The following is a 57671-nucleotide window of genomic DNA, read 5'->3' on the forward strand; positions in this document are numbered from 1 at the left end:
CTTTGCAGTTCTTTCAATCTTTGAAAGCAAGCTCTTAAAGTTCCAATGATGTAGTCTTTTCCTTAGGTTTGCTTTTCCGTTTCCTCTAAAGCCTTTATTGACTTTCTTTAAGTTTTCTATAGCTATAGCCTTTCCTTTCTCTTTTGCTATTTCTACTATTCTGTGTGCCAAAAGCCACTCTTCGTAGTCTTTTCTGTTTTTTGAATAGCTCATAAACTCATGCAGGCTAATACTTTGATAGCTCAAAAGATTTCCATCAGGGCTTACTTCTGATAAAGCTAAATGCAATGGGCTTGCGTTTGTGTCTATGGCTATCACTCCATACTCTTTAGTTAGCCATACCTCTGGAGTTGGTATCTCAAAACTTACATTCCCATAAATCTCTCCATCCCTTAGCTTTAGCTCTACTGTGTAAGGGAAGTATGCTTTACTTTTAGAGCTTTCCCAAAGCATAGCTAAAAAAGTATTCCACTTGTCTTTTTCATTGCTTGGTTCCCTTAACACCTTTGCGTAAATGAACTTTCTCTCACTTACCGTAATCCTTAAAAGAAGCTCTCCGTTTTCGTCCCTTTCAAACCTTAAAAGTCTGTTTCCTTTATCTGCTTTTGAGCCTATGCTTAATAAAGTCCCTTGTCTTTGTTCTCTCCACTTTCTTTTTAACTGTTGTCTTTCTTTACTTTCCTTGTCTCTGTTTTTACAGAGCTTTTCAAAAAGGGCTTTACCGCCAAACACCACTTTTTTGTCTGTTGGATATTGCTTTGCTTTGTAGATAGCAGAGCTTATGTATACGGTAGGCAGGTCAGGAAACAGTTGTCTTAGCTTTTGGTATATTTGATTATGGGAGTTTTTGTTTGTTAGCAGTTTATATGCAGACCTTATGGCGGATGATTGTTTACGCATTAATTCTAAGAGCTTTTTTCTGTCGGAACTGTTCAACTAAAGTTTAAACTGCAAGCTTACATACATCAGGTTCTTATTATAACTACTCAGCGCTGCCTGAAGGATTTTTTCGAACAGCTTCACTACCGCTTTACATTTGGGAGATTGAGGGTATAATTATTTTTGTAGGAGAGGTGGCCGAGAGGCCGAAGGCGGCTCCTTGCTAAGGAGTTGTAGGGTTAATAGCCCTACCGCGGGTTCGAATCCCGCCCTCTCCGTTTAATCAGTTTCCAATTCTATTTCGCAACCCTCCTTTTCTATGATCAACTGACAGGTTAGCCTTCTGTTTTCCTCGTATTCTCCAATACGCCAAAGGGTTTCCTCTTCTACCTCCGATGGCTCTGCCAAACATTCTAAACCTTTTTTGACTGTGCATACGCACACGCCACACTGACCGTCAGTGCATCCAAATTCCACACCAGCTTTTTCTATCTCGTGATGCAGTTCTCCAAACCTAACTCCGGCTGGAATGTCAAACACTTTTTTGTTAATCTTTACCTTAGCCATGCTATTTATTTTAAGGTCTTGTAAGAAAACCAAAATGAGTTTAATCACCGGTTGGTTATAATTGAAACTTGGAGGAGGTGCCATGAAGGATTGTTTGAAGTTAATAACAGAGCGACGCTCCATAACCTTCTTTGACCCTAACAGAGAAGTGCCTTTAGAACTAATAAAAGAGATTTTAGAAGTTTCCGCCACCGCACCCTCTGGATACAATCTTCAACCTTGGCAGGTAGTTGTGGTTATAGATAAAGAAAAAAAGAAAAAGCTTAAAGAGATATGCTACAACCAACAAAAGGTAGAAGACGCAAGTGCCAATGTGGTCATAATAGCCAACACAAGGGCGGGTTTTGATAACGTGGATAGGGTTTTGGACAGTTGGATAGAGCTTGGATACATTCAGTCCTCTGCAAAAGAACAGCTAAAAGAGACCATACAGATGGGTTGGAGCGATCCCCAAAAGGCTAAGAAAAAAGCGGTAAGGGATTCCGCTCTTTTTGCTATGAACCTTATGATAACTGCGAGAGCGTATGGGCTGGAAACCCATCCTATGGAAGGATACGACGAGGTTAAACTAAGAGAATTTTTGGAACTCAAAGAACACCAAGAACCCGTTATGATAATAGCTATTGGCTACAAGGATCCAAACAAGACACTGCTACCCCGTGCGTACAGGTTTAAGTTTGAAGAGTTTGGAAAAGTAATGTGAGTTCGGAAAATGCCATTTGAGAAGTCAGGATGTCAGCTTTTAGCAGTTATTAGCGAAGCGGTATTTCTCTACTTCAGGACTTTCCTTAAGAGCGATAAAGGAGCATTTGCTCAATTAGACTAATGAAATTTTACAAGTCATATATACCATCCTCAAGCTACACAATTACAAAAACTCTCTCCTATTCTTCCCACCCTCTTAACGCATTCTTTCCTTACCACCAAAAATACCACTTCACCAAATATAACGTCGTAATTAAACAACTCCATATGCTTTATAAGCCTACACTCAAAGCTTGCGGGAGATTCTTTAACTCTCGGTGGTTTTACCTTCTTTGAAGGTTCGGGAGTAAGCCCAGCCAGTTCAAGCTCGCTAACGGAAGGTGGAAAGTCCTCTCCTGTAAGTTTTACCTTTTCCAGAAGGCTCCACTCTACAAAATTCACCACAAACTCTCCTGTCTCCAAGATGTTCCTTGCAGTGTCCTTTTGTGTTCCATCTTCCCTTTTGCTAATGGAGAGCATAACCACCGGCGGTTCATCGCACACAAGGTTAAAAAAGCTGAAAGGGGCTAAGTTTATTATTCCCTCTTTGTTTGTTGTGGATACCCAAGCTATGGGCCTTGGTGCGACCCATTGAGTTATGAGTTTGTAAAGCTCATCAGAAGGTAGATTACTAACTTCAAGTTCCATCGGGTTTTATCACATCCGCCTTGACGTAATCCCTAAGCACCTCTGGTATTATCACCGAGCCGTCTTTCTGTTGGTAGTTCTCCAGTATGGCTGCAAGTGTTCTTCCTACCGCTAAACCCGAACCGTTTAGGGTATGAACAAACCTTTTCCTTCCGGAAGAGTCTTTGAACCGCGTGTTCATACGCCTTGCCTGAAAGTCGGTGCAGTTGGAACAGGAAGAAATCTCTCTGTATTTATTCTGAGAAGGAAACCACACTTCTATGTCATACGTCTTTGCAGAAGCAAAGCCTAAATCACCCGTGCATAGCATTACAACCCTGTAGGGAAGTCCAAGCAGTTTTAGAATTTCTTCTGCATCTGCAGTTAGCCTTTCCAGCTCTTCGTTGGACTTTTCAGGATGAACAATTTTTACAAGTTCCACCTTATCAAATTGGTGTTGTCTTATTATGCCCCTTATATCTTTTCCATAAGCTCCTGCTTCCCTTCTGTAGCAAGGAGTGTAAGCTGTTAGGTATATGGGCAGGTCTTTCTCTTCAAGGATTTGGTCCCTAAAGAGATTGGTAAGAGGAACCTCCGCCGTGGGTATTAAGTAAAGCCCATCCTTTTCACACTTATAAACATCGTCTTCAAACTTAGGCAGTTGGCCTGTGCCCTGAAGTATTTCTGGTCTTACAAGATGGGGAACCCAAACCTCTTTGTATCCCCTGCTTGTGTGAAAATCCAACATAAAGTTAATAAGAGCCCTTTCCAGTTTAGCCCCCCAGCCCCACATAACCGTAAACCTGCTACCAGACAAGCTGGCACCCCTTTCAAAATCCAATATGCCGAGAAGCTCTCCTATTTCGTAGTGAGCCCTTGGCTCAAAGTCAAACTCCCTTATAGTGCCCCATCTTCTGACTTCCACATTTTCCGACTCATCCTTTCCAAAAGGAACGCTTTCATCAGGTAAATTAGGCAAAAGTAACATAGTATGCATCAGCTCTCCTTCAACTCCCGAAAGCTCATCCTCCAGCTTTTCTATTCTTTCCCTAAGCTCCTTAACCTTTGCTTCAATGCTTTCTGTGTTTATACCCTGAGATTTCAACTTCCCTATCTCTTTACTCAGTCTATTCCTTTCAGCCCGAAGGGATTCAAGCTCTTTTAGAATATCTCTTCTTTTTCTATCAAGCTCAAGCACTTTGTCTATTAGCTTTACGTAATCTTCCTTTCTAAGGCGTAGCCTGTCCTTTACAAAATCTGGCTGTTTTCTTATGACTTCTATGTCAAGCATGGAAAATCTATTATAATAAGCACGCATGAGAAAATCCAAGATTTTGAGAGAAACTAAGGAAACTACAGTAGAGCTTGAGATAAATTTGGACGGTAGCGGAGTTTTCAAAGTGGATACACCAATAGGGTTTTTAACTCATATGGTAGAGTCCTTTGCAAAACACGGGAGGTTTGACTTAAACCTAAAAGCCAAAGGAGACATACATGTATCCTATCATCACACCGTGGAAGACGTGGGAATAACCTTGGGAATGGCGGTACTTGAAGCCTTGGGAGACAAAAAGGGTATTCAAAGATACGGATACAGCATAATTCCTATGGACGAAGCCTTGGTGTTGTGCAGTATAGATCTGTCTGGCAGACCGCTTTTTTTCTACGAAGATTTAGGTTTGCGAGGGAAGATTACAGACTTTGACTTTGAACTTATATGGGAATTCTTCAAAGGCTTTGCCTTAGAATCCAAAAGCACATTGCACATAAAGGTTTTATCCGGAAAAATACTCCATCATGTTGCAGAAGCATGCTTTAAAGCCTTTGCCCTTTCCTTAAAACAAGCAGTATCCTTAGTCGGAGGAGGAATACCTTCTACAAAGGAATACTTATAGTCAATCATCTTGAACTATAAAGCCGTATATGTTGTGGTTTCTTAATCTTTCAAGATAACTCTCTGCTTCCGTTCTGCTTTTAAAATCTCCATAAAGCACCTTGTATATTCCAAGCTGTTCTACAATCGTTAAGCCCTTGATGCCTATATTTTTTTCCAATTTTTCTTTCCATGCTTTAGCCCTATCCTCAGAGGAAAAAGCTCCCAATTGTATTCTTATAGCCTTTTCTTTTTGCTCTGGTGTTTGACTTTCCTTAGGCAAATCGTGCTTATTTAGTAGCCTTTCCTGCTCTTTTATTAAGATCTGACTAAGTAGGTCATAAGCTTGAGTTTTTAGATTTGCCTCCGCTTGTCTATCTTCCATTATTTTTCTTATGTAGAGCTTGGCATTTTTGTAATCTTCCAAGTAAAACATCAACCGAGCCATATTGAGTTGTATTTGCGGACTATTCACACCGTTGCTGACAAGGTTCCTATAAACATCCAAGGCAGATTTGTAATCTCCCACTTCTTCGTAAGCATTGGCAAGTTCAAACTGAGCGTCTAAAAACATTGGATTGTAAATGGTCGCCTTCTTTAAGTTCTCAAAGTAAAGGGATTGGTTGCCCATAACCTTGTATATCTTCGCTAAATAATAAAAAGCTACGTGTTTGTTAGGAAACGCCTCGTCGTTGAGCGCTTCCTTAATTTCATTTAAAGCCTTTTCGTAGTCCTTTTTCCTAAAGTAAAGTATTCCTAAGTTTAGTTTCGCTTCTGTAAATTTTTTATCTACCTCCAAAGCTTTTCTAAATGCGTTCTCCGCCTTATGGTATTCTAAAACCTCCATGTAAGCAATTCCTAAGGCATTCCATACCTTAGGCTCATTGGGTGCTATCTGAGAAGCCAAAAAGAAGTTGGTTATAGCCTCTGAGTAGTTTTTTACCAACAGAGAAGACATGCCCAGATCGTAGTAATATTGCCAATTTTTAGCATCCTTTTCTTGCCGAACGCTTGCACATGAAAAGATAAACAGCAATATGATTAATAAGAGCTTCATTTTTTAACTATTACATTTCCAAAAGCGGACCTTAGCTTGTTCATCTCTGCCCTAAGATTGTCTGTTCTTACCTTCACCCTCACCTTGTAAAACTTGTCTTCATTTATGATTTCACCTGAATAGCCCATCCTTTTAGCCTTTTCCAACACCTTCTCTGCGTTTTCTTTATGAATGAAGGCTCCTATCTGTATTACATACTCCCTTTTCTCTTTTTTTACCTGATCCTTTTGAACCGTTAAGTTATTCTTTGTCGCTTGCTCTGGTTTATTTTCAGCTTTCTTTTTCTCCTCTTTTATCTTTTCCGCTATTAAATCTTTCTCCTCTTTTTCTGGCTTTTGCTCTGCTGGTTGTTCTACCTTTTCAACTTTAGGCTGGCTTTCTTCCGGGGGTTTTGGTGTAGGCTTTACTACAATTGGTGGAGGTTCGGCGGGAGTTTTTTGTTTAAGCCACTGGTTCAAGCCTAAGTAAAAGAATATCAAAGCGATAAGTATTCCTACCAAAACTATTAATCTTTCTCTTCTATTCATTCTTCCCTCCTTTCACATGCGTTCCGGCGCACTTACTCCTATTAAATTTAAACCAACTTTTAAGGCAATCTCAACTCCTTTTAACAGCGCAAGCCTTCCCATCATAAGCGACCTGTCCTCCACAATTACCCTGTGATGGTTGTAGTAATTGTGGAAAAGTTTGGATATTTCCAGTAAGTTGTATACGACTATGTGTGGTGTTAGGCTGAGGACCGCATCTTTTAAGGTATCCTTGAAAAATAAAACTTTTTTCATGAGTTCTAAACCTTGAGAGTCCTTCAAAGGGTTTAGCCATTCTTCCAGCTTTTCACTATCTGGGTCTATTCCAAACCTACTTCTAACCTCCCTGAATACACCTCTTGTGCGGGCGTAAGCGTATTGAACATAAAAGACAGGGTTTTCTGTGGTATTGCTCTTTACCAAGTCAATGTTAAAATCAAGGGGCGTATCTGAACGTTTTGTCAGAAAGATAAACCTGACCGCATCCACACCCACTTCATCCAACAACTCCTTAAGGGTTACAAACTCTCCAGTCCTTTTGGACATACGAATTTCTTTGCCTTGTGAGAAAAGTCTAACCATTTGCACAAACTCTACTTTTAGCCAATCTTCTGGAATACCCAAAGCCTTAAGAGCTCCCTTTAACCTTGGAAGATAGCCCCAGTGATCTGCCCCCCAAAGGTTTATAACCTCTTCAAAGCCCCTTTTGTATTTGTAGTAGTGGTATGCTATATCTCCAGCAAAATAAGTGGGTGTGCGATCGGACCTTATAAGGACCCTGTCTTTGTCATCTCCAAAAAGGGAGCTTTTGAACCAAAGGGCTCCATCTTGCCAATAAATATAGCCCTTTTCCTCTAACTTCTGAATAATCTCTTCCAAAATACCGCTTTTGATAACTTCCCTTTCACTGATCCAAGAGTCAAAAGACACACCCATAAAATTCAGAGTTTCTCTTATATCTTCAAGCATGCGCCTTATTCCGTATTCACTAAGAAGGTTTATTGCTTCCTTCTTGTCTTTTTTTAGTATTTCTTCACCATAAAAAGCCTTGGCATCTTTGGCAAGCTCCTTTATGTAATACCCTTTGTATCCTTCTTCCTCAAACTTTTTCCTTAGTTCTTCGTCCTCTACGCCAAACAGCTCGTACAGTCTATAAAGGATAGAAAGACCAAAAAGGTATGCTTGATTGCCAGCGTCGTTTATGTAATACTCTCTTTGAACGTCAAAGCCAAAGGCTTTTAGTAGTCTATACAGCACATCCCCTACCACCGCACCCCTGCCGTGTCCAAGGTGTAGCGGTCCAGTGGGATTGGCACTGACAAACTCTAACTGTAATTTTTTCCCTTTTCCTAAATTTTCAAAAAAGTAGGACTGTCCAGTTTTTAAAAGCTCTTTAAAACTTTCCTTTATATAACCCTCTGAGAATCGGAAGTTTATAAAGCCTCTCAAAGGATAAGCTTCAAACTCATCACAGCGTAATTCCGGCGCAATTTCCTCTGCGATTAAATTGGGAGACTTTTTTAAATGTTTAGCTAAGAGAAAACACACGTTTGTAGCAAGGTCTCCCAACTCACTGTCCTTTGGAATATCTACGGTGTAGTTTAAATCCTGTATGTTGTATTTTTTCAAAACCAGCTCTCGCAATCTTTGACTTACTAAATCTTTCATGAGTTGAAAGGTCTTACCGCCCTGAAAGAGATTATAACACAAAGGTTTATAATAGTTATCTTCGAAATGAAGAGGACTAAATACTGTGGGCTTGTGTCGGAAGAGGACTTGGACAAAGAAGTAGTGCTTTGCGGTTGGGTTCATAGGGTTAGAAACCATGGAGGAGTGGTATTTTTGGACCTTAGGGACAGAGAGGGAATCGTGCAGGTGGTGGTGGAAGAGCTTCACTCTCCAGAAGCTTACGAGACTGCGGACAAGCTAAGCGCAGAAGACGTTATTTGCGTGAAAGGTAAAGTAAGAAGAAGACCACCAGGAACGGAAAACCCAAAGCTAAGGACAGGACAGTTGGAGGTCTTTGCTGAAAGGATAGAGCTTTTGAACACTTCCGAATTGCTTCCTTTCCCCGTAGAAGAAGAAACCGCAGTATCCGAAGAAATAAAACTGCGATACAGATACATTGACCTTAGAAGGGAAACGATGAAGAGGAACATCCTTTTTAGGCACAAAGCCTATCAGATCATAAGGGATGTGTTTGTAAAGAATGGTTTTATTGAGGTGGAAACTCCTCTGCTTACCAAATCTACGCCCGAAGGTGCAAGGGACTTTTTGGTTCCTTCAAGACTACATCCGGGCAAGTTTTACGCCCTTCCCCAGTCCCCACAGCTCTTTAAACAAATTCTTATGATCGCTGGCTTGGACAGATACTTCCAGATCGCAAAGTGTTTGAGGGACGAAGATTTAAGGGCAGACAGACAACCAGAATTTACGCAGATAGACTTTGAAATGTCCTTTGTGGAAGAAGAGGATGTTATGGGTATAACGGAAGAACTTATAAGGACGTTGTTTAAGGAGCTTTTGGGAATAGAAGTAAAAACACCCTTTGATAGGGTTAGCTATTTTGAGTGTATGGAAAGATACGGGACAGATAAGCCAGACAGAAGGTTTGGGCTTGAATTGGTAAATGTGGAGGATGTGTTTAAAAACACCGACTTTAAGGTCTTTAAAGAAGCCATAGAAAGCGGTGGAACGGTAAAGGCTATAAACTTCAATGCTGGAGAGCTGTCAAGGAGTCAGATAGAAGAGCTTACTCGTCTTGTCCAATCTTGGGGTGCTAAGGGTTTAGCTTGGATAAGGGTGGAAGAGGGTAAGCTAACATCCCCCATAGTGAAGTTTCTTAGAGAAGAAGAAATAAAGGCTTTGCTTGAAAGAACAAAGGCGAAACCGGGGAATACCATCTTCTTTTCTGCGGGCAAAAAGGAACTTGTCTATAAAGTTTTGAGTAATCTAAGGCTCCATCTTGCCAAAAGTTTTAACCTTGCAAAAGATGGCTTTGACTTTTTGTGGGTTGTGGATTTTCCACTTTTGGAGTGGGACGATGAGGAAGGGAGGTTCGTATCCTTGCACCATCCTTTCACCTCTCCAAGGGAGGAAGACATACCAAAGCTAATTCAAGCCTTACAAACACAAGACATAGAGGAGAAGAAAAGGTTGGTGCATTCTGTAAGAGCAAGGGCTTACGATTTGGTCATAAACGGTTATGAGGTAGGCGGAGGTTCCATACGTATTCACAGAAGGGACCTACAGGAAAAGATCTTTAAACTTTTGGATCTATCTGAGGTAGAAGTAGAAGAAAAATTTGGCTTTTTACTTAAGGCTTTAAGTTATGGAGCTCCACCTCACGGAGGCTTGGCCATAGGTTTGGATAGGCTTTTGGCAATTATGCTGGGCTTGGATTCCATAAGGGACGTTATAGCTTTTCCCAAAACTCAAAAGGGTACATGCCCATTAACAGGAGCGCCAGACTACGTTTCTCCAAAACAACTTAAAGATGTGCATATAAAAACCTTGGAATTATGACGCCTTTTGAAGAGCTTTTAAAAATAATGCAAACCTTAAGGGAAAAATGCCCATGGGATAGCAAGCAAACCCACGAAAGCCTTAAAAAGTATATGATAGAAGAAGCTTATGAGCTTTTGGACGCCATAGACAGTAAAGATGACCATAGGCTAAAGGAAGAATTGGGAGACGTGCTCCTTCAAGTTGTTTTTCATTCCCAAATAGCAAAGGAAAGAGGTGCCTTTGATGTGTGGGATGTAATAGAAACTTTGAATGAAAAGCTGATAAAGAGGCATCCTCACGTCTTTGGCAATGAATCTGCCCAAGAGGTTTTGAGTAAGTGGGAAGAGAATAAAGTAAAGGAAAGGGAGAGTGTCTTAGATGGAGTTCCAAAGAGCCTTCCTGCATTGATGAGGTCCCAAAAGCTTCAGGACAGGGCAAGCTTAGTGGGCTTTGACTTTGAAAGCATAGAGCAAGTTTTTGAAAAGATTGAAGAAGAGTTTCGGGAACTAAAGGACGCTATAAAGGAAGGCAGTAAGAAGGCTATAAAGCACGAATTGGGAGATGTGCTTACCGCTGTTGTGGAGTTGGCAAGGTTTTTAAAAGTAGATGCGGAAGAGTGCTTACAAGAGGCAAACAACAGGTTTGAAAGGCGGTTTAGATACTTAGAAAAAAGAGCAAAGGAACTTGGAAAGGATCTTAAAAGTATGACTCTGCAGGAGATGGACCTTCTTTGGATGGAATCAAAGCGTTTTGACTACGATAATCCACAAGAGTGAGATCTCTTTTTATGCGCTCCTTCAAAAACCTACTGCCTGCCTTTCCAAGGGATTGGGCACCCAAAAGGGCAATGCTTAACCTTTTTTCCTTGATCTCCAAAGCCCTGTTTTCTACAAATTGGCAGATCTGTTCAAAATCTATTCCGCTTCCATCTTGAAGAGTATCTGCTGGAAAGCCCACAACACACTCAGATTCTACATCTCCTATCAGTAGAACCGAAGAGGTGTCCCAGCAGATCTCCGCCTGAAGTTCTACAGATATACGACCGCTTAGGAGTTTTTCCTTTTGATCTACGCTAACCAAAAAGGTGGGATCGGTCAGAACACTTACCTCTTCCAAGGGTCTGTCTTTTAGCTCTTCTACCAACAAAACTTTCAATCCTCCTTTGTTATAGTATATGGTGTTTTCTATAACTTCTTCTACGTCAGCCTTCAGCACACCCTTTATAGCCCTTGAGAAGGGTTGGACCAAAAAGGGTATATGACTTTCGCCAACCTTGACGCTTGCGTGCAAAAGCTTCCAGTTTATGAAGGAAAACTCCCACTCTTTACACTTCAAGCCCAAACCTTCCGCAAAGAACCTTAGCTCCTTTATAAAAAGCCTCTCCTCTTTGCTTCCAGGCCTTCTTCCGCCCAAGAAGGACACAAGGTCCCACATGGCTTTTTCCTTCTTTTGCTTAAAAAGTCCGTAAATACATCCGCAGTAGTCCTGATGGTAGATTTCCATAGCCTTGGAGAGCCTGAACATCTCCTGCGTGCCTCCCCCTTTTCTGTAGTCTAAGGCTAAGAACTCTATGCCAAAGTTTTTGGCAAGGTTGGAGCCCACTTCAGAAAGAACCTTAAAGTCCTTTTTTGGACTCATAAGCAAGGTGGTTGTATAGTGGGAAGCACCTATACTTTTTGCATACTCAAGGGACCTTGAAAGTCTGTAGTCAAAGCACACCTCACACCTTTTGCCCCTCTCCGGCTCGTCCTCTAAGCCTTTCACAGCCCTGAGCCAGTTTTCCACATCATACTCTCCTTCCACCAGCTTTATCCCCAAGCTCTGACATACTCTTTTTGTTTCCACAAGCCGTAGTTTATATTCTTCGTAGGGGTGTATGTTTGGGTCGTAGAAAAAGGCAGTTATTTCAGATTGGGGAAAATCTTCTCTTAGCCTTTGGAGAAAATAAACCGCATCTGGCGCACAGCAAACGTGGACTAAAATCTTCATGAGTACTTACGAATAATATACTCTACGCAGGTTCTGAGCCCAAAGCCTGTGGCTCCTTTTGAGTAATAACCAAATTCCTCTTTGAAGTAAGCAGGACCTGCTATGTCCAGATGGATCCACTTTATGCCCTCTTTGACGAACTCCTCCAAAAACATGGCAGCGGTTATGGCTCCACCGTATCTTCCTCCACTATTTAACACATCTCCATCTCCTTTTTTTATCTTTTCCCTGAGCTTTTTGTCGTCCATCGGCAGTTTCCAAAGCCTTTCTCCTGTATCCTTTGAGATTTTCAAAAACTCATCCCCAAACTCATCGTCGTTGGTAAAGAGCCCGGCGGTGTATTCTCCCAGGGCTACCACACAGGCTCCAGTGAGCGTTGCCAAATCAATTATTCTGGAAGGTTCAAGGTTAGAAGCATAAGAGAGGGCATCTGCCAAAGTTACCCTACCTTCTGCGTCGGTGTTGTCTATCTCTATGGTCTTTCCGTTCATAGCTCTTATTATGTCATCCGGTCTGTAGGCTGTGCCACTTGGCATGTTCTCCGCCGCTCCTATTACTCCATGAACTTCTACCGGAAGCTTTAGCTCAGCTACCGCCTTCAGTATGCCAAGAACCGTGCATGCTCCCGCCTTATCCATCTTCATCGTCCTCATGTAGTCTCCCGTCTTTATGTTTAGTCCCCCGCTGTCAAAGGTAAGTCCTTTACCTACAAAAACTATTCTGTCCTTTGGCTCCCCTTCTGGCCTGTAAGTAAGATGGATGAACCTGGGTGGTGTGGCAGAGCCTTTCCCCACGCTCCAAAGAGCCATCATACCCATTTCCTGAATTTCCTTCTCATCGTAAATCCTACACTCTAAATGGTATTCTTCTGCGAGTTTTTTGGCAATTTCCGCCAAGGTTATTGGATTTATCACGTTTCCTGGCTCATTTACCAAGTCCCTAACAAACCTCTGAGCTTGCGCCAGTATTTTACCAACAGTTATCCCCCTTTCGTCTCCACCGTAGAGCTCAATCTTTGAGATCTTCCCTTTTTCCTCTTCGTTGTTCTTGGTTTTATACTTATCAAAGGTGTAATCTCCCAGTATGGCACCCTCTACTATAGCCTTTGAAACTTCTTCGCTTAGCCTCTCTCCGGCATAAATAAGTAAATCTTTTACCTTGTCCCTTTTTGCCCTCTTTATGATCAACGCAGTGGTCCTTCTAAAATTGTCAAGGCTGACCTTTTCTTTTTTACCCAAACCTCCCAAGTATATGGTTACCACCTTTTGGTTTTTTATCAAGTTTATCTTGGCTACAGAATCTTCTTTCCCTTTAAAGTTTTCTGCTTGCATGAGCATTTTTACTTCTTGCTGTAAATCACCAAGATAGCTAAGGTTTGATTGATCATCCTCGTAAAGCAGAACAGCAATAGGTGTATCTAAGCTCTCTATACTTTTACTCACAGACAAGATTTCCATGTTTTCCTCCTTGGATCTTTGGGGAGGGTGACGGGACTCGAACCCGCGACCCGTGGATCCACAGTCCACTGCTCTACCAACTGAGCTACACCCTCCTAACTGATAATAAAATTATACTCAAGCTTGAGCTTTTTCAATAAACAAAAACTCTTCTAAAGCTTTTTTCAAGTTTTCAATTTCTCCTTTTAGAATAGGATTTTCCTTATCCAGCCAGCCGTTTATGTACCATTTGTAGTATGGAGTGTGTATTATTTGCCAGCCCGCTCTTTTGAGTCTTTCCACTCTCTCCACATGCCAGTCTGCGTAATCTAAGATTTTATTCCCTAACATTTTAAAGTGATGTGGTCCATCAACTTCTATTGCAAGAAACTTTTTGAGCTGTTTGCAGTATATTACAAAATCTAACCTGTATCCGCAAGTTTCGTATTGGTTGAAAATTTTAATTTCTGTCTTGTATTTTTTTTCTAACTCTTCAACAATTTCCCTAAGGTAGTAATAGACTGCTTCCTCCAGTTTAGATTCAAACTTACTAACATCCAAACTTCCATCCGACAGTCGTTCTGTGTAGTAATTTTCAAAGTGAAGTATGTATCTTTTGGTAAGATTAAAATTCTGTGGAAGCCCTGCATAAACTAGGAAAGTAAAATACTTTGCTCTACTGGTAGCTACATTAAATCTGTTTTTTTGCTCATAATGGTTCCTACTTTGAGAACATGATTCATCCAAAGCAAGGGAGATTATCATAATATCTTTTTCGTGTCCTTGAAACTCTTCGGGTGTTCCCACGAGGATGTTATCGTAATCTTCCTCCATAAGTCTTAGTCTTATGTATTCTACCTGGTCCCTCACAAAGGAAAGAACACCTATCTCAAAGTTTTGTGGCACATATTCAGGAAGTTTTACATCTTGATAAGCTCTGTGATCTTTCAAACTCTTTATTATTTTTAAGACCTCTTCCGCTTCAGCCTCAACTATTTTTTGCCTTGTGGACCTTTTTCCTTCAACTTTTATAACTTTAAAGGCTATACCTTCCCTGTTGGGATCCCTTGTCATCACGTGCAGTTTTCCATCGTAAAACTCCCTTGAAGTAAAGCTTGCCAAAGGATAAACTGACCTGAAGTGTTCGTCTAACATAACTATTGCATCTTCATTTATATAGCTTAGAGAATCTGATTCTTCAGAATGTTTATCAGGAGATAAGAACTCAAGGATGGAAGCTTTTGTTAGGACCAATCTTCTCTTTTTGGCTTTCTCGTAATCCATCCCTGCTGGTTTATACCTTTCCCATACAAGAGTATCAAGTTTATTACTAATCCTAAAGCCTAAGCCCACTGCTTCTAAATTAAGTTGCTTGTGATCTCCCACTACGCAGATGCTTTTCCCTCTATAAAAGACAGGTATTATCTGAGCTAAATTTACCTGAGAAGATTCATCCACTACAACTAAGTCAAACAAGTTTGGCTTCATAGGAAGTATTCTGTCCACGCTCGGGATATCAGTTATCCAGATGTTAAAGATCTTTAATACATTTTCGTAGTTCACGCGTTCCTGTGCTTCCTTAAGCAATCTGTCTTTTGTATAATGAAATATGGACTTTAGATTAGAAAGGTCTTCCTTGTATTGCCAAGCTCTGCTGTATATTCTATCCAAAATCAAGGTTGCTATTCTTTTGCGTGCAAGCTCCTTTATCTCTTTCTCTAAACCACTGAGGGTTTTGGAATAATCATGAAGCAATCCTTTAAGCTTATCCGCTGTATACTGAATCTCACGGTATCTATCTAAGAGCTCATACAAACTTTTGGCGAAATAAGAAAGTCTTTTCCCTTTAGTAAAGCTTTTCATTCCTAATTTTTTCAAAAACCTTTTGCGACGCAGAATATATATACCAATTTCTGTTTTACCTTTTTCTTCTAACGTCTTAAAAGTTGATTGCTCGCTTTTCAGAAAATCCATAAACCTTTGAATTTCTCCCTTATAGGTCTGGTATAGCTTTTGGATGAAATCTCTTTGAATCTCGTATTCATATTCAAAGTTAGTTAAACTCCTCTCAAAGCTCTGAGTTTTTTCTGTGTATTCTTCGGTAAGCTTCAAATATTTTTTATATTCTTCAGTAATTTTCTTATAATCTCTAATCTTTTGCTTAAGCTCATCTTCCGTATTCTTCAAGTCCTGCTTTATTGAATATATCTTTATGTTGTCCAGCTGTTTGATGATGTTTTCTATGTTTTCCTTAGTTTTCCTTTTGTACTCCTTGTAAAAGTATATGAAGGGCAAAAAGTTTTCGTCTGAAGAGAGTATTCTTGAAAGCTTTTCAAAGAGCACTTTTATAGCAGGGGCTTTTTGGGATACGATTAATATCTTCTTATCAAGCAGTATAAACAGAAGAGCCAAAGCGGTTATAGTGTGGCTTTTGCCAGTGCCGGGTGGTCCCTGTATGTATGATACCTCATGATTGATGGCGTTTTCCAAAGCCCTTTCTTGGTTTTTAGAGATAGGTATAGGAATTTCATACCTTAGGTCCCCCAAAGAAAAGTTACCCAACTTTTCGAGATTCACTCTCTCTGACAAAGCAGAGCTTAGCAATTTTTGCAAAACTTTGTTCTTCAAATCTCCCCGTTCTTTGATCTCTTCTATCAAAAGTTCCAAAGATTTATAAGTAGAAAGCTCTGTAGGAAAATTACTAAGAAACAGATAAGTTCCGTCGTAATAATAATTCTGTTGGTTTGCTAAAATTTCAAAGGATAACCTTTCCTGTAAGATTTTAATCTTTTCCTCAGATTCAAGCATATAGTTTATTTGTTCCACAACTTCTTCAGCTAAGCCTCTCAAAGATTCCAAATCAGCACATGTTTCCATCTTTTCTTCTACTTCCTTCACAAAATCCAACAGATCATCCCTTACCCCGTATTCCTCATCTTGTCCCAAAGGAAGCTTATCAAAAAGGTCATAGTTCAGAAAAGAATTTCCTATGTCCAAAGTTATTTTTCTTTCTTCTTCCCTTACTTCCAAATTAACCACAAATATTGGAGCAAAAACTCTTATCTCGTTTATAGTATCTGTTTTAATGAAATACTTCAAAAGACCCACACCCAAAAATAGCGCTTTATCATCAGAATTTGCTATCTCTCTTAGCTTTTTTTTCAGAAAGTTGTATAGATCCCCATCGCTTTCCCTTGTAATTTCCAATGCATCGCCAAATTTTAAGTCTTCTTTTAGGAAGAAGAGGGTTTCTTTAAGAACCTCAGGATTTATCCTTTTTCTTCTGGGTCTAATAAACAGATTACTGAAATCTACTCTAACACCTATCTTCCTACTAAGTTCTCTTAGATAGCTAAGATACTTTATAACATCATCTTTCCCGACCATTTCATAGATCTTTATCAGTTATTTCTTCAGTAAGCAACTTATACATTTTGTTTATACTATCTTTAAGCTCTTCAAGTTCTTTTTGTGTAGCTTTCAACTGTTGGATTGTTAGATTTGTGTACTCCCTTAAGTATTCGTTGAATTTTTCCTCCTGTTTACTTAAATGTGCCTGATTAATTTTCTCCAAATCTTCTATACAAACCTGAAGCTTATTAGCTTTATCGGTTATTTCCTTAGCAAGCGTCTTAAATATTTCGTTCATTCTATCTTTAAGCTCTTCAAATTCTTTTTGTGTAGTTTTTAATTGCTGACTTGTTAGACTTGCATATTCCCCTAAGTATTTTGTCAAATTTTCTAAGTTGTTTTTTGCTAGTTGGCTTAAGAGAGTTTGTAATTCTCTGAACTTTTCCTCCTGCTTGTTTAAATTTTCCTGATTAATTTTCTCCAAATCTTCTATACAAACCTGAAGCTTATTAACTTTACTCTTTAAATCAAACAACAAAAACACAACTAGAATCCCCACTCCCGCAACTGCAAGAGTTAGAAAAATTAAAGGTTCCATAAGGTCAATTATACCATTTTTATTAAGCGTCTTTATTAAGCGTCCTCCCAGATAGGGTGTTTGTTAGGGGCTTTGTCCTCTAATGTTTAATATGTAAATGGGTTGGTTTCTTACATGCATGTAATTGGCTACAGTGGTTTCAGAAAAAGCTATGCGCTTGGTTAATTTCTCACCCAGCGTATTGGTTATAATTTAAATGCACTACAATGAAACACGGATATTTTGGCACCTTTGGTGGTAGGTTTGTTCCAGAAACCTTAATGTATGCGCTGGAGCAGTTGGAAGAAGAATACGAAAGGATAAAGAAAGATAAAAGCTTTTGGGAAGAGCTTTACGCATACTTAAGAAACTTTGCAGGTAGGCCCACACCTTTGTATTTTGCCAAGAACCTAACTGAGTATGCTGGAGGAGCAAAAATCTACCTAAAAAGAGAGGACCTTTTGCACACGGGTGCCCACAAGATAAACAACACCCTTGGACAAGCTCTTTTGGCAAAGAGAATGGGTAAAAAAAGAATCATCGCAGAAACAGGTGCAGGACAGCACGGTGTCGCTACCGCTACCGCTTGTGCGCTTTTTGGTCTTGAGTGTGTGGTTTATATGGGCGAAGAGGATGCCCAAAGGCAAAGGTTAAATGTCTTTAGGATGAAACTTTTAGGGGCAGAGGTTAAGGTGGTAAAAAGTGGAAGCAGAACTCTAAAAGATGCCATAAACGAAGCCCTCAGGGATTGGGTTTCTAATGTGGAAACTACCCATTACATAATAGGTTCTGTCGTAGGTCCCCATCCCTTCCCAACCATCGTCAGAGACTTTCAGAAAGTTATAGGAGAGGAGGTAAAAAAACAGCTGTGGGAGCTTGAAGGAAAACTACCTAAGGCTGTTGTCGCTTGCGTGGGAGGAGGTTCCAACGCCATGGGGATCTTTTATCCTTTTGTGGAAGAAGAGGGGGTAAGGCTTGTGGGAGTAGAAGCTGGAGGGCTTGGCATAGAAACTGGTAAGCACGCCGCATCAATAAATGGTGGGACTGTCGGCATTCTCCACGGTATGAAGTCTTACTTTTTGCAGGACGAAGAGGGACAAATAAGAACCACCCACTCCATATCCGCCGGTCTTGACTATCCGGGAGTAGGACCAGAGCATGCCTACCTTTTTGAAAGTGGAAGGGCAGAGTATGTTTATGCAACCGATGAAGAAGCTTTGGAAGGTTTTAAACTGCTTTCAAGACTTGAGGGTATTATCCCAGCCTTAGAGCCAGCCCACGCAGTGCTGAAGACAATAGAAATAGCCAAACAGCTCAGCAAAGAGGATGTGGTAGTTCTAAACCTTTCGGGTAGAGGCGACAAAGATATGGAAACGGTTATGAAACACTTAGGTGAAGCGTAAAATTTTTCCTTTTGTATTTTTTCTTCTTTCTATTGTTCTTTCCATAGAAAGATCGCTGGATCCCTTTCTTTTTGAAGAGGACTTAGGAAAAGGTTTTGTAGTCCTTCGTATAGAGGGAGAGCATCGTTTGGAAGAGAACAAGCTCATTGCCAAAGCAAAAGTTTTGGGTGGAGATTTTCCAGAAATATACAACAAAGGGGCTTTATTGACAGTTTATGATGCCTTGGACTTACCCTCCAGATACATAAAGACCTATGCAAAGGTTAAGGTATCGGAGGGAAGAGTTTATATAACTTCAAGCTATGCCAACCTTTCCTTTGCAGACATAAAGCCAAGCCTAAGGGATCGTATGATAAGTAGGGTAGAGGGTAAAATTGAGGACCCGGAGGTTAAAAATCTTGTGCTAACCTACTTTTTGGGTGAGGATCAAGAACTTCTACCTTTAAAAGTTCAGTCTGCTTTTTTGATCACGGGACTTGTCCATCTTTTGGTAGTATCCGGCGGACATCTAACTGCCCTTGCCCTAATGCTAAGATATCTGGCTCCTTATAGGTATGGACTGCTTCTGTCCTTTGTTGGTATAAGTCTTTACAGTCTTTTTTTGGTTCCCTCTGAACCACCAATTCTTAGGGCATACATTATGTCTGTCTTTGTCATCTTTTTGCTTGCTTACGGAGAAAGGCCAAACCTTCTTGGCACACTTTTTGTTTCCGGAGCCATCATACTCTTTTTGTATCCAGAATACGTGCGCTCTTACTCTTTTTGGCTTTCTTTCTGTGCGACGCTTTATATCATCCTCTCCTTAAAAGACGCACCAAAGAAAAACGTCATCTTTTTGTCCTTTTGGGTTTCCTTCTTTGCCTTTTTGGGCACCATGCCCATAGTCTCTCTCCTTTCCTTTTCTGCACCTTTTAGCATTATCCTCACTCCTTTGCTAACCCCTCTGTTTGGCCTTTTTACACTTTGTGGCTTTTTGGACATGATGACCCTTTTTTCCTTGCCGTCTTTTCACCTTGAGCTTTTGGGACAGCTTATCGTCAAGTCTGTGCTCTTCTTTTCGCACTTTGCCCCAAAGGTTTTTTTCAACTTTTCCCTGTGGGAAGCGGTGCTGAGCCTTGTGTTGGGATCGGTTGGGCTTTATCTGCTAAAGGGTTGGAAAAAGCTCCTCGTCAGCGTAGTATTCATCCCCTTCTTGTTTTAGCCTGCAGTAATAAGGTCCATTGCAATGGACTAAACCTTCTGCTACATAAAGTCCCAACCTTTTGCTTAGTTCCCTCTCTTCTATGCCTAAGATTTGAGAAAGCTCGCTTAAGGTTTTTGGTGTGCTAAGAGCTATCAAAATAGGATCTTCTACCTTCTCTTCTTCAACCTCAAACTTTTGAAGCCTTCCTACAAGCTTTGCGACCCCTTCGTTGATCAGCTTTATACAACCTTCCCACCTTTCGCTAGATCCGTATCCTACGTGTGCATAAACCTGTCTTCCCTGCTCCTTGGCGTAATAGGCGGTTATTAGCGCACCTGAGTTTTCTCCCGCTTCCACCACAAAAACTCCGTCAGACACACCGCTTATAAGCCTGTTCCTTCTGTAAAAAGTGTATCTATCAGCATGCTCCCAAGGCAAAAGCTCAGATACTATAGCCCCATTGGCTAAAACGAACCTTTTAATGTTTTTTGGTGCTTGTAAGATACCAAAGCCAAGAAAACACACGGTATAGCCCCCACTTTCCGTGCAAAATCTATGAGAAAGAATATCTATTCCCATCGCACCGCCAGAAGCTATGCCATAACCCTTAGACACCAAGAGACCTATCAGCTCCTTTAAATACATTATGCTGTAGTTGTCTGGCTTTCGTGTGCCAACCACTCCAAAAAACTTCGTCCTCTTTAGCTCTCCCTGATAAAACAGAACGGGTGGTGGATCTTCAATTTCCTTTAGTCTTGGAAAGTAATCCATATCCGAAAGAGTAAGAAAGCCTATTCCTTCCCTTTGCACTACCTTTATAACTTCCTCTGGGTCAAAGCTAAGCTTTTTTTCCTTTATCCTGCTTGCCCTTACTTCACCTACAAGCTTTACAAGTTCCCACCTTTCTGCCTCGAGTATTAGCTTTGGATCCTTGTAGTATTGGTAGAGCTTTTTTATATTCCTCTCACCAAGTCCATGTATAGCCTTTAAGGTAAGCCAGTAAAAAAGCTGATCCATCAAAGTTTATCCTTTTCTATAAGAGACTTTACCTCCTGAATGGCGGTGTCCAAGTTAAGCTCTTTTCTTTCTCCCGTATGCCTTATCCAAAGTTCTACTTTACCTTCTTTAACTTTTTTACCCACAACCAGAATGTAGGGAAAGCCACAAAGTTCCCCATCTGCAAACTTAAACCCCGGGCTTTCGTCCCTATCGTCGTAAATAACGTCCAATCCAAGCTCCATAGCTAAGGTGTATAACTTCTCTGCAGTATTTTTTTGCACCTCATCCGACTGATTTACGCAGATAATGTCCAGCTCAAAGGGTGCAACCACCGTAGGAAACTTAATACCTTTTTCGTCATGATACTGCTCCACAATGGCGGAAAGGCACCTTGATATACCAATACCATAACATCCCATCACCACAGGTTTTTCTTGACCTGATCTGTCCTTTATGAAAGCTCTCATAGGTTCTGAGTATCTGGTTCCCAAGAGGAATATGTGTCCTAGCTCTAAGCCCCTTCCTACCCTCAAAGGAGCACCGCACTTAGGACATGGGTCTCCCTCTTCCACCTGACACACATCCACGAACTTCCCGTATTGGATGTCCCTACCCGCATTGACGTTGATGTAGTGATAGTTATCCTCGTTGAGGGCAACTACCATGTTCTTTATGCCATAAACTGAGTTGTCCCAAAGGACGTTAAAGTTTGGAGGAAGATTAAAGGGTCCCACAAATCCCTTTGAGGTATTAAGCAGTCTTTTAATGTCTTCGTCCGTTGCAAGCCTAAATTCGTCCGTTCCAAGAACTGCTTCCAACTTCTTCTCATCCACTTCCCTGTCTCCTCTGATTAGAACCATAATAGGCTCTTCTCCTTTTAAATACAAAACCGCCTTCAGGATCTTGTATGCGGGGATCTTTAAGTAATCGGAAAGTTGGGCTATGGTGGAAGTGTTTGGCGTATATACCTTTTGCATTTGTTTTTCCTGCTCTTGCTCTTCTTTGTGCTTTGGCAAAGGAACTATCTCTGTATTGGCACAGTATCCACAGTTTTCACAAAAGGCAACACGGGCCTCACCATAATCGGTCAAGACTATAAACTCGTGGGACATCTTTCCTCCTATGGTCCCCACGCTTGCCTCAGCCAAAAGGGTTTTTAACCTTAGCTTTTTAAATATCCTTTCGTAGGCAAACTTCATAGTCTCGTAAGATATCATGGCCGAAAACTCATCTTCGTCAAAGGAGTAAGCGTCTTTCATGATAAATTCCCTGGACCTTATAAGGCCAAAGCGTGGTCTTTTTTCGTCCCTAAATTTGACCTGTATTTGATACAAAATCAAAGGAAGTTTTTTGTAGGAATTTACAAAACTTCTGAAAAGGTCCGTTATTTCCTCCTCGTGGGTAGGTCCCAAGCAGTATTCCCTTCCGTGTCTGTCTTTTAGCGTAAATAGTTCCCTTCCGTAAGCTTCCCATCTTCCTGTTTCTTTCCAAAGTTCAGAGGGGTTTAAAACGCTTAGCAGAACCTCTTGCGCTCCACTCCTTTCCATCTCCTTCCTTACTATGGACTCTATCTTCCTTATTACCTTTAGAGCGGGAGGGGTGTATTCGTATATGCCAGAGGCGACCTGCTTGATAAAGCCAACCTTTAGAAGAAGTTTGTGAGAGTTTGCTTCTGCGTCCGTAGGCTCTTCCTTTAGTGTGTGCCAAAAATATCTACTCCACCGCATAGGTGGGATATTTTAAAATACTCCTTATGCTAAACGGAATTTTAAGGTTTTTAGGTGTATTTTCCAACAACATAGGTGTGGACTTAGGAACTGCCAACACAGTTATATACTTGGAAGGTAAGGGAGTTGTCCTCTCGGAACCATCCATAGTAGCGGTAGATGTTAGAACAGGAAAGGTTATAGCGGTTGGTAAAGAAGCTAAGGAGATGCTCGGTAAAACTCCAGGAAATATTCAAACCATAAGACCACTCAGGGACGGAGTTATAACGGACTTTGAGGCGACAAAGATTATGCTCTCTTACATGATAAACAAAGTGATAGGTAAAAGTATATTTAAACCTAAGCCAAGAGTGGTTATTGGCGTTCCTTCAGGTGTTACGCAGGTGGAAAAAAGGGCAGTTATTGATGCAGCAAAGAGTGCAGGTGCAAGAGAAGTCTATTTGATAGCAGAACCTATGGCGGCGGCAATAGGTGCAGGTTTGCCCATAGAAGAACCAGTTGGTAATATGATAGTGGATATAGGAGGTGGAACTACTGAAGTAGCGGTTATATCATTGGCAGGCATAGTAACCTCTACTTCTATAAGAGTAGCAGGAGACGAAATGACCGAATCTATAATCAACTATATAAAGAAAAAGTATCACATTCTGATAGGAGAGCAAACCGCAGAAAGGATAAAAATAGAGTTGGGAAGTGCAGTTATAGAAGAGGAAGAAAAAACGATTGAAATAAGGGGAAGAGATATGGCAGGTTTACCAAAAACTGTAACCGTGTCAAACTTTGACATAACCCAAAGTTTAGAAGACGTAATTAGTGCCATCATAAATGCCATAAAGGCGACGCTTGAGAAAACTCCACCAGAGTTGGCTTCCGATATAGCAGAAAGAGGTATAGTCCTTGCAGGTGGCGGTTCTTTGCTCAGGAACTTAGACACGAGGATATATCGTGAAACTGGGATATTTACCAGATACTGTGAGGATCCCATAACCGCAGTAGCACGGGGGGTAGGCTCCATACTTGATAAAATTGATCTGATAAGGCAAATAGCTATGGAATGAAGATTAAGATCTTTTACTTCTTTCTTTTTATCCTTAGCGTGCTTTTTTACTTAACCGAAGCTCACTCCTATCCTGCCATCTTACCTCTAATTCGCTTTATAAACAGTATTTTTTTACCCGTGCTTGAGTTTAAAAGCCAGGTCTCCTATAAGGTTAAGGATCTGATTAATACATACCTCTTTCTGGTTAATGTTCAAAAGGAGAACAAAAGGCTTTGGGAGGAAATTATCCAATTGAACTTAAAGGTTAGTGAGCTTGAGACGTGTAAAAGGGAGCTAAGTCAAATAAAGGGACTGGAGGGATTTTATAAGGAACTGGACTACGTAATAGCAGGCGTGGTTGCCTTTGACCCATCCGGCAGGGATGGTTTCCTTATCGTAGATAAAGGGGAAAAGGACGGTATTGAAGAGGGCTTTGTGGTGGTTAACAGAAATGTATTGGTGGGCATAGTTGATGAGGTATACACAAGTAGTTCAAAGGTGAGAACGGTGTGGTCTGATGATATGTTCGTAAGTGTGGTAGCAGATGGTAAAAATTATATATACAAAGGGGGCTTCCCCACCGGTAGGCTCTTACATGTCTTGCAAGAAGACGATATCAAGGTAGGAACTAAGGTTTTACTCAGAAGTCCCCATTTCCCCTCTTTTGAAGTAGGGAAGGTGTATGGATTGCCTTCCCTTGAGGAGCGGTTTTTTAAAAAGGTAGAGGTAAAGCCAGAGGCACACATCAAAAAGATGGAGTTTGTAGTTATTTTGAGGAGGAAAATTTGAGTTTTTATTCGATGTTGATCTTGATTTTGTTTCTTCAAAGCGCGGTTTTAATTGGGATTTTTAAGAGTTATCTATTTGTCCCCGATCTACTGCTGTGTTTTCTTTTCCTTTCAAACCTAAGAGGTCAGATAAGTTACGGGAAAGGTTTTTTAAGTGCTTTGCTTTTGGATATACTCCAAGGCTCTTTTGGATGGCATGCGTCTGGTAAGCTTTTAGCTTTGATGGTGTTAGACTTGTTGAAAAAGAGGTTTTACATAGACAACACACCAACACTAATTATGGCTTACACAGTCTTAGCCTTGATTGAGCACACTTACAGGCACATCCTCTTTAGCGTTAAATACTACTATCCTTTGGAATTTTACGCCATGCTCGCTGGATTTATAGCGGAACTACTCGCGGTTTATTACTTTGGAAAAAGAGTAATAAAGAGCAAAGATGAAACGTAGAAATTTTGTGCTTTTCTTGATACTGTCCATTTTTTTGTACTTGATTTTGGTCTTCAGACTGTTTTATCTTCAGGTGCTTAAGGGAGATTATTACAAACACTTATCAAAGAGAAACTACATCAGACGTAGGATCATATACTCCCAAAGAGGAGACATATTAGACAGACGCAACCAAAGCCTTGCCTACGATGTGCCAGAATACGCAATCTTTTTGGACCCTCAGATAATACAGGAAAAAGAGGTGGTGGAAAATACTTTGAAAAACCTTAAAGAAATCTTTGGTATAGAAATCTCCATCCAATCGCTGTTAAACAAAAGCAACAGTATAGAACCCATATTGATAAAAAAACTTACAGATCAGTCGGAGATAGATAAATTCTATAACAACAGCTACCGCCTACCTGGAGTATTTATAAACATGATCCCAAAAAGATTCTACCCTATGGGAGAAGAATGCGCCCACATCATAGGTTATGTGGGTTATCCTACAAAAAAGCACTTAGAAGAGTATAAAGATAGGATATTCCATCAGAGCTTAGTTGGGAAACAGGGACTGGAAAGTTCACTGGAAAGGTTCTTGCAAGGGTCAGTGGGAGTGGAGGAGCTTATAGTAAATGCGGTGGGGAAAGTGGTGGGTGTATATAAGCAAACAAGCCCTAAGAAAGGCAACACTGTTGTCTTAACTGTGGACAGCAGAGTTCAAAAAATCGCATACGAAGTCTTTAGAGATTCAGGTCACAAAGCAGGAGCGGTTCTAATAATAAAAGCGGACAGTGGAGAAGTAATTGCCATGGTCAGTTATCCTTCCTTTGATCCAAACAAGATCTACGATATGTGGGAAGAGTATGTTAATGATCCACTAACCCCACTTTTCAACAGAGCCCTTCAAGCTTACTATCCACCTGGGTCGGTAATAAAGGTAGGATTAGCTGTGGGGCTTTTGCAAGAGGGTGTTGCCCCAAAGGACGGTGTGGTATGCAAAGGATCCTTTCCGTTGGGTGGTAAGGTTTTTTACTGTTGGAAAAGAAGCGGTCATGGATGGGTAAATTTAAAAACCGCTATAAGGGATTCTTGCGATGTTTATTTTTACCATTACTGCTACTACAGGCTGGGTCCAAGAAAAATGGAAAGTATTCTAAAACAGTTCTCCTTTGGAGAATCTGTTCCTTTTGAGCTTCCTAATGCAAGCGGAATATTGCCAAATCCAGAGTGGAAAAGAAAAAGGAAAAAAGAACCGTGGTATGGTGGGGATACGGTAAATATGTCCATAGGGCAAGGATACCTAAAAGCGACATTGCTTCAGCAGTGTTTGATGGTTATGGGAATAATCAACGACGGTGTTATTTATAAGCCTACTCTCGTTAAGGAAGTAAGGGATCCTAACGGAAGAGTAATATGGAAGAATAAAAAAGTAGTCTATAAGGTTATTAAAGCTCCGCCGGAGTATTTTGCAATAGTCAAAGAAGCCATGAAGGATGTGGTAAGGTCTGGCACTGGAGTGCTGGCTAATTCTCCCATGGCAGAGATTGCTGGAAAAACGGGAACAGCTCAGGTAGCAGCAATCAGCGCAAGAAGAAAAAACTTACCCTATCATCTGAGGGACCATGCCTGGTTTGTGGGTTTCTATCCTTACAGAAATCCACTCTTTGTAATTGGAGTATTGGTAGAGCACGGTGGTTCAGGTGGTAGCGTTGCCGCACCTATAGCAAGAAAGATAATAGAGAGAATTAAAATGGAAGGTATTCACAAAGAGTTTACTTAGATTAAATTTTTTTGCATGCTTAAAAGTGCGATTGATCACAAGGCTATTCAGTTTGAATTTGCAAAAAAAACTTTTCTGTCGTTTATTGAAGAAAGAAAACACTTCATACCATACTTGCGCCCAGAAAAGACCCCTGTGCTCTGTATGGACTTGGACGGAATAAAGCGTAGATACATTGAGCTAAAGTACCACTTTTCCAAGTTTAACGTCTATTACGCAGTTAAAGCAAACGACCACGAGAGAATCATAAAGTCTCTTGCAGAGTTAGGCTCCCACTTTGAGGTTGCATCCAGTCAAGAGCTAAGTAAGGTGCTTCAGGCTGGAGTTAGCCCAAACAGGATAATATCCAGCAATCCGGTTAAACCTCCTGATTTTATAGAGTATTGTAAAGAAGTTGGAATGGATCGTTTTGCGGTGGATTCTTATACGGAGATAGACAAGATAGCAGCGGTGATGAAAAGAGCCAGGGTTTATGTAAGGGTGGTTGTTCCCAATGAAGGAAGTGACTGGCCCCTCTCTAAGAAATTCGGCGTAGATTTGGATACCGCTATAGACCTACTGGAGTATGCCAGAGAGAAAAACCTTATACCTTACGGTATTACCTTTCATGTGGGATCCCAGTGCAACAACTTTAGAAACTGGTTCATAGGTATAAGGACTGCCGCAGAGCTTTGGGAAAGGGCAAGGATGAGAGGCCTTAAGCTTCAAATGTTAAACATCGGCGGTGGCATACCGGTAAAATACAGCTACGAGGCACTTAGCATAGAGGATATTGCCTACTACGTAAAAGGACTAATGCAAAAATTTTTCCCCATTCTGCCCCACGAGCTTCAAATGGAACCCGGGCGTGGTATAGTGGGCGATCAGGGAATGATGATATGCAGGGTTATAGGTAAAGCAAAAAGGGGAGAGGATAACTGGCTTTATATAGATACTGGCGTGTTTAACGGTTTGGCTGAGGCTTTGGGCGGTATAAGGTATGCCTTTTATTTAGACAAGGAGGGTGAGCTAAAAGAATGGACCATTGGAGGTGTATCCTGCGATAGTATGGACGTGGTAGCAAGAAACGTAGCCTTACCAGAGCCGGAGGTAGGTGATTACCTGTATATACTTTCCGCAGGAGCCTATACCACTGTGTATGCTGCTCCATTCAACGGCTTTCCCGTCCCAGAGGTTATTTTTCCCCAAGGTTAATTCCTTATATGCAAAGGAGCGCTGGAGTTTTATTACACATTACTTCTCTTCCATCCCCTTTCTGCATAGGGGATCTTGGAAAACAGGCGTATCTTTTTGTGGATTTTCTTTCCGAAAGCAAACAAAAGCTTTGGCAAATATTGCCGTTGAATCCAACTTTTGATGAGTTTGGGAATTCTCCTTATTTTTCTACTTCTTTGTTTGCAGGAAATCCTGCTTTAATAAGCCCTGAACTTTTACAAGAAGAGGGCCTTATCTCCTCAAAAAGCTTAGAAAAGTTCAAAACAGAACCCAGCTCTAAGGTGGATTATCCCAAGGCTTACTTCGTTAAGGAAATGCTTCTGGAGGAAGCGTTCAAGAATTTTTCTGAATCTGAAGATTTTCGCCGTTTTGAAGAAGAAAACTCCTTTTGGTTAGAAGATTACGCAGTATTTTCTGCCCTTAGGAAGAAAAACGCAAGTTCTTGGGATAAATGGACAGATCTAAAACCCGATGCCTTGGAGGTAAAGAAAGAAAAGTTTAAGCAATACATATTTTTCAAACAATGGTTTAGACTTAAGGAATACGCCAACAGGAAAGGAATAAAAATAGTGGGGGATCTTCCTATATATCCCGCCTTTGATAGCGCAGATGTGTGGGCTAACAGACAACTCTTTGTGCTTGATGTGGTAGCAGGCGTACCACCAGACTACTTTAGTCCTGAAGGTCAGATTTGGGGAAACCCTGTCTATAACTGGGATGCTCTAAAAAAAGAAAACTTTCAATGGTGGATAATGAGAATAAAACACTCCTTAAAGCTTTATGACCTTTTACGGATTGACCACTTCAGAGGACTAATATCCTACTACATCATCCCTAAGGGGGAGAAAACTGCAAAACACGGAAAATGGCAAAGGGCTTATCCGAAAGAATTTTTCAGTCTTCTAAAAGAAAATTTCCCAGATTTTCCTTTTTTGGCGGAAGACTTAGGCACTATAGATAAAGAGGTGGAGGAAATCAGAGATGAGTTTGGTTTTCCTTCCATGAAAGTTTTAGCCTTTGCCTTTTTTGAACCTCACAGCCCCCACCTTCCCCACAATCATACACAGAACTGCGTAGTCTATACCACTACCCACGATAATATGCCACTTAAAGATTGGTATGAGTATGAACTTACGCAACAGGACAGAGAAAGGCTCTGTAAGTACATTGGTAAAAGGTTAGAAAAGGAAAAGGTAAGTGCGGAGCTTATTAGGCTGGCTTACATGTCCGTTGCAAAGTATTGTATTGTGCCTATGCAAGACCTTTTGAACCTTGGAAAAGAATCAAGAATGAACAGGCCCGGCACCTCAAAGGGTAATTGGGAGTGGAGGATGAGTGCTTTGCCTCCAGCGGAACTCAGCCTTTGGCTGTCCGAATTGACATACATATACCAAAGGCACTAATCTAAGGACCTTAAGAGGATTAAGATTAAATGGTGGATTATAATAAAGATTCCCAAGGTGTAGTATAACCTTGTATGCTTCCAAACATGCTTTAAAACAAAATAGAAAACTGCAAAAACAAAAATTAAGCCCAGTATGACGTTAAACACAGGCAAAAGCGGGTTATATTTGCTTTTCCTCTCCTCCAAAAGGAGCGTGTTTGAAAAACTAAGTTTATAGCTTTGGAACTTGGTCAGGTAATATCTATGATCTTTTTTCACAACAAGGGAACCATCCCTTAGAATAAGTTCCCCATTCTGAAAAACTGCTTCCTTTGCACTTACCAGATCGTTGTCTATCTTTAAAAAAACACCATTAAGAACTTCACCGCTCCTTCTTTCTATCCTAATTGTAATTCTGCCTACATTATAAAAACCTTTTTCTGGAATGCCTTTGATGATCTCCGTATAGTATTTGTACACAAAAAGCTTGCGCAGATGGAATATGTCCTCCTGCTTTATGATTGATCCTACGAGGACAGCGGATAGAAACAAGGGACTGCAGATTAGGAGAACCTTAAAGAAAACATTTGTGGGACTCTTTCCAAAGGACGCTATTACGTTCAGCTTTTTACTTTCTTTAAGATCAAAAAACACCCATCCAAAGGCAACCACAACGGAAGAGGGAAGAAAGTAAGAGAAAAAGTAAAGTACCCAAACAAACAGAAAGAGGGCCGATTCTTTTGCAGGAGTTTTTAAAAGCACCTGATCTAATTGAATGAATTGAACCAGTAGAAACAGTAAGGATAAAGTTAAGCTTACCGTAAGTGCTATTTTGGTAATCCTCCAAGCTAATAGCCTAAAAAGCATTACTGTTTAAGCTTTTTCTTCAGTCTTTCCTTTTGTCCTGGTTCTCCCCTTTTGCCTTTTTCCAACAGCTCCCAGGACTTTTTGTAAGATTCCAACGCTTCGCTCTTTTTGTTTAACTTTAAAAGTACGTCACCGAGGTGTTCCCAGATTACCGGATCTTCCTTTTCTTCTTCAAGTGCTTTGAGCAAAAGCTCGTAAGCTTTTAGGTATTCTCCTTTGTAGTAAAGAACCCATGCATAGCTGTCTATGTATGCTGGATTTTTGCTGTCCTTTTCTAAGGCTTTCAGTATGAGCTTTTCAGCCTCCTCCACCCTTGCCCCCTCATACCAAAGCAGTAAAGAATAGCCAAGGTGATTGTAAAGGTCCGGATCCTCTGGATTTAACTCAATGGCTTTTTTTAAATTCCTCTCCGCATCCACTATTTTCCCAAGCTTATCCAGCACTATTGCCTTTAAAAAGTATCCTCTGTAGTCCTTAGGTTTCAAACTAATTGCCTTGTCCACGAATTTTAAAGCTTCCTCAGCCCTTTCTTCTTCACTAAGAAGGTTAGCCATCAAAAGGTTGATTTCATAACTTTCAGGTGCAATGTCCAAAGCCCTTTTGATTAAGGCACGGGCCTTGTCGTATTCTTTTTGATCTATATAAATAGCAGTCAATCTTTCAATAATTCTTATGTTTTCTGGCTCTTCTTCAAGGATTCGTTCATAAACCTTCAAGGCTTCTTTCTTCTTTTTGTTCGATTCAAGGGCTATACCGTAAACGAAGGCTATGTTAATATCCTTCGGGTTCTCCGAGTAGAGTTCCATGGCCAACTTTTCTGCCTCTTGAAACTCCGATAACCTCAGGAGCAAAAAAATATACTGGATTTTGTAGCCAACATCCTGGTAATACTCTATAAGCTTTTTGTAGACATCCTTTGCTTCCTGAGTTCTTCCGGTAATAAGATAAAGGTTTGCAAGCTTTTCAAGGGCGGTCCTGTTTGTTGGGTCTTCCTTTAGCACATCTTTATACAAGCTTTCTGCCCTTGAGAATTCCTTTTCCGCTTCGTATATGCTTCCCAGAGTAACAAAACCTGCCTCAAAGGTTTTCCTTATTTGTAGGACTTTTTCCAAATACTCCATAGCCTTGTCCTTTAAACCTTCCGTAAGGTATATACGGGCCAACATATAGTAAGGATAGGGATTATCTGTCGCTAATTTTGCTAACTCTTCCAACACTTTTTTTGCATCTTGCAGTCTATTGGCCTTTATGTATTCTTCTGCTAAGAACGCCATTATCTGCTTAGAATCTGGCCTTATTTTGTATCCCTCTTCCAGAGCCTCTAAGGCTTTTTGCGGTTCCCCTCTGAGAACATATACGCTGTGAAGCACTAAGTAGGGTTCCTGATCTTGGGGATACTCCTTTTTGAACTTTAATGCAAAAGAGAGGGCTTCTTGGAATTTTTTCTGAATCAAAAGAAGTCTAACGGTATCTACGTATAGACTTGGAGTGGGATTTCTTTGTAAGGCTCTTACACAATACGTTATAGCTTTGGAGGGCATTTCACTTTGAAAATACCTGCAGAAAAGGTAATCTCTATATTGGTTGTATGCAAAGGTAGAAGCAACATAAAGAAGAAGAAAAACTAAGGTTTTCATAGATTAAAGTCTTTATGTATGAGTACGGGAATTTCTACCTTTTTAACCACGTCAGAGGATGTGCTTCCAAGGATTACGCGTTTAAAACCAGAGAGACCTCTGCTTCCCATAACCAAAAGATCGTATTCTTTTTGCTTCAAAAACTGAACAATTCCCGAAGATACACTGCTGTGTTTTTCTATGATAAGCTCTGCAGTCCAGCCTCTGCTTTGCGCCTTTTCTATAAGAGATTCAAAGTATTTGGTCTTCTCTTGGACTATCTGCTTGCTTATTTTTTCAGTTATCACATCCACCATAGGTATTTCCACTGTTTCCTCTATATGTAGTATGGTCAGCCGTGAGCCTTCTTCCGCCGGTATAAGATTTAGGAAAAACTCAAAGGCTTTTTGGGCATACTTTGAAAGGTCGTGAGCTACACAGACGTTTTTAAAGTTTTCCGCTTCCTTTCCCTTTATAACCAACACAGGTTTGTGAGAATAACGGACCACCTTTTCTGAAGTGGAACCTATGAGTATTTTCTCAATCAGCCCCTTTCTGTGGCTACCTAAGATTATAAGATCTGCAAGGTCTTCTTTGCTAAGTATGACCTCTGCGGGGTCTCCCACATCAACTAAAACATCAACTGACGCAGGGCTTAAAAACTCACAAAGGGCAGAGAGCCTTTGTTTAGCCAATTCAATGTTTTTACCCTCCAATTCAGACAGCTTAGATAGGTCAATAGGGCTAATACCAAAGCTTTCGGGGTAAGGAAGATAGATAACCGGTGAAACCGCATGCAGGAGTATAATCTTAGCAGAATGCTTAAGGGCAAGCCTTTTGGCGGTCCTCAAAAGTGGGTTGGTAATATCCGTAAAGTCCACCGGCACTAAAAATTTCATCTTCTAAACTCCTAACTTCAATTTTACCACTTCTTCAAGATAAGGGAAGATGTAAGGAGAACCTGCTATAACATCTGTTCCGTTGGTAAGCCCTTTGGTCAGCTTTACCAAACCTCCCGCCTCTTTAACTACTATCGTTCCGGCGACCACATCCCAAGGGTTGAGTTCAAACTCAATTAGTCCATCAAATATGCCTTCTGCCAAAAAGCAAAGATCCACCGCAGCCGCTCCAGGTCTTCTCATAGAACCCACTTTATCAAAGACCTCTCTGAAGATCTCCCAATACAGGTTTATGTCTCGCTTGGCTCTGGAAGGGAAACCGTAAGATACAGACATTCTCTTTAATGTATCCCTTTTGCTAACGTAAATTCTTTTGCCATCTTTGTAGGCTCCCAAGCCCTCTCCTGCGTAATATAGACTGTTAAAGTAGGGCAAATAAACCGCACCTACGATAGGTCTGCCTTCTATCACCAATCCCACGGACACGCCAAATATTGGAAAACCAGATACAAAATTCTTTGTTCCGTCCAACGGGTCTATAAACCATACCGCATCTCCTTTGAAATCTCCTCCTATCTCTTCTCCAACGACAGAATGGTCCGGAAAGTTTTTCAGGATATAATCTCTTATTCTTTCTTCCGAATCCTTGTCCGCTTGGCTTACCAGATCTTTCTCCCCTTTGAAATAAACATGATCAGACAGCAGTCTGCCAAAGTAATCCCTTAGCACAAAACCGCCTATGACGGAAGCTTCTTTTGCTATCCGAAGATAATGTTCAATGTCTGAGCTTTTCATATGTTTAAATCAGCTTAATATAGTAACACAGCAAAAAACGAGATGCAAGAGGTCTTCCATTTGCAAGATGCCAACTTTTAGCGGTTATCAGCTGGGCCGATCAAAACACTAAAAGCAATGCGGTATTCCTCTACTTCAGGATTTTCCTTCTCAGAACTAAAAAGTTAACATCCTCAACCACCCATTTTGTAAGTTCTGAGAATTTCTCTTTGTTCTTCGAGAATTAATTTTCCTATAATTTCTTCCTGTAATTTTTGTAAGTTTAAAAACTTCACTCCTATGCAAATCTTTTCCGTTGTAATTCTTATGTTTCTTATCTCCGAAAGTATGGGACCAAAATAATGGTTCTTTCACTCAAACTCTATCAACAAGCTTTCGCCTTCCTTAGGTTCTACAAGGTTTTTTAGGCATACCCTCAAACCTCCAGTACTTATATCCTCTATGGTTCCTTCTAGGAAAGCCTCCTTTGGTATTTCTTCCATAAAGGATACTTCTTCTGGAGTTACAGCCCTTCCAAAGAAAAAAACGCGGGCAGGTATGGACACCTTCCATCTTACGGATTCCCTTAGCTGGATTTTACCAAGCTTTTCGGTATGCGGTAGAACAAGAACTACTTTATTGCCATCAAGGTAACTACTTAAAATTTCCTCCTGAAAATAGTATCTACCATCGTCTTCTCTAAGAAAAGAAAATTTGACTTCCTCTCCTACCCCAGGAACCTCTTCCAATCTGTCCAGTATAGCTATGTGCAGTTCCTTTTCTGTTTTTTCCCAAACAGCGGCACTGTATGATTTTCCTTTATAAGAAATAAAACCGGTTTGATAAAGTTCTATATCCCTTGTGGTAGACAGAGGCAAAAACCAGGGTAGATGTTCAAATTTAAGTTTTTTCCTAACACTTACAATGATCGGAATATTCTCTGAGTTCTTTTTAACCAATTTCCCAGCACATTTTTCAAATGCATACTTGCTGTAAAACAGCTTAGTAGGCTCACTTAAGTTATGAGCGCACTCGTATAGCACCTTAATTTCTTCTTCGTCAAGACCGAGGGACTTGCCAACAGTTTCAAATTCTCTTTTGACTGTTTTGCTTTTAATTTGTTTAGAAACGAAATAAGGAAGGACTAATAAAACTAATACGGAGACTAAAAGACCAAAAAAGACGATTAAAGCATCTTGCAGACTGGGTTGAAACATGTATCTTGTCGCTTCTTTAAAAATCTCAAAACTTTGTTGATAGTTCATAAACTTAAAAATACTCCTCTATGTATCTTTCTGCCTCTATAGCAGCTATACACCCTTCTCCTACTGCCACTGCCACCTGGCCAGTAGCTCCACTCCTACAGTCTCCGCATGCAAACACACCCTCCAAACTAGTTCTCATCCTATGGTCGGTGATTATATATCCTTTATCGTCCATTTCTACCGTTCCTTTAAGGAAACCAGTAGAGGGCTCCAAACCTATAAATATGAAAACCCCTTCTACCTCCAAGGTAGTAAGTTCTCCCGTTTGTGTATCTCTTAGTAGAAGGCTCTCCACCGCTTCCCTTCCCCTTATTTCTTCCACCACCTTGTTGGGTATAAACTTTATCTTTGGATGGGATAAGACCCTTTCCTGAAGATGTTTTTGAGCTCTAAGCTGATCCCTCCTGTGGATCAGATAAACCACGCTCCCAAAATGAGTTAAGAATAAACTCTCCTGACAGGCCGAATCACCACCTCCTATCACTGCTATGGGCACACCATCAAAGAGTGCTCCATCGCAGGTAGCACAATAAGAAACTCCTCTGTTTAAAAATTCCTCCTCGCCCTTTACACCCAGTCTTCTTGGGTTGGCACCCACCGCCAGTATAACCGTCTTAGACCTCAACAATTCCCCCGTTCTTAGATGAATAAGTATCTCCTTTCCCACCTTTTCTATCTTTATCACTTCTTTTCTGTGAATTTCCAAACCAAACTTTTCCGCTTGCTGTTTGAACCTCTGAGTAAGTTCTTTACCGCTAATTCCCTCTGGAAACCCTGGATAGTTTTCCACAAGGTCCGTTATAGCTATTTGTCCTCCAAGGGTGCCTTTCTCTAAGAGTATAGTGCGAAGTTTAGCCCTTGCGCAGTATAAACCCGCAGTTAAACCAGCAGGACCTCCCCCAACTATCACGCAGTCATAGAGGATGTCTTCTGATATCATGTATGGCTTAGTATCATCTGTCTGAGAGCTTCTTTTGGTTGGACTCCTATCCTCGTATCTACCACTTCACCGTTTTTAAAAAGCATCAATGTAGGTATGGCCCTTATTCCATATTGCATGGCTATGTTGGGGTTTTCATCGGTGTTTAGCTTGCCAAACTTTACTCTATCTCCAAACTCCATTGCGAGTTCTTCTATTATGGGTGCAATAATCCTGCAAGGTCCGCACCACGGTGCCCAAAAATCTACCAAAACTGGCCTGTCCGAGTTTAGGACCTCTGCGTGCCAATTGCTTTCGGTCAAAACTATTACGTTTCCTGCCATCTGACTACCTCCTTGCTCAAGATTTCATAAATTTTAAGCGCCCTTTCGTCCTTGATGTAATAGCAAACTAAGGAACCCTCCCTCTTACAACCAACTATACCTTTACTCCTCAATATTCCTAAGTGTTGAGAAACATTTGGTTGGGAGATCTTAAGCAGCTCACTTAAATTTTTAACGCATTGCCTACCTTCTATCAAGGCTGATAAAATCCTCAACCTCACAGGATGGGCCAAAGCCCTCAAAAGCTCAACCCATTCCTCAAGCACTTCTTCGCTGTAATACTCCATCCTTCAGTCTCCAAATATACAACTATAATAACATTAGTATATAATTTTAGCAAGTGGAGAGAAAAAGTGAGAGTAGCTTCCATTGACGTAGGCTCCTACTCTTGCAGACTAAGTGTGGCGGATCTTTCCAACTCCTTCAGTCTAATTTACGAAGAGGGCAAAGTTACAGCTTTGGCAACTGGATTGAAGAATGGAAATTACCTTTTGGAAGATAGAGTAAATGAGACTTTAAAGGTAATAAAGGAATATATTGCAAAGGCAAAAGAGCTGAAAGCAAACAGGATAATCTTGGTGGGCACCGAAGCTCTCAGAAGAGCAAAAAACGCCGACGATTTTTTAAGAAGGGTAAAGGAAGAAACTGGTTATGACTTAAAGGTCATCACACCGGAGGAAGAGGGAAGCCTGGCTTTTTTGGCTGTTGCCTTTTCTTTAAAACCCGAGGGTAATTTCTGCATCATAGACCAAGGGGGCGGTTCTACGGAATTTGTGTGTGGAAAAGGGTTTGAGGTTGAATATATACAATCTTTGCCCATAGGAATAGTTAATTTAACCGAAGAGTTTATAAAGAGCGATCCACCTACCAACTATGAGCTTGAGTCTTTAAAAAACTTTTTGGACGAGGCACTAAGTAAGGTAGTAAAACCTTGCGATACTTTGGTTGGCTTGGGTGGAACAATAACCACCATAAGTGCCATAAAGCATGGAGTATTTCCATACGAAGGAGAGAAGGTGCATGGAACTAAGCTTAGCTTAGACGATATAATGTTTTGGCTTGATACCTTAAGTGGTATGAAGGCAGAGGACAGAGTAAGGCACTTCCCTCACATAGAACCAAAGCGTGCCAAAGTGATCATTCCGGGGCTTATGATATTCTACAGGGCTATGATGCTGTTTGGTAAAAGAGAAATAGTGGTGAGCGATTGGGGTATTAAGGAGGGTGTTTTAATAAGGGAATATATGCGTAAGGAAGGTTTTTAAGAGGATTTCTTCCCAAAAAGAGAAGCTATCTTTGGAGCATATACAAAGCTTATGCTTCCAACGATTGAGCTTAAAAGCACCACAAGGAAAACAAAGGGCTGAGTTGTAGGAAGTAAGCTGGCAAATATAAGAGAGAACTCTCCTCTTGGCAAAAAGGAAAAGCTTGCTCTAATAGATGCCTTTTTGCCAAGTCCATAAAGTTTTGCTCCTATATACGTAGAGATCGCCTTTGTTATCAGGGATAGAATAAGAACTGCGGACAAAATCAGTAGATCTTGCTCAAGGGCTATATCAGAAGTATAGGTAAAGCTGAAGAAGAATACGCCTAAGGCAAGCTCTTTCAAGTCCGAAAGTTTTTCTTCTATAGCCTTGTAAGTAAGACTTTGTTCTGGGACTATCACTCCAAGCAAAAAGGCTATCAGGGCAGAGGATACACCTAACCACTCTCCCATACCGCACAGCAGCAATAAAAAGCCCACCACCATGAAGGGAAAGATTGGTTCAGTGGCAATCTTATCTGCACGATTAACCCCTTTATACACCAGATCTTTAAGCAAGTAAAAGGCAAAGAAAACAAACACAAGAAAGATAACGCTTCTAAGCATTAGAAAGGTTTGATCCTCACCGCCATTCTTTATACCGCCAGACATCAAAGACAGAAGGATTACCGATACTAAGTCTTCAAATATTAGTATGCCTATGAGTAGGTCCGCTTCTGGAAATACCAGTCTCTTGTAATCGGACAAAAGCTTGGCTACTATGGACGTACTGGAAGGATAAAGAGCTGCCGCAATTACAGAAGAAAAGATTAGGTCTTTGGTTATCAAATACAAAACCGCAAAAATAGGAAGAAAATTAAGAATAAAATCTACCATACCAGGTCCTACAATGTTCTTCATATTCCACAGACGTTCAAAGGAGTATTCAAGCCCTATGAAGAAAAACAAAAATACAACTGCAGAATGCTCCAAAAGGGCTACCCACTCAATGACCTTTTCTGGAAAAATTGCTTTTCCTAAAAAACCAGCCAACATAAAGGAGATGATGTATGGAATACGCAAAAATCTAAGAAAAAAGGCAGAAAAAAAGAGCAAACTGAGTAGGCTGCCAACCCAAACTAAGATCTCGTATGAATGCATTTAAGTGCTACACCTTCCACAGAGTTCTAAAAAGGATTTTATTTGCTGTCTTGTGCCAACCGAAATTAAAGTATCTCCAACTTCTATTTTTTCTGTGTAAGGGTCCGGGCTTGGTATGACCTTCCCTCCCCTTTCTATGGCTATTATTGATACACCTGTCTTTCTTCTGATTTCAAGTTGGGCAATGGTTTTTCCTGCAAAATTTGACCCCTCCTCAACCTTCACCCATTCCATAACCACCTGCTGAAGGATCATCTCCATCTTCTCCGAAGAAACAGGTTGATAGGTAGCACCCGCCAGAAGAAAACCAAGGTCCCTTGCCTCTTCATCGGTGAGCTCTATGAAACAGCTTGGTTCTTCATCTTTCATAAGGTATATCTCCCTCCTTCCAGTATTGTGGATAATTATCACAAGCTCCTTACCGCTCTTTAGCAAAACTCCATACTTTTTCCCTATGCCCGGCAGATCAGTCTCTTTTATCTTCATCGCTATAGATTATATCCCTAACCTTTGCTATTACGTTCTTGCTTGCCAGCACTATTGCCTTTACGTCTTCCCTTTCCTCTGCGATCAGACTGCTTTGTATGATCTCCAAAAGCTTTTGTATTTGCCTTTCCATCTCCTCCATCTGTTCCTTCATCCTGATTATTATCTCAATGCCAGCCAAGTTCACTCCCAATTCTCTGGAAAGAGTAAGCACAAGCTCAAGCCTTTTTAGGTCTTCCTCTGTGTAATACCTTGTTCTTCCCTTGCTTCTATATGGTTTTATCAAACCCTCTTTTTCGTAGAGTCTGAGGGTTTGAGGGTGTATGTTATACATCTCTGCTACCACGCTTATGGTATATCTTTTCTTTGCTTCCCTCTTCATGGCTGTCTTGTTCTGATCCTTTGAGGTTCAGGCAGTAGTTTATCTAACTCCTCCAAGAGTTGTTTTAGTCTTCTTCCGTCGCCAAAGAACTTGTCCATCAAACCGAGTTTGGGCACATCTATGTGGATCCTGAGTATTAAGTCTCCGAAACCGCTACCCCTTAACCTTGGCATACCTTTACCTTCCACCCTAACGGTGTCTCCTTCCTTTGTGCCAGGTGGGATTCTTACCTTGATCCTTTCACCTGTTAGAGTGGGCACTTCAACCTCCGCACCTAACACAGCTTCTGTGAGCTTAATATTGATGTCTAAGTACAGATTGTCTCCTCTCCTTTCAAACAGGTGATGAGGTCTTACCTTAATTAGAAGGTAAAGGTCTCCCGCCGGTCCTCCATATAGTCCAGCGTGACCTTTGCCTTCCACAAAAACCCTGCTTCCGTTATCCACACCGGGTGGAATACGCACCTTTATCTCTTCTTTCTGTGGAATGGTTCCTTTTCCGGCACACCTTCCGCACGGCTCCCTTATCACACCCTCTCCATTGCAAGTTGGACAGGTTTGGGATATGCTTATGAAAAACTGTCTTTGATAGATAACGCCCCTTCCACCGCACGTGGGACACGCCCTTTCTCCTTTGGTTTTGTCATAACCGTATCCTTCGCAAACCGGACAAGGGACTTCTCTAAGCACAGGTACGCTTACCACCTTTCCTGAATAAGCCTCTTCAAGGGTCAGCTCTACGGTGTGGTAGATATCCTCTCCTTTGACGGGCTTTCTTTGGGTGCGCCTTCTTCCTCTCCTTTCAAAGATATCTTCAAAGCCAAAGCCCTTGAATATGTCTTCTATGGTTTCAAACAGGTCTCCCCAAGTTTCCTGCGTGTATCCTCCTGCACCAGCTCCCTGAAAGGCAGCGTGTCCATATTGGTCATACAGTTTTCTCTTTTCTGGATCCGAAAGGACCTGATAGGCCTCGTTTATCTCTTTGAACTTTTCTTGAGCTTCGGGATCTTTGTTAAAATCTGGATGGTATTTTCTTGCAAGCCTTCTATAAGCTTTCTTTATTTCCTCCTGGGTCGCATTCCTTGAAACCCCAAGCACTTCGTAGTAGTCCTTTTTGAAAGATTGCATAAGTATTTATAATAAACCTTAGCATATCACTGTCAAGAGTGCATAGCCTTGAGAAAATCTTTGTTTGTCTTGAACTTTTTGAGCTTGTCTAATAGAAACTCCATAGCTTCAATGGAGTCCATCGTCGCCAAAAACTTTCTTAAAACCCATATTCTTTGCAGTTCCCAATCTTCAAGCAATAGTTCTTCTTTTCTTGTTCCAGACTTTTCAATGTTTATGGCTGGGAATATTCTTCTTTCCATAAGTTTTCTATCTAAGTGTATTTCCATGTTTCCTGTGCCTTTGAATTCCTCGTAAATCACATCGTCCATTCTTGAACCAGTTTCTATAAGAGCGGTAGCTATTATAGTCAAAGATCCACCCTCTTCTATGTTCCTTGCAGCACCGAAGAACTTTTTGGGTCTTTGAAGGGCGGTTGCCTCTATACCGCCAGATAGCACCCTTCCCGTTGATGGAGTTACTGCGTTGGAAGCTCTACCAAAGCGTGTCATAGAGTCCAAAAGTATGGCGACATCTTTCCCAAGCTCTACCATCCTCTTTGCCTTTTCTATTACCAGCTCTGCTACCTGCATGTGCCTTTCTGGTGGTTCGTCAAAGGTAGAAGCAACAACTTCGGCCCCTTCGCCCACGATCCTTCTCATTTCCGTCACTTCCTCTGGCCTTTCATCTATCAAAAGTATGATCAGATAAACCTCCGGATGGTTTTGTATGATTGCCTTCGCTATCTTTTGCAAAAGCACAGTTTTACCAGCTTTTGGTGGTGCTACGATAAGTCCTCTTTGCCCTTTGCCTATGGGAGCTATCAAGCTTACCACCCTTGTGGATAGCTCCTCCGGTGTAGTTTCCAAGTTAAACCTCTCTGTGGGATGAAAAGGGGTAAGCTTTTCAAACTGTGGTCTTGCTTTTAAAATTTCTGGATTTGGGCTCAAACCAGAAACCGACTCTATCCTTATAAGAGCCTGATATTTTTCCCTCTCTTGGGGTGGTCTTGCAAAGCCTATTATTACATCTCCTGTCCTTAGGCCAAACTTTTTTATCTGAGACGGTGCAACATAAACATCGTTGTAACTCGGCATGTAATTATTCTCCTGCCTTCTTATAAAGCCATAACCCTCGGGCAATATTTCCAACACACCTTTTACGAAATTTAGACCTTCTAATTGGGCTTGCGCCTGTAGGATGCTTTCTACAAGTTCTTCTTTTCTGAGCCCAGTAACCCGCTTTAGCTCTAACTCCCTACCTATCTTTTGCAGTTCGGAAAAGGAGAGCTTTTTTAACTCTTCGTATGAGTAAAGTTTTCTCTCCTGAATTTGGGTTTCGTCCATCTGTTACCTCCTTACTTGCCTATGCAAAAATTAGAAAATATTTCCCCTAAAAGTTCTTCAGTGGTTACTTCACCTATTAATTCGTCCAAATAACTTTGAGCTTCTCTCAGATAAAGCATGAGAATTTCCGGAGATACTTCTTCTACGCTTATTTTATCTTTTACTAATTTTAATACCTCCAAGGATTTTTGCAAGAGGTTTGCATGCCTTATAGAGATATAAAGACCTTCACCCACATTCCTTCCCACCGCTTCAAGCACTCGGTCCTTTAATTCTTGCAAACCATCGCCAGTTTTAGCACTAACCAAAACAAAGTCTTTAAACACGTCTTTGTGTCCTTCCCACAATCCTAAATCTACTTTATTTAACACCACCAGGTGGTTTTTGTCCCTGACGAGGGAGTATATGTATAGGTCTTCTTCTTGAAGTGGTTCGTGGGCTTGGGCTACGAAAAGTATTAAGTGCGCGCTATTTAATTTCTCTATGCTCCTTTGAATGCCTATAATCTCAACAGGATCCGAAGAACGCCTTATCCCTGCGGTGTCTATGAGGTTTATGGGAATACCTTCTAAGTTCAAAGGTTCTTGCAAAAAGTCCCTTGTGGTGCCGGGTATGTCCGTTACTATAGCCCTTTGGGTTCCAAGCAATTTGTTAAAAAGCGAAGACTTACCTACGTTTGGCTTTCCCACAATAGCCAAGTTTAAGCCCTTTCTCAAAAACTCTCCCGTCTTTACCGTAGATAGCAAGTTCTCTATCTTTGTCAGAATGTCTTCAATAGATTGAAGTATTTCTTCTTTGCTGAGGGTAGGAATGTCCTGCTCCTCAAACTCTATGCTTGCTTCCACAAAGGCACAGAGGTTTATAAGTTTTTCCCTAAGCGGTTTTATAAACTCCGATAGATCTCCCCTTAGCTGTCTTATGGCACTTTTCAGTGCAAGCTCAGATTTTGCTCCTATTAAGTCTCCAACTGCCTCAGCCTGAAGCAGGTCTATCTTTCCATTCAAAAAAGCCCTCTTGGTGAATTCCCCCCTCTGAGCCATTCTAACTCCGTTGTTCAAGAACAGCTCAACAACCCTCTTGAGAATTAATGGATTTCCGTGCAAAAATAACTCCACCATATCCTCTCCCGTATAACTTTTGGGAGCTTTGTAGTAAATCATTATTCCCTCGTCTATCTGCTCTCCCTTTTCGTCAAAAAGCTTAACAAAATGGGCATACCTCTCTTTTATTTTTCCCTTTATCTTTACAAAAGGCAAAACCTTTTCAAGCACACCAAGACCACTGAGCCTTACAACACCTATAGCACTTTCTCCATAAGGTGTAGCTATGGCTACTATGGGTTCCCTTTGTTTCATGTTTCATGCCAGCCCGGCGGGATTCGAACCCGCAACCTTGGGATCCGTAGTCCCACGCTCTATCCAGTTGAGCTACGGGCCGTTTATTTTAATTATAAGCGTGCCCGGGGGGACTTGAACCCCCGACCTTGGGTTCCGGAGACCCACGCTCTATCCAACTGAGCTACGGGCACTATCTAATAAAATATTAGCATGGTTATAAAGTTCGGCACGGACGGGTGGAGGGCAGTAATAGGAGACGAATTTACCTTTGAAAACGTCAGAAAAGTTGCCTATGCCCACGCAAAGGTGTTGGAAGAAGAAGGTAAAAGAAAGGTTGTGGTGGGCTATGACAGAAGGTTTTTAAGCAGAGAGTTTGCAGAGGAAGTTTGCAAAGTCTTTGGTAGCTTAGGGTTTGAAGTCTTTCTTTCCGACAGAGAATGCACCACGCCTATGGTGTCTTTTGCGGTCAAATACATGGGCTTTGACGGAGGTGTGATGATCACCGCATCCCACAATCCTGCAAAATACAATGGATACAAGATAAAAGAGTCCTTTGGTGGTTCCGCAACTACTGAGTTTATAAAAAAGGTAGAAAGATTGGCAAACACAACGGAAAATGTAAAGGTAGAAGACAAAAAACCACAGCTGATAGACCTAAGAGGTCCATACCTTAAAAAGGTAAAAGAGCTAATAAGCTTGGAGCTTTTCCAAGAAAGTGGGATTGTAATTCACGACGCTATGTATGGCTCTTCCGCAGGGCTTTTTTCTGAGGTTTTGCTTGACACCCCTTTGGAGGTGATCTCCATAAGATCGCAGAGGGACCCCCTCTTTGGAGGACATCCGCCGGAACCTATAGAAAAGCACTTAGTCCCGATGTTTGAAAAGGTCAGGGGGGTGGGAGCAAAAATAGGAATAGCCAACGATGGAGATGGAGACCGTATAGCCCTCTGCGACGAAAGGGGAAGGTTTATAAATACTCAGCTCATATACGTTTTGCTTTTGTTACACCTTCTGAAGAACAAAGGGATAAAAGAGGGTGTGGTGGTAAAGACAGTATCCACAAGCTATTTAGTGGATAGAATCTGCAAATCTGAAGGAGTAGAATTAAGGGAGGTGCCTGTGGGCTTTAAGCACATAAACGAGCTAATCTTAAAGGAAAAGGTTATCTTTGGAGGGGAAGAAAGCGGAGGTTACGGAATCATTCACTTTTTGCCAGAAAGGGATGGACTGTTCTCAGGCCTTAGCATACTGGAGCTTATACACACCAAAGGAAAGGAGCTTTCAAAGATCGTGCAGGAGGTGTTCCAAACTTACGGAAGTGCTTACTTTGAGCGCAAAGACCTTCACGCAGACGAGGAAAAAAAGAAAAAGCTAAGGTCTTTTATAGAAAACCCACCTTCCCTTTTGGGAAGGTTCAAGGTAAAAGAAGTTATCACAAAGGACGGACTAAAGCTCATCTTTGAAAACGACGGATGGCTTCTTCTAAGAGCTTCTGGCACAGAGCCACTTATAAGAGTTTATGCAGAAATGCCAACGGAGGAAGAAACAAAGGAAGTGATAAAAAGTGCGCTTGAGATGTTATAATTCAGAAACAGGAGGTGAAAGGCTATGGGTCAAAGAATAAGCTTTAGCATTAACGGGATAGAAGTTTCTGGCTATTTGGCAGAGCCTGAGAATATGCAAAAACAGGCTCCTTTGATAATGGTCTTTCACGAGTGGTGGGGCCTTGTTAAGCACATAGAGGATGTGTGCGATAGGTTTGCAAGGGAAGGCTTTTACGCCTTTGCCATAGACCTATACAAAGGAAAAACTGCGGACAATCCAGAAGATGCGGGAAAGCTTATGATGGACCTTATGCAGAACAGGTTGGATGAAGCAGAGAAAATGGTGAAAGCTTCCCTTGAATACTTTAAAAGAGAAAACATAGGCTATGTGCCAAGGGTAGGGGAGTTTATGTTTGGTGCTACTGGTTACTGTTGTGGTGGCACATGCACTTGGTATTTTGGTTCCAAGTTTGAGGACTTTAAAGCTTTGGTTCCTTACTATGGACTTTACAAGTTAGCAAACATAGACTTTTCTAAGATCAAGGCGCCGGTGCTTGCGGTTCATGCGGGCATGGACGCCTTCATTCCTTTGTCCGAGGTGATGGAAGCGATCCAAAAGTGTAACGAAAATAAATTAAATGCCCAGTTTTTGATCTATGCGGGCGTAGACCATGCCTTCTTCAACGACACAAGACCTGAGGTCTATCACGAAGAATACGCAAGGGACGTGTGGCAAAAGACCATAGAGTTCTTTAGAACATACCTTACATGAACTTAAGGGACAAGCTTATCCTTGCCCTCCTTTCTTTAGTTTTTGCCATAGCCTTTTCCGTAGTTGCCTTTTACAGAAAAGAACCTATAAGCGCCCTTTGGATTTTGCTATGTGCCTTTTCCCTTTACATCATAGGCTACAGGTATTACAGCTATTACATAGCTTATAAGGTCTTTGGAGTTTCTGACGAAAACCCCACACCAGCCCACAGGTTTTACAACGGCATAGACTATGTGCCTACAAACAAGTGGGTGCTTTTTGGACACCACTTTGCATCCATTTCTGGTGCAGGTCCTTTGGTAGGTCCTGTGCTTGCGGCGCAGATGGGATATCTTCCGGGAGTGCTTTGGATCCCCATAGGAGCGGTTATAGCGGGTGCGGTCCAAGACATGCTAATTCTTACAATTTCCATGCGCACTGGCGGAAAGAGCTTGGGAGCAATAGCAAAAGACTATCTTGGAAGGTTTGGGGGGACTGTGGTCCTTTTGGTGATTTACTCCATACTTATCATCCTTTTGGCGGTCCTTGCCTTAGTGGTAGTAAAGGCAACTGCCCAAAGCCCATGGTCTGCTTTTACGTCCTTTGCAACCGTACCCATAGCAATGCTGATGGGTGTTTATATGTGGAAGATAAGGCCGGGCGCAGTCTTACAGGCTACATTTTTGGGAATAACCCTTTTGATGCTTTCTTTGGTTGCAGGAAAGTTTGTAGCAGACAACCCAACTCTTAGCAAATTCTTTACCTACTCGGAGGTACAAATAGCCTTTGGGCTTATGGTCTATGGCTTTTTTGCGTCCATACTACCGGTTTGGCTTCTTTTGGCTCCAAGGGACTACCTTAGTACCTTTATGAAGCTTGGAACCCTTGCTATCCTTGCGGTAGGTGTTTTTATAGCCAATCCTGAGGTCAAAATGCCCGCCTTAACTCAGTATGCCCAAACGGGTATAGGTCCGGTATGGCAGGGTTCTCTGTTTCCCTTTTTGATGATAACCATAGCATGTGGTGCGGTCTCTGGCTTTCATGCCCTTATTTCCTCCGGCACCTCTCCAAAGCTTTTGGACAAAGAAAGCCACGTAAGATTGGTAGGTTATGGCAGTATGCTTGGAGAGTCCTTTGTTGCCATAATGGCTCTGATTGCGGCAGTTTCTATGGAACCTGGTATATACTTTGCCATAAACAGTCCTGCAAGTCTTATAGGAAAGACAGAAGAATCTGCAGCGCAGATAATAACATCCTGGGGCTTTCCTATTACAGCGGAGGAGCTAAAAAAACTTGCAAGCCTTATTGGAGAAGAGAGCGTGCTTTCTAAGGTTGGAGGGGCACCTGCCTTTGCCCTTGGCATAGCCCTAATCTTTGCCAAACTCACAGGGGAAACCCTCCTTGCCTTTTGGTATCACTTTGCCATCCTCTTTGAGGTAGTGTTTATCCTAACCACCATAGACTCGGGCACAAGGGTAGGAAGGTATATTCTCCAAGACCTACTGGGTAGCTTTATAAAAAGCTTTAAGGATTATTCAAACAAGACCGCAAACATCACCGCAAGCTTTATAACTGTTGCTCTGTGGGGATACTTCCTATACGGGGGAGTGGTGGATCCTTACGGAGGTATAAGAAGCCTTTGGCCCCTTTTTGGCATATCAAACCAACTTTTGGCTACCACAGCTTTGACCATTGCCACCCTTTACCTTGCAAAGACAGGAAGGTTTAAATACCTTTGGGTGGCAGGCATTCCAGCCCTTTTGATGGCTATAAATACCATAACCGCTGGGATTTTAAAAGTTTTCCATCCGGACCACAGGATAGGCTTTTTAGCCCATGCTAAGTGGCTTTCAGAAAAGGTTTCTGTGGGAGAGCTTCCGCCTGCCATAAAGTCCGTAGAAATAGCCCAAAGGGTAATAATCAACGACTACACCAACGCCTTCTTAGGCATCCTTTACGTCTCCTTGGTGTTTTTGGTGATAGTCCTCGTGCTTAAGGAAATTTTTGTCTCATGGCAAAAAGGTTAGTAGTTCTAACCAACAGAGATGACGTCTTTTCTTTTCTTTTTGAAGGGGAAAGAGTAGTAAAGATTAGGGTTGAAAAGAAAAATAGCCAAAAAATAGTGGGAAGCATATTCAAAGGGAAGGTAAAGAGGTTAGCAAAGGGGATGGGTGGGGCGTTCGTGGACATCGGTTTGGAAAAGGAAGCTTACCTACCTTTAAAAGGAGAAGAGGTTAAAGTAGGGCAAAGCCTTTTAGTTCAGGTAGTAAGGGAAGGCATAGGGGAAAAGGGAGCAAAGCTAACGAACAAAATAAAAATACCGGGAAAGTATATAGTTTATATGCCGGAAAATCAAGAAGTAAAGTGCTCTTCCAAGCTGTCAAAAGAAGAAAAATGCGATATGCTAAATTTTATAGCCGAGCATTTAAACAATGAAGGAGTGATCCTAAGAACATCCTCCGCAAGGGCAAAAAAGGAAGAGATCTTAGAAGAGCTTGAAAGGTTAAGAAGTATATATAGACAGCTAAAGAGTAAGTTGGATAGTTTAAAAAAACCACAGGTCCTATTGGAAGAACAGCCTGAATATCTATCTTTAATAAGGTCCTATTGGTATGATATGGAAGCAATATTTTGCAACGACATTGAAATATGGCACAAGATAATGGGCTTTTTGGAAGAATTTGAGAGAAGTCTTATGAAAAGGGTATTTTACATTAAGCAAACGCACGATGCTTTCCTGCTCAAAAACGCGCTTAGGAAAATTTCTCAGAGGTGTGTTTGGCTTAGGGGAGGAGGGTATATTGTCATAGATGAGACTGAAGCTATGACTGTTATAGACGTAAACAGTGGGGACCCATGCGGAGACACCCAAGAAGAAAATGCTTTAAAAACAAACTTAGAAGCTGCTGAAGAGATAGCAAGACAGATCGTGTTAAGAGACCTTGGCGGAATAATAATGATAGATTTTATAGACATGAAAAGTCAAGAAAATAAAGATAAAGTTATAAAAGCTCTAAAGGAAGCTCTTGGAGATGATCTTTGCAATGTGCAGATCTACGGATTTACTAAATTGGGCGTTCTGGAGATGGTAAGAAAAAAGGCTGGGAAAAGTGTGCCAGACCTTCTCTTTGAAGAGTGTCCCCTATGTGGCGGATTGGGTAAAGTTAAAGGCAATGCCCTTTATTTCTTTGAGCTTAGTTTGGAAATACAAAACTATCCCGCTGGATTCTTAGAGATCTTCGTGCCAAAAGGTAGGAAAAGGGCAGTAGAAGAATTCATTGGAGCAAAGGGTTTGGATAATGTAAAAGTAGTTGAGAAGGAAGATTTAGATTACAATAACTATGAGGTAAGGTATGAAAGATAAATGGCTGAGTTTTTTTCTTGCTTTCCTTTTGGTTTTCTCTTGCGCAAAAGTGACGGAGGAAAAGAGGGCCCAATTGGCAATAGAGTATTACACAGAAGGTATGCGCGCCTTTGCCAATAGGGATTACAAAAAAGCCATAGAGAAGTTAAAAGAATCACTCAAGTATCTTGAAAACTTCACACCGTCACAGATAAAGGAGATTAAGATGACCCTAAGTGAAAGCTACTATCTGGATAAAGATTACATAAATGCCATCGTGTATATGGAAGACTTTCTCTTTAACTATCCGGAGGCGAGAGAATCAGAAAAAATCTACTATCTGCTTATAGACAGCTACATGAAGGTGGCACCGGATGCTTACAGAGACCAAAGCTACACCTACGTAGCCATAGAAAAGGCAAAGGACTTTTTAAACAAGTATCCAGAAAGCCCTTATAAGGATAAGGTCTTAGAAATTATAGAAAAGGCTGAGAAAAAGCTGGCAGATCACGAATACCTGATCGGTAAGTTTTACGAAGACTACGGTTTTTACTACTCCGCTTCCCTACGGTATAGGGACCTACTCATAAACTATCCTGAACAAGTTTCTCAGGCAGAAGTGTTCTACAGGTATATAAGATCCTTGCTTTTGGTGGAAAAACAAGCTGAAAAAAGGAAGAAAGCTTACAAAAGCTGGATAGAGGAGGCAAAAAAGAGTCTGAAAGAGGCAAAAACGGAGGAAGACAGAAGGGCTGTAGAAAAGAGAATAGCCTTTCTTGAAGAGCAGATAAGCAGATGGGATAGTCTGGCAAAAAGCAGTAAGGAAGAGGGCATAAGGTTAATGCAAAGATATAAAGAACTTTACGGAGAGAATACTTACTATAGAGAATTGGAAAGGCTTGCAGAAAAGTGATGGAGCTTTTGAGCAAAATCGTAAATTTACTTGAAGAAAAAAAGGCAGAGGATATAGTTATTTTGGATGTTTCTGAGCTTACCAACATTGCAGATTACTTTATAATAGCAACCGCTAACTCTGCGGTTCATGCAAGAGCCCTTGCGGAATACATCACAGAAACCTTAGAAAAGGAAGGGATAGCTCCACTTCATGTGGAGGGTTTGGAAAATGCTAACTGGATCCTTTTGGATTTTGTGGATATAATAGTGCATATTTTCCAAAAGGAGTGGAGAGAGTATTATGACCTTGAATGGCTTTATTCTACTGCAAGGAGGGTGGAGGTGTGAAGGTCGTTAAGCTGTTCTTCGCTTTACTGTTGATCGGCTTTTTTCTGGTTTTTGTTGCCCAAAACTCCATCCTGGTAGAGGTTTCTTTTTTTAATTACAGAGGATACACCCCAGTTTTTGTCCTTATGCTCATCAGTGCTTTTGTAGGCTTTCTGATAGCTTTTCTTTATTTCTTACCAAGGGAAATAAAGCTAAAAAGCGCGGTAGATAACCTTAGGGAAGGAGTAAAAAGCTTAAACCGTGGCTTTTTACTAAAAGCAGAACACCATTTTCAAAAGGACAGCCTATTGGAACCACTGCTGTGCTTAAGCCTTTATGAAAGGGAAGAAACGAGCAAAATGCTAAGTCTAAAAAGCCCCCTTTCTGCTTATGCGCTTTTAAAGCTTGGTCTTTTGGAACAGGCGGAGGAAAGGTTTAAAAAGATTTTGGAGATGGATCAAGAAAACCTTTTGGCTCTAAAGGGCTTAAGAGATATAAGCTTTCTGAAGAGAGAAACAGCCAAATCGGTAGAGTATCAGGAGAGGGTGCTAAAGCTGTGTGAAAAGTGGGACAAGGAAAACCAAAAAAGGGTCTTGGCAGAACTTTTGGCAGTCCTTTGGAAAACGAATAAAGAAGTAGAAACTGCAGAAAGAGCTTTTGACCTTTACAGGACACCACTTACTTATTCAGTTCGCATAAGGTCTCTTTTTGATCAGGAGAAAGAGAAGGATGCCATAAAGCTGTTTGAAAAAAGCTTTGAAGACAACCTACAAAACGAAGTTTTAACTTTGCTTTTAGCAGAAGAACCTACACTAACAAAGCTTATGGATGTTATACAAAAAAGGGAACAGCAGATAAGCAAAAATGTTCTTTTGATTATCTACCTTCGCCTGGGCCTCTTTTCTAAGGTTAAGTCCTTGATTGACGAGGTGTCAGATTACTACAGATGTTTGGCTATGCTATTTATGTCCCACAGAGAAGAGGAAAGGATGTGTGCTAAAGCTTTGGAGGACGTGCTATATTTGTGGGAGTGCGCGTGCGGTGTAAGGTATAAAGAATACACACCTTTGTGTCCAAATTGTTTAAAGTGGAATAAATTAGAGTTAAAAATAAAGGAGGGATAGCTATGTTTAGAGCACTTTGGACTTCCGCATCCGGGATGAATGCCCAACAAACAAACCTTGATGTGGTGTCAAACAACATGGCTAACGTCAATACTGTTGGCTTTAAGAAGATGAGAGCTACTTTTCAGGATCTTATATATCAAACAGTCAGAGAACCTGGCGCACCCACATCTCCTACTACAAGAAACCCCTCTGGCTTTCAGATAGGCTTAGGAACCTATGTATCGGACACCTACGGTATATTCACCCAGGGAAACATAGTCCAAACTGGAAATCAGCTGGACATTGCCATTCAGGGGGATGGATTTTTTAAAGTGGTTCTTCCAGATGGCACCATAGCCTATACACGCAACGGACAGTTTAGACTTGATGCGGAAGGAAGGATCGTGAATCCCGACGGCTACCCCTTAGACCCAGAAATAGCCATTCCTGCAGACGCCATAAGCGTGGGCATAGGTCCCGATGGGACGGTCTCCGTGCTAAGACAAGGTGCCACTGCGGTGGAGGAAATTGGAAGGATAGAGTTGGCAAAATTTGTCAATCCCGCAGGACTAAGAAGGTTAGGAAACAATCTCTTTATACAAACGGATGCGTCCGGAGAGCCAATCATAGACAATCCGGGAAACCAAGGCTTAGGAACCTTACTTCAGGGCTACCTTGAATCTTCAAACGTGAACATAGTGGAAGAGATGATAAACCTTATTATCGCCCAAAGGGCTTTTGAGTTCAACACAAAGGGAGTAACCGCAGCTGACGAAATGCTTGGACAGGCTGCAAACCTAAGAAGATAATGGAAAAAAGGCTAAGGCTTAGATTCTTTGCTCTATTTACCTTTCTTTTTCTCTTTTTTACCATTGTAATGTCCCTTACCTTCAGAGAGCTGGCAATAAGTGAATCAAAGAAGAAAGCCTTAGATATATCCGAGCTTGTAAGAGATACCCTCACCTCTTACATGGTGATGGGCGTTATAGACAGAAGGGATGAATTTTTAAGCAGGATAAGGGAATTACCCGGTGTGGAAAGTGTGAAGGTAATAAGAGGTGAGTCTGTGATTAAGCAGTTTGGTCCAGGCAGGCTTGAGGAAAGGGCAGAGGACTATATGGAAAGAGAAGTTTTGGAAAAAGGAATAATTTTGGATCGGTTAAAGGAAGGTATTCAAAAAGTAGAATACAAGGTGGTTATACCATACAAAGCTATACCTACAAAGGGTATTGATTGTTTAAGTTGTCATAGTGCAAAACAGGGCGAGGTTTTGGGAGCCATAAGCTTGACTATGGACTTAACGCACGTAAGAAACAGCGTTATGAATATTATTCTAACCGTTTTTTTAATTGCCGGACTGGTCTCAATACTCTCATTGTACATAATAAAGAAATTTCTAAAACCCTACGTAGAGCTTATACAAGAAACTTCAGATTGCATGGAAAAAGCTCTAAAGGGTGATTTTAACTGCAAAGTGGAAACAAATTTACAAGACGAGGGCAAGATACTTGCAGAAAAATTAAACAAAACTTTTAATTACTTAAACCTAAGCCTGCAAAAGATTGAAGAAAGGGTTACAGCTATGATAGGATACGGGGTTTTAAAGACTGGAGACACTATTAGCGACACATCAAAAATCGTGGATGAGCTTCTGAGGATATACAAGTTCAAAAGGATTATTGAAAAGGATAAAAGTAAGCAAGATGTGTATAAACGTTTGATAGACGTGTTTAGTGAATATATGAGTTTAGATAAGTTTTCATTCTACGAGGTGGATAATCAAAAGGGTAAGATAAAGGTAGTTTGGACGGAGGGCTCAGAGGGTTGGTGTAAAGAGGTCATATACGAAAATGCAAACGAATGCAGAGCAAAGAGAACAGGTTCAGATGTAGATTCAAGGGATTTCCCTTGCATTTGTCCAAACTTTATAGACAACGAGACATGTTATACAGGAAAGCTCAGATACTACTGCATACCCGTGTATGTTGGTGGTCAGGTGAGAAATGTGTTTCAGGTGGTTTATGAACAAGAAATGGAAGAGTTTATACAGCTTCTGATACCTTACCTTAAAGGTTATCTCAACGAATCTGCTCCAGTTTTAGAAGCCAGAATGTACATGGAAATGTTGAGAGAGCAATCCATAGTGGATCCGCTCACCGGCTTTTACAACAGAAGGTTCTTAGAAGAGATCGCAAACAACCTAACCGCTCAGATAAAAAGAAGGAACTCTGCCCTTGGCATACTTGCCATAGATATAGATTTCTTTAAACAGGTGAACGACACATACGGACATGATGTGGGGGATGAGGTGCTGAAAGAGGTGGCAAAAGCTATAAAAGAATCAATAAGGGAGTCGGACATTCCTATTAGGTTTGGAGGCGAGGAGTTTTTGGTTCTTTTGGTAGATGTTCAACCTGGATACAGCGTTCAGGTGGCGGAAAAGATAAGAAAGGCAATTGAGAATAAAGTGATAAATGTTGGTGTCGTGAATTTGAAGAAAACGGTTTCCATCGGTGTCTCTGAGTATCCTTTAGATTCAGAAAAACTATGGCAATGCATAAAGTTTGCGGATGTCGCTTTATACAGAGCAAAGGAAGAGGGCAGAAACAGGGTAGTTAGGTTTAGTCCCGATATGTGGAAGAGTGCTGAATACTGAAGTTCATAAGCAATCCTACCCCCAATATGGAAGCGGTCTCGGACCTAAGAACGTATGGATAGAGCCTGACAGAAAAAAAGCCTAAGCCCTTTAGAAATTCTGATTCTTTTACCGATAACCCTCCTTCCGGACCTACAATTAAGTTAATAGTTTTTACTCCATCCAGCTTTAGGTCCTTTATTCCTATTCCTTTTTCAAAGCTGTCCAAAAATAGGTTAAGCTCTGCATCTGCATTTATGTCCTTCAGATACACAGGCTCACCAATTTCCAACGGCTTAGGTCTCTTGCATTGTTTGAAAGAAGCCAGAGCTATCCTTTTCCACCGCTCAATTCTCTTTTTTATCACCTGTATATTCTGAAAGCTTCTGCTTGAAACGACTGGCACCAATTTGAAAGCTCCCACCTCACTAATCTTTTCCACTATTAGGTCCATGTTTTTTAACTCTATTGGCACACACTGGTAAAGAGTTATTATTGGTAAAGGGATATAAACATCAAGCTCTTTTTCTATCAAGCAATAAGCATAGCTTTTGGCAAGCTTTTCAAGAATACAAAGGTATAATCTACCCTCTAAGAAAACTTCTATTTTTTGTCCTACCTTAACCCTCTTTGCGTAAAGATGATTTAATTCATCTCCTTCAATGACTATGGTGTTGTGAAGTTTTTTACTTCCGAGGAATCTGTCCAAAGGTGAGGGGAGGCTTAGCCTCCCCAAAAGGCTTTACTTTACCCCTTCCCTCAGGTCCTTGGCAGGTTTAAAGACGACTACCTTCCTGGCAGGAATTTCAATTACCGCACCAGTTCTGGGATTCCTGCCCTTTCTGGATGCTCTCTGACGCACACTAAAAATACCAAAGCCAGGTATGGCTACCCTTTCACCCTTTTTGAGAGCGTCAGAAATTGCAGCAACTGCGGCTTTTAGGGCTGCATCTGCCTGCTTTTTGGTAATGCCTGCACCTTTGGCTATCGCAGAAACAAGTTCTGCCTTTGTCATGGCTTTCCCTCCTTTAAAGTTTTGAATTATCTTATAATATACAACATAGCGTCGAAAACTGCAAGTACTAAGCGGGCGTAGCTCAGTGGTGGAGCGTCTGCTTCCCAAGCAGAAGGTCGCGGGTTCGATTCCCGTCGCCCGCTCTTAAACTTAAGATGAAGAACGATATAGAAAGGCTATTTGAGCCAATATGGGAAGAGATAAAAAGGGTTATTGACTGCCATGGAGCGTTTATTTATTTATTTAAAGAGGGCTACGGGCTAAAGCTTACCGCCAAGTTTCCACAACCACTTTTTGCTAAAGAAAGTATTAGTGGAACCAGTAAGTTGTTTCTTTTTTGGGGAGATTTTGTATTTTTAACCGCCGACGAGGAAACAAAAAGGGTCTTTGGTATAGACAGCGGTTATATAGCCATACACAAGCTCGGCACTTTGGGTTTCCTTGTTCTTTACAGAAAAGATCAACCTTTTACAGCAAAGGATCTTTTGTCTTTAAGAAAACTCTTGGAAGATTTCATATCAAAACTAGAACAGGTTTTGGTTAAAGAAGAAAAAAGCGCCTTAGAGGAAAACTACAGAAGGCTCGTTTCTCTTATTCCCGCAGGTATCCTCACTTTTGACCAAGAGAAAGGCATTTTAAGACCTATAAACAGAATGGCAGGGGAGATCCTTGAACTTGGAGAGGGAAGCCAAAAAATAAGAGACATCAAAAATCCATCTATTCTTTCCCTTTTAAATAAAGTCTCTTCTGAACTCAAGTCCAAAGAGCAAATATATTTGGAGGCTAAGCTTGAGCTTAAACGGGGAACTGTATGGGTTGAATTAAGGGCGAGGAAAACAGAGAACAATATCATACTCGTAATCCACGACGTATCCTACAAGAAAAAGTTGGAGGAAAACATAAGAAGACTTGCCTTCTTTGACCAAGACTCCAAAATACCCAACAGGAACTATCTCAAAAACTTTCTCAATAGTATAAATCGCAATAACTTTCTTGTGTTTGTTGGAATTCTAAACTGGGATGAGCTTAACAACCTTTATGGCTATTTAAGGTTAAATAAAATCGCATCTGAGCTGTTTTATAACTATTCGGCGAGCCTTTCAAAGTATGGTATGGTTTTTAGGTTTTCTGATAGGGTCTTGGTCGTATCTGTAAATGATCAAAAAGGCTTGGATGGCCTTTTTGATATGTTAAAAAGACACAGCATAATAGAGATTAAAGACGATAAGCTTACCGTAAAACTCTTACTTGGTGGTTTGGTAATGGAGTATCCAAAAGAAGTAAGAAACATTGAAGAGCTGGCATACTTTGGCTTTGTTGGACTTCACTATCTCAAGAAAAAAAAGCTGACCGGCTTGCACTTTATGTCTAAACTGGAAAACTTGAAGGAAGTGGCAGAACACTTTTATAAAGTGTCGGACTTTTGGGAGATAATAGAACCTGTGTTTCATCCAATACACAGAGCAAAGGACGGTAGCGTAGCGGGAGCGGAAGTATTGGCCAGAATAAAAACCCCTTTCGGAAAGCTGCTTTCCGTAGGCACGCTCTTTGAAATTATAGAAGACGAAAGCTTTATAGTAGAATTAGATCGTGTGCTTTGGAAAAAATTAACCAAACTATATACTGCTTATCTGAAAAACTTAGACTTGTTTATCACTTTTAATATTTCTCCCATTAGCCTTCTTTCAGAAGAGTTTGTAAAGACTCTATTAGAAGATACTCGCATCATAGGAAGGGCTAAGCTGTGCTTAGAGATTACCGAAAGAGAGAGCTTAGCTGAAGACAAGGTTGTTCTTGATCGTATAAACCTTTTGAAGAGTTCTGGTTATCAAATAGCCATAGATGATTTTGGTTCCGGCACCGCATCTTTAAACTACCTTAGGTTTTTAAATGCGGACAAGTTAAAGATAGATGGTTGTATTACAAAGGATGTGGATAAAAACCCAAGAACTCAAGCACTGGTAGCGGGAGTGAGTATTGTATCAAGAAAGATGGGTATTGAGGTGGGAGCAGAGTTTGTGGAAAGAAAGGAGCAGGCAGAGATTTTGAAAAGATTAGGCTGTACTCTCTTCCAAGGTCACCTTTTTAGCAAACCAATGGAGTTGGAAAGCTTTCTAAGGTTAGTTGCAGTCTTAGCTTAAATTTTATCTTATGCATTACCCTTCTTATCTGAACCTAACTGAAGGTGAATGGAAGGAAAGAGTAGAAACTGCCCTCACCTTACTTGAGAGGTGTGAAGTCTGTCCCCATAGGTGTGGAGTAAACAGGCTAAAGGACGAAAGAGGCATTTGTAATACTGGAAGATATGCGGTGGTTGATTCCTACTTTCCCCACAGAGGAGAGGAAAAGCCCATTAGGGGCTACAAAGGTTCGGGTACTGTTTTCTTTTCTTACTGCAATATGAAATGTGTGTATTGTCAGAACTACCAAATAAGCCAGTTGGGAGAAGGCAAAGAGGTAAAACCTGAGGAGCTTGCCCAGATGTTTTTGGACCTTCAGAGAATGGGATGCCACAACTTGAACTTGGTTAGCCCTTCCCACGTGGTGCCCCAGATAATTGAAGCTCTTTATATCGCCGTTAAAAAAGGTTTCAGACTGCCTATAGTTTACAATACTTCTTCTTTCGATAGCTTAGAATCACTAAAACTTATGGACGGTATAGTGGATATATATCTTGCGGACTTAAAGTATGGGGACAATCAGGTTGGTAGAAAGTATTCAAAGGTAAAGAACTATTGGGATGTAGCTAAGGAAGCTATAAAAGAAATGCACAGGCAGGTGGGAGATTTGGTTTTGGATAGCAGTGGTATAGCGATCAGAGGAGTTCTCATCAGGCATTTGGTCCTTCCCAACAGACTTGCTGGTACAGAAAAGATAGCAGAGTTTTTAAGCTCTATATCCCCAAGAATGGCTGTAAATGTGATGGACCAGTATTATCCTTCCTACAAAGCGTGGGACTATCCAGAACTTAGTAGAAGGATAACATACAAAGAATACCTTCAGGCTCTTTCTTTTATGGAAAGCTTTCGGCTCTTTGTTGAGTGAAGGACAAGGTAAAGTATGGGAATGCTTCCAACAAGAGCCCAAAAACCAGAGCTGAAAAATGTTTTCTCAAAGCCATCGGAAAGGGCATAAAGAGCTTGGATAGACTGAAGGGTGTAAAGGGCTTTCTCAGGAGGCATGTTCCCCCACTCTTGCATGAGCCAAAGAAGGCTTTCAGCGGTGCT

Annotated in this window: 54 protein-coding genes and 5 tRNA genes (1 of these 59 running past the window's edge); 26 read left to right on the forward strand and 33 right to left on the reverse strand. The window is 41.1% G+C overall.

Annotated elements, in window-relative coordinates; translation table 11 throughout:
• Positions 1–900 (reverse strand): IS200/IS605 family accessory protein TnpB-related protein (locus K217_RS07500; RefSeq protein ID WP_155991124.1); only part of this gene is annotated, 900 nt, incomplete at its 3' end.
• A gap of 167 nt (positions 901–1067) precedes the next feature.
• Here K217_RS07500 and K217_RS0105420 point away from each other — a divergent pair.
• Positions 1068–1157: transfer RNA gene (locus K217_RS0105420), tRNA-Ser, on the forward strand.
• Position 1158: 1 nt separating this feature from the next.
• On the opposite strand, the gene K217_RS0105425 is transcribed toward K217_RS0105420, so the two are convergent.
• Entirely contained in the window at positions 1159–1446 is a 288-nt protein-coding gene (locus K217_RS0105425) for a 2Fe-2S iron-sulfur cluster-binding protein (protein ID WP_029552113.1), read from the reverse strand.
• A gap of 82 nt (positions 1447–1528) precedes the next feature.
• Between K217_RS0105425 and K217_RS0105430 the strand changes: the two genes are divergently transcribed.
• Positions 1529–2149, forward strand: a complete 621-nt coding sequence (locus K217_RS0105430; RefSeq protein WP_029552114.1) for a nitroreductase family protein — start codon at positions 1529–1531, stop codon at positions 2147–2149.
• 152 nt (positions 2150–2301) lie between these two features.
• Here K217_RS0105430 and K217_RS0105440 read toward each other — a convergent pair whose 3' ends face one another.
• On the reverse strand, positions 2302–2838 hold the full coding sequence (locus K217_RS0105440; protein ID WP_029552115.1) for a flavin reductase family protein: 537 nt from the start codon (positions 2836–2838) through the stop codon (positions 2302–2304).
• Entirely contained in the window at positions 2828–4108 is a 1281-nt protein-coding gene (gene serS, locus K217_RS0105445; protein ID WP_029552116.1) for a serine--tRNA ligase, read from the reverse strand. The genes K217_RS0105440 and serS overlap by 11 nt, the downstream gene beginning before the upstream one ends.
• Positions 4109–4133: 25 nt before the next feature.
• Between serS and hisB the strand changes: the two genes are divergently transcribed.
• Entirely contained in the window at positions 4134–4712 is a 579-nt protein-coding gene (gene hisB / locus K217_RS0105450) for an imidazoleglycerol-phosphate dehydratase HisB (RefSeq protein WP_029552117.1), read from the forward strand.
• Here the strand turns inward: hisB and K217_RS0105455 are convergent, their stop codons facing one another.
• The 3 genes from K217_RS0105455 to argS are packed head-to-tail and all read right to left on the reverse strand — an operon-like array spanning position 4713 to position 7942.
• The gene (locus tag K217_RS0105455) at positions 4713–5747 is read right to left on the reverse strand and encodes an SPOR domain-containing protein (RefSeq protein WP_029552118.1); all 1035 of its coding nucleotides are present in this window, start codon (positions 5745–5747) and stop codon (positions 4713–4715) included.
• Positions 5744–6274, reverse strand: a complete 531-nt coding sequence (locus K217_RS0105460) for an SPOR domain-containing protein (RefSeq protein ID WP_029552119.1) — start codon at positions 6272–6274, stop codon at positions 5744–5746. The genes K217_RS0105455 and K217_RS0105460 overlap by 4 nt, the downstream gene beginning before the upstream one ends.
• 12 nt (positions 6275–6286) lie before the next feature.
• The gene (argS, locus tag K217_RS0105465; RefSeq protein WP_029552120.1) at positions 6287–7942 is read right to left on the reverse strand and encodes an arginine--tRNA ligase; all 1656 of its coding nucleotides are present in this window, start codon (positions 7940–7942) and stop codon (positions 6287–6289) included.
• Positions 7943–8008: 66 nt separating this feature from the next.
• Between argS and aspS the strand changes: the two genes are divergently transcribed.
• Positions 8009–9799: an aspartate--tRNA ligase gene (aspS, locus tag K217_RS0105470; protein ID WP_029552121.1), complete on the forward strand. Its 1791-nt coding sequence runs from the start codon at positions 8009–8011 to the stop codon at positions 9797–9799.
• Entirely contained in the window at positions 9796–10557 is a 762-nt protein-coding gene (gene mazG / locus K217_RS0105475) for a nucleoside triphosphate pyrophosphohydrolase (protein ID WP_029552122.1), read from the forward strand. Before aspS ends, mazG begins: the two co-directional genes overlap by 4 nt.
• Here mazG and K217_RS0105480 read toward each other — a convergent pair.
• The 5 genes from K217_RS0105480 to K217_RS0105500 all read right to left on the reverse strand — a co-directional run bounded on the left by K217_RS0105480 (position 10478) and on the right by K217_RS0105500 (position 17155).
• Positions 10478–11770 (reverse strand): epoxyqueuosine reductase QueH, encoded by a 1293-nt coding sequence (locus tag K217_RS0105480; RefSeq protein WP_029552123.1) that lies wholly within the window; start codon positions 11768–11770, stop codon positions 10478–10480. The genes mazG and K217_RS0105480 overlap by 80 nt on opposite strands.
• Positions 11767–13227, reverse strand: coding sequence for a leucyl aminopeptidase (locus K217_RS0105485; RefSeq protein ID WP_029552124.1), 1461 nt, complete (start codon positions 13225–13227; stop codon positions 11767–11769). The genes K217_RS0105480 and K217_RS0105485 overlap by 4 nt, the downstream gene beginning before the upstream one ends.
• 19 nt (positions 13228–13246) lie before the next feature.
• Positions 13247–13322: transfer RNA gene (locus K217_RS0105490), tRNA-His, on the reverse strand.
• A 22-nt stretch (positions 13323–13344) separates the two neighbouring features.
• Entirely contained in the window at positions 13345–16593 is a 3249-nt protein-coding gene (locus tag K217_RS0105495; RefSeq protein WP_029552125.1) for an AAA domain-containing protein, read from the reverse strand.
• A gap of 1 nt (position 16594) precedes the next feature.
• Positions 16595–17155: a V-type ATP synthase subunit I domain-containing protein gene (locus K217_RS0105500; RefSeq protein WP_029552126.1), complete on the reverse strand. Its 561-nt coding sequence runs from the start codon at positions 17153–17155 to the stop codon at positions 16595–16597.
• Positions 17156–17361: 206 nt separating this feature from the next.
• Here K217_RS0105500 and trpB point away from each other — a divergent pair, with 206 nt between their 5' ends.
• Positions 17362–18537: a tryptophan synthase subunit beta gene (trpB, locus tag K217_RS0105505; RefSeq protein ID WP_029552127.1), complete on the forward strand. Its 1176-nt coding sequence runs from the start codon at positions 17362–17364 to the stop codon at positions 18535–18537.
• Positions 18527–19738: a ComEC/Rec2 family competence protein gene (locus K217_RS0105510; RefSeq protein WP_029552128.1), complete on the forward strand. Its 1212-nt coding sequence runs from the start codon at positions 18527–18529 to the stop codon at positions 19736–19738. The genes trpB and K217_RS0105510 overlap by 11 nt, the downstream gene beginning before the upstream one ends.
• Here K217_RS0105510 and dprA read toward each other — a convergent pair.
• Both dprA and K217_RS0105520 read right to left on the reverse strand, forming a co-directional pair.
• The gene (dprA, locus tag K217_RS0105515) at positions 19682–20737 is read right to left on the reverse strand and encodes a DNA-processing protein DprA (RefSeq protein WP_052178103.1); all 1056 of its coding nucleotides are present in this window, start codon (positions 20735–20737) and stop codon (positions 19682–19684) included. The genes K217_RS0105510 and dprA overlap by 57 nt on opposite strands.
• Positions 20737–22446, reverse strand: a complete 1710-nt coding sequence (locus K217_RS0105520; protein WP_029552130.1) for a proline--tRNA ligase — start codon at positions 22444–22446, stop codon at positions 20737–20739. The genes dprA and K217_RS0105520 overlap by 1 nt, the downstream gene beginning before the upstream one ends.
• A 26-nt stretch (positions 22447–22472) precedes the next feature.
• Between K217_RS0105520 and K217_RS0105525 the strand changes: the two genes are divergently transcribed.
• From K217_RS0105525 to malQ, 6 genes are read left to right on the forward strand one after another with little or no spacing between them, the layout of a single operon-like run.
• A complete protein-coding gene (locus K217_RS0105525) occupies positions 22473–23504 on the forward strand; it encodes a rod shape-determining protein (RefSeq protein WP_029552131.1) in 1032 nt (343 codons plus the stop codon).
• Positions 23501–24274 carry a rod shape-determining protein MreC gene (gene mreC / locus K217_RS0105530; RefSeq protein ID WP_029552132.1) on the forward strand — a complete coding sequence of 258 codons (774 nt, stop codon included), beginning with the start codon at positions 23501–23503 and terminating at the stop codon, positions 24272–24274. The genes K217_RS0105525 and mreC overlap by 4 nt, the downstream gene beginning before the upstream one ends.
• A 20-nt stretch (positions 24275–24294) precedes the next feature.
• On the forward strand, positions 24295–24723 hold the full coding sequence (locus tag K217_RS0105535; protein ID WP_197017597.1) for a hypothetical protein: 429 nt from the start codon (positions 24295–24297) through the stop codon (positions 24721–24723).
• On the forward strand, positions 24713–26485 hold the full coding sequence (gene mrdA / locus K217_RS0105540) for a penicillin-binding protein 2 (RefSeq protein WP_029552134.1): 1773 nt from the start codon (positions 24713–24715) through the stop codon (positions 26483–26485). Before K217_RS0105535 ends, mrdA begins: the two co-directional genes overlap by 11 nt.
• Before the next feature lie 15 nt (positions 26486–26500).
• On the forward strand, positions 26501–27679 hold the full coding sequence (locus K217_RS0105545) for a type III PLP-dependent enzyme (protein WP_029552135.1): 1179 nt from the start codon (positions 26501–26503) through the stop codon (positions 27677–27679).
• Positions 27680–27687: 8 nt separating this feature from the next.
• Positions 27688–29103: a 4-alpha-glucanotransferase gene (gene malQ, locus K217_RS0105550; RefSeq protein ID WP_029552136.1), complete on the forward strand. Its 1416-nt coding sequence runs from the start codon at positions 27688–27690 to the stop codon at positions 29101–29103.
• On the opposite strand, the gene K217_RS0105555 is transcribed toward malQ, so the two are convergent.
• From K217_RS0105555 to K217_RS0105590, 8 genes are all read right to left on the reverse strand, one after another.
• Entirely contained in the window at positions 29100–29951 is an 852-nt protein-coding gene (locus K217_RS0105555) for an LptF/LptG family permease (protein WP_029552137.1), read from the reverse strand. The genes malQ and K217_RS0105555 overlap by 4 nt on opposite strands.
• Positions 29951–31588, reverse strand: coding sequence for a tetratricopeptide repeat protein (locus tag K217_RS0105560; protein ID WP_029552138.1), 1638 nt, complete (start codon positions 31586–31588; stop codon positions 29951–29953). The genes K217_RS0105555 and K217_RS0105560 overlap by 1 nt, the downstream gene beginning before the upstream one ends.
• Positions 31585–32466 carry a universal stress protein gene (locus tag K217_RS0105565; RefSeq protein WP_029552139.1) on the reverse strand — a complete coding sequence of 294 codons (882 nt, stop codon included), beginning with the start codon at positions 32464–32466 and terminating at the stop codon, positions 31585–31587. Before K217_RS0105565 ends, K217_RS0105560 begins: the two co-directional genes overlap by 4 nt.
• A gap of 3 nt (positions 32467–32469) precedes the next feature.
• Positions 32470–33261 (reverse strand): inositol monophosphatase family protein, encoded by a 792-nt coding sequence (locus tag K217_RS0105570; protein ID WP_029552140.1) that lies wholly within the window; start codon positions 33259–33261, stop codon positions 32470–32472.
• A gap of 350 nt (positions 33262–33611) precedes the next feature.
• Complete coding sequence (locus tag K217_RS0105575) at positions 33612–34505, reverse strand: PilZ domain-containing protein (RefSeq protein ID WP_029552141.1); 894 nt, start codon at positions 34503–34505, stop codon at positions 33612–33614.
• Between the two features lie 4 nt (positions 34506–34509).
• Positions 34510–35445, reverse strand: coding sequence for a thioredoxin-disulfide reductase (trxB, locus tag K217_RS0105580; RefSeq protein WP_029552142.1), 936 nt, complete (start codon positions 35443–35445; stop codon positions 34510–34512).
• Positions 35442–35768 (reverse strand): thioredoxin, encoded by a 327-nt coding sequence (gene trxA, locus K217_RS0105585; RefSeq protein ID WP_029552143.1) that lies wholly within the window; start codon positions 35766–35768, stop codon positions 35442–35444. Before trxA ends, trxB begins: the two co-directional genes overlap by 4 nt.
• Positions 35753–36055, reverse strand: coding sequence for an ArsR/SmtB family transcription factor (locus K217_RS0105590; protein WP_029552144.1), 303 nt, complete (start codon positions 36053–36055; stop codon positions 35753–35755). Before K217_RS0105590 ends, trxA begins: the two co-directional genes overlap by 16 nt.
• A gap of 66 nt (positions 36056–36121) precedes the next feature.
• Between K217_RS0105590 and K217_RS0105595 the strand changes: the two genes are divergently transcribed.
• Positions 36122–37033, forward strand: a complete 912-nt coding sequence (locus K217_RS0105595; protein WP_029552145.1) for a Ppx/GppA phosphatase family protein — start codon at positions 36122–36124, stop codon at positions 37031–37033.
• On the opposite strand, the gene K217_RS0105600 is transcribed toward K217_RS0105595, so the two are convergent.
• The 8 genes from K217_RS0105600 to K217_RS0105635 form a co-directional block, all read right to left on the reverse strand.
• The gene (locus tag K217_RS0105600) at positions 37030–38172 is read right to left on the reverse strand and encodes a cation:proton antiporter (RefSeq protein ID WP_029552146.1); all 1143 of its coding nucleotides are present in this window, start codon (positions 38170–38172) and stop codon (positions 37030–37032) included. The two genes, K217_RS0105595 and K217_RS0105600, sit on opposite strands and share 4 nt — an antisense overlap.
• Positions 38173–38658: a cation:proton antiporter regulatory subunit gene (locus K217_RS0105605; protein WP_029552147.1), complete on the reverse strand. Its 486-nt coding sequence runs from the start codon at positions 38656–38658 to the stop codon at positions 38173–38175.
• Positions 38639–39040 carry a heat shock protein transcriptional repressor HspR gene (locus tag K217_RS0105610; protein ID WP_029552148.1) on the reverse strand — a complete coding sequence of 134 codons (402 nt, stop codon included), beginning with the start codon at positions 39038–39040 and terminating at the stop codon, positions 38639–38641. Before K217_RS0105610 ends, K217_RS0105605 begins: the two co-directional genes overlap by 20 nt.
• Entirely contained in the window at positions 39037–40167 is a 1131-nt protein-coding gene (gene dnaJ, locus K217_RS0105615; protein ID WP_029552149.1) for a molecular chaperone DnaJ, read from the reverse strand. Before dnaJ ends, K217_RS0105610 begins: the two co-directional genes overlap by 4 nt.
• Before the next feature lie 32 nt (positions 40168–40199).
• A complete protein-coding gene (gene rho, locus K217_RS0105620; RefSeq protein ID WP_052178107.1) occupies positions 40200–41492 on the reverse strand; it encodes a transcription termination factor Rho in 1293 nt (430 codons plus the stop codon).
• Between the two features lie 11 nt (positions 41493–41503).
• On the reverse strand, positions 41504–42847 hold the full coding sequence (gene mnmE / locus K217_RS0105625) for a tRNA uridine-5-carboxymethylaminomethyl(34) synthesis GTPase MnmE (protein ID WP_029552151.1): 1344 nt from the start codon (positions 42845–42847) through the stop codon (positions 41504–41506).
• Positions 42848–42855: 8 nt separating this feature from the next.
• Positions 42856–42929: transfer RNA gene (locus K217_RS0105630), tRNA-Arg, on the reverse strand.
• Between the two features lie 17 nt (positions 42930–42946).
• A tRNA-Arg gene (locus K217_RS0105635) sits at positions 42947–43020 on the reverse strand.
• Between the two features lie 19 nt (positions 43021–43039).
• Between K217_RS0105635 and K217_RS0105640 the strand changes: the two genes are divergently transcribed.
• Genes K217_RS0105640 through K217_RS0105680 form a run of 9 tightly spaced genes read left to right on the forward strand, consistent with a single transcriptional unit; the run spans position 43040 to position 53450 of the window.
• Positions 43040–44413, forward strand: a complete 1374-nt coding sequence (locus tag K217_RS0105640; RefSeq protein WP_029552152.1) for a phosphoglucomutase/phosphomannomutase family protein — start codon at positions 43040–43042, stop codon at positions 44411–44413.
• A 24-nt stretch (positions 44414–44437) separates the two neighbouring features.
• On the forward strand, positions 44438–45145 hold the full coding sequence (locus K217_RS0105645) for a dienelactone hydrolase family protein (protein ID WP_029552153.1): 708 nt from the start codon (positions 44438–44440) through the stop codon (positions 45143–45145).
• The gene (locus K217_RS0105650) at positions 45142–47151 is read left to right on the forward strand and encodes a carbon starvation CstA family protein (RefSeq protein WP_029552154.1); all 2010 of its coding nucleotides are present in this window, start codon (positions 45142–45144) and stop codon (positions 47149–47151) included. The genes K217_RS0105645 and K217_RS0105650 overlap by 4 nt, the downstream gene beginning before the upstream one ends.
• Positions 47136–48488, forward strand: coding sequence for a ribonuclease E/G (locus K217_RS0105655; RefSeq protein WP_029552155.1), 1353 nt, complete (start codon positions 47136–47138; stop codon positions 48486–48488). The genes K217_RS0105650 and K217_RS0105655 overlap by 16 nt, the downstream gene beginning before the upstream one ends.
• Positions 48478–49380, forward strand: coding sequence for an outer membrane protein assembly factor BamD (locus K217_RS0105660; protein ID WP_029552156.1), 903 nt, complete (start codon positions 48478–48480; stop codon positions 49378–49380). The genes K217_RS0105655 and K217_RS0105660 overlap by 11 nt, the downstream gene beginning before the upstream one ends.
• Positions 49380–49709 carry a ribosome silencing factor gene (gene rsfS / locus K217_RS0105665; RefSeq protein WP_029552157.1) on the forward strand — a complete coding sequence of 110 codons (330 nt, stop codon included), beginning with the start codon at positions 49380–49382 and terminating at the stop codon, positions 49707–49709. The genes K217_RS0105660 and rsfS overlap by 1 nt, the downstream gene beginning before the upstream one ends.
• Positions 49706–50812: a LapA family protein gene (locus K217_RS0105670; RefSeq protein ID WP_029552158.1), complete on the forward strand. Its 1107-nt coding sequence runs from the start codon at positions 49706–49708 to the stop codon at positions 50810–50812. Before rsfS ends, K217_RS0105670 begins: the two co-directional genes overlap by 4 nt.
• Before the next feature lie 2 nt (positions 50813–50814).
• Complete coding sequence (gene flgG, locus K217_RS0105675) at positions 50815–51603, forward strand: flagellar basal-body rod protein FlgG (protein WP_029552159.1); 789 nt, start codon at positions 50815–50817, stop codon at positions 51601–51603.
• On the forward strand, positions 51603–53450 hold the full coding sequence (locus K217_RS0105680; RefSeq protein ID WP_029552160.1) for a GGDEF domain-containing protein: 1848 nt from the start codon (positions 51603–51605) through the stop codon (positions 53448–53450). The genes flgG and K217_RS0105680 overlap by 1 nt, the downstream gene beginning before the upstream one ends.
• On the opposite strand, the gene K217_RS0105685 is transcribed toward K217_RS0105680, so the two are convergent.
• A complete protein-coding gene (locus K217_RS0105685; RefSeq protein WP_038028135.1) occupies positions 53416–54138 on the reverse strand; it encodes an RsmE family RNA methyltransferase in 723 nt (240 codons plus the stop codon). The two genes, K217_RS0105680 and K217_RS0105685, sit on opposite strands and share 35 nt — an antisense overlap.
• 33 nt (positions 54139–54171) lie before the next feature.
• The gene (locus K217_RS0105690) at positions 54172–54444 is read right to left on the reverse strand and encodes an HU family DNA-binding protein (RefSeq protein WP_029552162.1); all 273 of its coding nucleotides are present in this window, start codon (positions 54442–54444) and stop codon (positions 54172–54174) included.
• 71 nt (positions 54445–54515) lie between these two features.
• Here K217_RS0105690 and K217_RS0105695 point away from each other — a divergent pair.
• The 3 genes from K217_RS0105695 to K217_RS0105705 all read left to right on the forward strand — a co-directional run bounded on the left by K217_RS0105695 (position 54516) and on the right by K217_RS0105705 (position 57489).
• Positions 54516–54587: transfer RNA gene (locus K217_RS0105695), tRNA-Gly, on the forward strand.
• 12 nt (positions 54588–54599) lie between these two features.
• Positions 54600–56585, forward strand: coding sequence for an EAL domain-containing protein (locus K217_RS07650; RefSeq protein WP_029552163.1), 1986 nt, complete (start codon positions 54600–54602; stop codon positions 56583–56585).
• A 10-nt stretch (positions 56586–56595) separates the two neighbouring features.
• Entirely contained in the window at positions 56596–57489 is an 894-nt protein-coding gene (locus K217_RS0105705; RefSeq protein WP_029552164.1) for a radical SAM protein, read from the forward strand.
• Here the strand turns inward: K217_RS0105705 and K217_RS0105710 are convergent.
• A protein-coding gene (locus K217_RS0105710) for a DHA2 family efflux MFS transporter permease subunit (RefSeq protein WP_038028129.1) crosses the window boundary here: on the reverse strand, positions 57444–57671 show its end. It continues 1320 nt past the right edge of the window; only the last 228 of its 1548 coding nucleotides appear in the window; the start codon falls outside the window, past its right edge — the gene reads right to left on this strand; the stop codon is at positions 57444–57446. The two genes, K217_RS0105705 and K217_RS0105710, sit on opposite strands and share 46 nt — an antisense overlap.

It is taken from the genome of Thermocrinis jamiesonii, assembly GCF_000702425.1.
Lineage (GTDB): Bacteria > Aquificota > Aquificia > Aquificales > Aquificaceae > Thermocrinis > Thermocrinis jamiesonii.

Coding starts and splice junctions, on each gene's coding strand:
- K217_RS0105650 (WP_029552154.1), top strand. CDS start 45,142: ATGAACTTAAGGGACAAGCTTATCCTTGCCCTCCTTTCTTTAGTTTTT.
- K217_RS0105500 (WP_029552126.1), bottom strand. CDS start 17,155: ATGGAACCTTTAATTTTTCTAACTCTTGCAGTTGCGGGAGTGGGGATT.
- trxB (WP_029552142.1), bottom strand. CDS start 35,445: ATGATATCAGAAGACATCCTCTATGACTGCGTGATAGTTGGGGGAGGT.
- K217_RS0105555 (WP_029552137.1), bottom strand. CDS start 29,951: ATGCTTTTTAGGCTATTAGCTTGGAGGATTACCAAAATAGCACTTACG.
- K217_RS0105425 (WP_029552113.1), bottom strand. CDS start 1,446: ATGGCTAAGGTAAAGATTAACAAAAAAGTGTTTGACATTCCAGCCGGA.
- aspS (WP_029552121.1), top strand. CDS start 8,009: ATGAAGAGGACTAAATACTGTGGGCTTGTGTCGGAAGAGGACTTGGAC.
- rsfS (WP_029552157.1), top strand. CDS start 49,380: ATGGAGCTTTTGAGCAAAATCGTAAATTTACTTGAAGAAAAAAAGGCA.
- serS (WP_029552116.1), bottom strand. CDS start 4,108: ATGCTTGACATAGAAGTCATAAGAAAACAGCCAGATTTTGTAAAGGAC.
- hisB (WP_029552117.1), top strand. CDS start 4,134: ATGAGAAAATCCAAGATTTTGAGAGAAACTAAGGAAACTACAGTAGAG.
- trpB (WP_029552127.1), top strand. CDS start 17,362: ATGAAACACGGATATTTTGGCACCTTTGGTGGTAGGTTTGTTCCAGAA.
- K217_RS0105525 (WP_029552131.1), top strand. CDS start 22,473: ATGCTAAACGGAATTTTAAGGTTTTTAGGTGTATTTTCCAACAACATA.
- mnmE (WP_029552151.1), bottom strand. CDS start 42,847: ATGAAACAAAGGGAACCCATAGTAGCCATAGCTACACCTTATGGAGAA.
- malQ (WP_029552136.1), top strand. CDS start 27,688: ATGCAAAGGAGCGCTGGAGTTTTATTACACATTACTTCTCTTCCATCC.
- mazG (WP_029552122.1), top strand. CDS start 9,796: ATGACGCCTTTTGAAGAGCTTTTAAAAATAATGCAAACCTTAAGGGAA.
- K217_RS0105645 (WP_029552153.1), top strand. CDS start 44,438: ATGGGTCAAAGAATAAGCTTTAGCATTAACGGGATAGAAGTTTCTGGC.
- mrdA (WP_029552134.1), top strand. CDS start 24,713: ATGAAACGTAGAAATTTTGTGCTTTTCTTGATACTGTCCATTTTTTTG.
- K217_RS07650 (WP_029552163.1), top strand. CDS start 54,600: ATGAAGAACGATATAGAAAGGCTATTTGAGCCAATATGGGAAGAGATA.
- K217_RS0105440 (WP_029552115.1), bottom strand. CDS start 2,838: ATGGAACTTGAAGTTAGTAATCTACCTTCTGATGAGCTTTACAAACTC.
- K217_RS0105545 (WP_029552135.1), top strand. CDS start 26,501: ATGCTTAAAAGTGCGATTGATCACAAGGCTATTCAGTTTGAATTTGCA.
- K217_RS0105610 (WP_029552148.1), bottom strand. CDS start 39,040: ATGAAGAGGGAAGCAAAGAAAAGATATACCATAAGCGTGGTAGCAGAG.
- K217_RS0105575 (WP_029552141.1), bottom strand. CDS start 34,505: ATGAACTATCAACAAAGTTTTGAGATTTTTAAAGAAGCGACAAGATAC.
- K217_RS0105520 (WP_029552130.1), bottom strand. CDS start 22,446: ATGCGGTGGAGTAGATATTTTTGGCACACACTAAAGGAAGAGCCTACG.
- flgG (WP_029552159.1), top strand. CDS start 50,815: ATGTTTAGAGCACTTTGGACTTCCGCATCCGGGATGAATGCCCAACAA.
- K217_RS0105485 (WP_029552124.1), bottom strand. CDS start 13,227: ATGGAAATCTTGTCTGTGAGTAAAAGTATAGAGAGCTTAGATACACCT.
- rho (WP_052178107.1), bottom strand. CDS start 41,492: ATGGACGAAACCCAAATTCAGGAGAGAAAACTTTACTCATACGAAGAG.
- mreC (WP_029552132.1), top strand. CDS start 23,501: ATGAAGATTAAGATCTTTTACTTCTTTCTTTTTATCCTTAGCGTGCTT.
- K217_RS0105705 (WP_029552164.1), top strand. CDS start 56,596: ATGCATTACCCTTCTTATCTGAACCTAACTGAAGGTGAATGGAAGGAA.
- argS (WP_029552120.1), bottom strand. CDS start 7,942: ATGAAAGATTTAGTAAGTCAAAGATTGCGAGAGCTGGTTTTGAAAAAA.
- K217_RS0105430 (WP_029552114.1), top strand. CDS start 1,529: ATGAAGGATTGTTTGAAGTTAATAACAGAGCGACGCTCCATAACCTTC.
- dprA (WP_052178103.1), bottom strand. CDS start 20,737: ATGGATCAGCTTTTTTACTGGCTTACCTTAAAGGCTATACATGGACTT.
- trxA (WP_029552143.1), bottom strand. CDS start 35,768: ATGGCAGGAAACGTAATAGTTTTGACCGAAAGCAATTGGCACGCAGAG.
- K217_RS0105600 (WP_029552146.1), bottom strand. CDS start 38,172: ATGCATTCATACGAGATCTTAGTTTGGGTTGGCAGCCTACTCAGTTTG.
- K217_RS0105570 (WP_029552140.1), bottom strand. CDS start 33,261: ATGAAAAGCTCAGACATTGAACATTATCTTCGGATAGCAAAAGAAGCT.
- K217_RS0105455 (WP_029552118.1), bottom strand. CDS start 5,747: ATGAAGCTCTTATTAATCATATTGCTGTTTATCTTTTCATGTGCAAGC.
- K217_RS0105590 (WP_029552144.1), bottom strand. CDS start 36,055: ATGGAGTATTACAGCGAAGAAGTGCTTGAGGAATGGGTTGAGCTTTTG.
- K217_RS0105655 (WP_029552155.1), top strand. CDS start 47,136: ATGGCAAAAAGGTTAGTAGTTCTAACCAACAGAGATGACGTCTTTTCT.
- K217_RS0105640 (WP_029552152.1), top strand. CDS start 43,040: ATGGTTATAAAGTTCGGCACGGACGGGTGGAGGGCAGTAATAGGAGAC.
- K217_RS0105560 (WP_029552138.1), bottom strand. CDS start 31,588: ATGAAAACCTTAGTTTTTCTTCTTCTTTATGTTGCTTCTACCTTTGCA.
- K217_RS0105605 (WP_029552147.1), bottom strand. CDS start 38,658: ATGAAGATAAAAGAGACTGATCTGCCGGGCATAGGGAAAAAGTATGGA.
- dnaJ (WP_029552149.1), bottom strand. CDS start 40,167: ATGCAATCTTTCAAAAAGGACTACTACGAAGTGCTTGGGGTTTCAAGG.
- K217_RS0105690 (WP_029552162.1), bottom strand. CDS start 54,444: ATGACAAAGGCAGAACTTGTTTCTGCGATAGCCAAAGGTGCAGGCATT.
- K217_RS0105660 (WP_029552156.1), top strand. CDS start 48,478: ATGAAAGATAAATGGCTGAGTTTTTTTCTTGCTTTCCTTTTGGTTTTC.
- K217_RS0105495 (WP_029552125.1), bottom strand. CDS start 16,593: ATGGTCGGGAAAGATGATGTTATAAAGTATCTTAGCTATCTAAGAGAA.
- K217_RS0105480 (WP_029552123.1), bottom strand. CDS start 11,770: ATGAAGATTTTAGTCCACGTTTGCTGTGCGCCAGATGCGGTTTATTTT.
- K217_RS0105680 (WP_029552160.1), top strand. CDS start 51,603: ATGGAAAAAAGGCTAAGGCTTAGATTCTTTGCTCTATTTACCTTTCTT.
- K217_RS0105565 (WP_029552139.1), bottom strand. CDS start 32,466: ATGAAATTTTTAGTGCCGGTGGACTTTACGGATATTACCAACCCACTT.
- K217_RS0105460 (WP_029552119.1), bottom strand. CDS start 6,274: ATGAATAGAAGAGAAAGATTAATAGTTTTGGTAGGAATACTTATCGCT.